This window comes from Kitasatospora sp. NPDC048715 (assembly GCF_043198905.1).
In the GTDB taxonomy this organism is placed as follows: domain Bacteria; phylum Actinomycetota; class Actinomycetes; order Streptomycetales; family Streptomycetaceae; genus Kitasatospora; species Kitasatospora lactacystinica.
In genome coordinates this window covers 57,672-114,765 of record NZ_JBICVH010000005.1, presented here as the reverse complement: position 1 = coordinate 114,765, position 57,094 = coordinate 57,672, and the positions used below count along the sequence as shown (strand labels likewise).

The window sequence follows — 57,094 nt, the reverse complement described above, 5'->3', positions numbered from 1 at the left end:
GCCCGCGAGGCCGCCGGCCCCGACCGCCTCACCGACGGCGACCACCGGCCGTCCGCGACCGCCCCACCGGCACCCTCGGCCCGGCCCTGCTGCTGCACCGGGTCGTGCCGCACCGGGTCATGAGCCGGCCGGGGTGCTACGGCGCGGGTCAGGCCGGGACGAGGTCCCACAGCTGGTCGGGGGTGCCGGCGGCGGGTGCCTGGGTGACCGATCCTCCGGCCCGGGCGGGGGAGGTGAGGGCGAGGCCGGAATTGGCGTTGGTGATGGTGTAGCCGCCGGTGCGGTCGCCGCGGACGCGGAAGGCCTGGTTGGGGCTGGACATCAGTGACACGTCGGCGGGGCCGACGGTGACGGCGGTGCAGTGGAACTGGATCAGGGGGGTGCCGGTGGTGGTGCTCGACCCGGTCACGTCCAGGCACTGGTCGCTGTGCACCGGGCGCAGGTTCCAGCCGCCCAGGGCGGCCCTGAAGGTGAAGGCCTGGTTGGGGTTCCCGGTGGGGGAGAAGCCGAGCAGGGGGGCCTGGTCGGCGACCGAGGAGCCGGAGACGTCGAGGTAGAGGCCGGTGGAGCGGTTCACGACGCGGTAGCGCTGGTCGAGCTTCGGGTCCTCGACGCCGTAGGACATGGGCAGGATGTAGGAGCCCCGCCACGTCGAGTCGGCGTAGTACTGGCGCCGGTACCAGTCGGCGTAGTCCGGTCGGCAGGTGCCGCCGCGGTGGATCTCGTCGTCGTACGGGCAGTAGGCCTCGAAGACCTGCTGTTTGCGGGCCTGCGCCGGGCCGTCCAGGTTGGGGGCCGACTCCCGGGCCAGGTAGTCCCGGTAGTAGGTCATGCGCGGCCAGGTCCCGCCGCGACGGTTCAGGGCGCCGAGCAGCAGCCTGGTCGTCGCGACGTGGTCGGGGTGGAAGTTCCCGTCCATGGAGCTCCGCTGGTGGTCCGCCGACGGATCCTCGGTGTTGATCACGGTCGGCCCGTAGTCGTCGATGACGCCCTGGACGAAGGCGAGGACCTGCTCGCGGCTCAGCCGCTGCTGCACCGGCGCGTCCGCGCCCGGGACGGGCCAGGCCTCCCGGCCGTCCGCGTACAGCGCCCACAGCTGGCCCTTGAACATCGTGCCGGCGTCGTTGGACGCGGCGGCGTCGGGCACGCGCAGCTCGACCGTGGAGATCCGGCCGCCCAGCGACCAGGTCGTCGCCCGCACGCCCGCCGCCGAGTAGGGCGCGTGCTGCCAGTCGCCGGGGAGGCCGGCGGCCGCCCGGTAGGCCTCGCGGTCGCCGGCCTCACGGCTTTCCATGTAGGCGTACTTGTCGGCGTCCGTGGGATGCGCCGCGACGCCGTCCCGGCTGTAGTACGAGCCGACCAGGAACAGGGTCCGCACGCAGACGTCGGGGTTCGCCAGGTCGTGGATCAGGTCGGGGGCCAGGAAGAGCAGGTCGTCGTCGTGGTGGGCGACCACGTCCAGCACCCGGCCGCCCGAGCACGGTGCGGCGGGCGCCGCGCCGGCCTGCGGGGCGGCCACGGCTCCCGCTGCCAGCAGGACGGTCGACAGGACGCCGGGGACCCGGCCGGTGAATCGCACAATCTCCCCCTCGGTGCCTCGGTGCCTCGGTGCCGCAGGGCACCGGGCCGGGATGCTCCCGGCAGCACCACGCATCATCCGTCAACGCACGGACCGGCGGGGGCACGTCTGCGGGGTGTGGCGGGGGTCTCAACGGTGGCCGGTCGGTGGTGACCCGGTGTGACGGTGGTGGGCCCGTCAGCGATGCCGTCGGATCCCGGCCGGTGAGGGCGCTCACACACGGATGCGATGAACGACGACGGCTAGCAGTGCCCGTTTTGCCCGTCCTGCGCCACGGGGTGGAAGGTGTTCGCGCAGGCGGGGAGGGGTCGGGGCGTGCGGGGCGGCGGTTCCTTGGAATCGGAGCCGGGCGCGCGGCTACGACGGCGGATCGTAGCGAGGGGGTCTTGGCGGGGGCCGATCCGGTCTGGCAACTTGGCATTCGTCGCCAGCCACACCGGCTCCTGTCCCGCCGGTGGACGGCTTCCCGCCGCGTCACACCCCGCGACCGTTCGGCCCCTGTCCGGCCACGGTCGACACGGGGCGTGACACCGGCCCAACCCGAACGAGGTCTTGCTCTACATGCCCGCTTTCAAGCTCCGTATGCGTACCTCTGCCGCGATTCTCGCCGGCGCCGCCGGTGTGACCGCCCTGGGTGCCGCCGTGGTCCCCGCCGTCGCCTCCGCCGCCGAGGCCTCCCCGCAGGCCATCGCCGCCCAGATCGTCCCGGCGGACCAGCTGGCCTCGTTCAGCCAGATCATCTCCCACGAGTCGGGCTGGAACGTGACCGCGACCAACCCGAGCTCCGGCTCCTACGGACTGGGCCAGGCCCTGCCCGCCTCCAAGATGGCCTCGGCCGGCGCGGACTGGAAGACCAACCCCTCCACCCAGATCAAGTGGGCGCTGGACTACATGAACACCCGCTACGGCAGCCCGAACGCCGCCTGGAACTTCTGGCAGTCCCACCACTGGTACTAAGCCGACACACCGGCTTCCCCCCTCACCCCGGGGGCCGGACAGGGACCACCGGAGTGACCCACGAGGGCCTGCGCCCGCGCGATACGCGCGAGCACAGGCCCTCGCGCCGTCTCCACCACCCCCGACAGGTTCACCGGGCACCACGCCCGCCGCCGTCCCGGTCGTCCCGGTCGTGCCCGACCGGCGTCAGTGGCCGCACCCGCAGCGCCGGAAACCGAAGTCGAGGGTGTGGTCGTTCTCGCCCGGCCCGCCGGTGGTCAGCGCCCGCTCGGGATACCTTCCCCCGGGCGGGACGACGCCCTTGGAGTTGACGAAGGGGTCCTCGCCGCCGTCGTGCCTGGTGGGCACCCACCGGTACAGCGGACCGCCCTCGGCGTAGTCGGACGGGTTGTCCAGCCGGATCGTGTACCCGGTGTGCGGCCGGAGGCCGCCGTCCACGTTCGAGTCGTCGAAGTAGTACTCGCCGCGCGCCGTCGTCCCCGCCGTGCCGACCAGCCGGCCCACCCCGTCGTACAGGTGGACGGTGACGCCCGCCGCGGGGAGCTGGCCCGGCTGCTGCAGGCCCGTGCGCTCGGGGTCGTACCAGACCCGGTTGCCGATCTGCAGCGGCGCCCGGTCGCAGAGCACCTCCAGGTCGCCCATCGAGGCGCCCTTGCCGAACGGCGCGGGGACGTTCGCCGGGTTGAGCCGCAGCCCGACCCTCGGGTCCTGCCGGCCGTCCGCCCGCTGGACGAAGGCCGTGCCGTAGCCGAAGGCCGTGTCGTTGGGGTCGAACCCGGAGGTCCCGATGGTGGTCTCGACCTTGGACAGCGCCATGCCGGCGTAGGCCGCGTTGTGGTGGAAGCCCATCCGGCTGGTGTCGAAGAAGCGGGTGCCCCGGGGCGAGAGACCGCAGCCGTTGTTGGTGTCCAGCACGTAGGCGCCGTTCGCCGGGCAGGCCTTGTTCAGGTCGCCGCCCGACAGCACCTCGCCGACCGCGGCGCCCGCCGCCGCCTGGCCCGTCGCCCGGTCGGCGAGGCGGTCGCGGAAGGCCAGCAGCATCGAGCCGTCCGCCTCGAAGCCGACCTCGCCCAGCTCCGGCTCCGGCTGGGCGCGGTAGCCGGAGCAGGCCTGGCCGTTCTGCGTGGTCGGGTAGGTGTCCGTCCACGGGAACCAGCCCGCGCCGTCGCACGGGCCCGCGCCGACGGTCGACCGGCGCGGGTAGTCCAGCGGCTGGTCCAGCACGGCCGGCCCGAACCGGCCGGTGGCCGGGTCGAAGGGCAGCACGACCGCCCGCAGGTCCGACACCGCGCCCGTCGACTCGCCCGAGCAGACGCCGCCGAGGTAGCCGGTCCCGTCCTGCAGGCCCAGACCGAAGGGTCGCCAGTCCGCCGCCGAGGCACAGCCCGGTTCCGGGACGGGGTAGACGGCCTTCGGCGCCGCCGCGGTCGCCGCGGTGGCGTCGTAGCGGTACAGCCGACGGTCGTTGAGGTTGACGACGAACAGGTCCCTGCCGTCGTCCGTCACCTTGAGCCCGCCGAGGCTCTCCTTGCCCGGCACCGCCAGGAACGCGTCGTCCGCGCCCGGCCCGTGCGCGGTGCCCCCGGCGTCCGGGACGGTGGTGAACAGCGTGGTGCTGTTCCTCGCCAGGTCGGTCACGTAGATCCCGCCGGAGCCGCCCGGGCCGTAGCCCGTGGTGCGCTTGGCCGCCGCCGAGGAGAACACCCGCCGGTCGGCCCGGTTCCACGCGATGCCGAACAGGGTGCCGGTCTGCGCGTCGGTGGCGATGTCCGTGACGTTCACGTCCACGCCGTCCTGGCCGCGCGCACCGTACGGGAACGACACCAGCGTGCGCTGCGCACCGCCTCCCCACGTGGTGTTCTGGCAGGTCGTCACCAGGGGGGCGTTCCTCTGGCAGTAGTCGCCGGGGCTCCACAGCCCGGTGGTGTACGAGACGTTCGCGCCGTCGGAGAGGTCGACGAACTCCTCGTTGGAGCTCAGCAGGTTGGGCGCGCCGTCCAGCCCCTGCCGCGAGGCGAAGGCGGGGAACAGCACGCCCGGCTTCGGATTCACCACCCGCACCCGGTACTTGCCGCCGTGGTCCCGGCGCGGCGGCGGCGCCAGCGTCACCGTCCCGTCGGCCGCCGTGGTGCCCTCGACCCGGACCCGGTCCCCGCCGGTGAGCGTCACCCGCACACCCGCCAGCCCCGGCTCCAGCGCGGGCGTCCACGCGCCCGAGGCGTCCACGGCCCGGACCACCCGGACCGTCACCGCCCCGTCCGCGCCCTGCGGGAACGCCGGCGGTGCCGTCAGCAGCCCGCTGCCGGTCAGCGCGACGGCGAGCACCGCGGCCCGCGCGATCCACGTCCTTCGTCCTCTCGTCCCCACCTGGGCCCCACTCTCATGATCGGCGGGCAGACGCCCGATCCCGACGGGGCCCCCAGGAGAGCGGCAACCGGTCGTGCACGTCCCGGTTTCGGGGCACGTTCACCGGCGCGTGTGACGCGGAACGGGCCGGAAATCGCATCAAGTTCGGATACCGCTCCGTGAGTTCGCATGCGACCCGAGGCGGCGGGGGCGTGTGCCGGTGTCGCCGGGGGAGTGCGGCGGGTCACCCGAGGTCGAAGGTGTTCGGCAGGCCGAGGCGGTAGCGGGCCTCGTCGACCAGCTTGAGCGGCTCCAGCTCCGGGGGCCGGAAGAGCCCCCAGACCCGGCAGCGGCCGGCGCTCGAACCGTCCGCGTCCAGCAGGGCGTTGACGGCGCGCCGCGCGGACTCGTTGGCGCCCTCCATGGTCGCCAGGTCGACGTCGGTGCGGACGTAGTCGCCGGCCAGGAAGAAGTTGCCCACCGCGGTCGCGGCGGAGGGCCGGTCGTAGAGCGTTCCGGCCGGGTGGACCAGCAACTGCTCGCGGTTGGCCGGCGCCGGCCCGCCCAGACCGGTGACGGCCGGGTCGAGGAACCACCCGTGCACGTCCGCGTCCGCCGGCCACCCGCCGCCCGGCCGCTCGAAGGCCCGCCGGCACTGCGCCCAGACCTCGCGGGCCACCTCCTCGCGAGTGCACTCCTTGGCCGTCCGGCCGTACAGGATCCCGGGCCGGTCCCACTCCGAGACGCAGACCGAGAGGCAGTCGCGCACCGTACCGTCGCCGTACGCGGCCGCGAAGTCCCGGTCCCAGAACTGCGCCTGGCCGACCGCGGTGAGCGACCACGGGGAGTCCAGGCAGACGGCGTGGCCGTGCACCAGCCGCACCGGGCGGCGCAGGTAGAACTGGATGCCCGTCATCCAGTCCGTGCCGATCGCGTCGCAGCGCGCCAGCCGGGGATCGGCGGCGCGCAGCCCCGGGCCCCAGGTGGCGCGGGCGTGCTCGACCGGCAGCGCGCTCAGGTAGTAGTCGGCCCGCACCGTCCCGGGGGCGCCGCCGCCGGCCGGCGCCACCCGGACCCCGGTGATCCGGCCCTCGGCGTACAGCACCTCCCGGACCTCGGTCCCGGTGCGGAACTCGACGCCCAGCGAGGCCAGATGGGCCGCCCACGGGTCGATCCAGGCCTCGCTGGTCGGGCCGTTGAGCACCCGGTCGGGCTGCCCGTCACCGCCGCGCCCGAGCAGACCGTTCAGCAGGAAGGCCTCGACGACCGTGCGGGCCACCGTACGGGTGCTGGCCCGCTCGGCCCGGGTCGCGACCAGGTCCCGGGTCAGGCCGACCCCGAGGAGGCGCTGGTAGTCGTGGGACATCCGCCCCGCCCTGATGAAGTCCCACCACGGCACCCGCTCCCACTGCTCCTCGCGGCGCACGTCGCAGCTGGTCAGGTGGACCAGGAGCCGGTCCACGAAGTAGGCCAGCTCGCCGGCGGGCAGGTGCAGCACCTCGTCCAGCGCGCCGGCCAGGGTCCGCCGCAGGGCGTCCGGGGCGAGGTCGCCCAGGTCGAGCGGGCGGGTGAGGGACCGGAACGGGAGGAGCAGTCCCGGGCGCGGGGCGTCGAAGGCCAGCAGCGCCTGGGTGGCGTCGCGCAGGTTGTCGTGGACGCCACCGGGGTTGCCGGCGCACGGGATGCGGCGCAGGGTGTCCGGCAGGTTGCGGTAGAAGCCGGGGAAGAACCGGAAGCCGTGCTCGCCCGGCAGCGCCCGACGGCCACCGGCCGCGCTGCCCGGCACGTCCATGCTGCGGGCCTTGCCGCCGAGCGCGTCGTAGTACTCGTACACCGTCACCCGGTAGCCGCGCTCGGCCAGTTCGTGCGCCGCGCTCAGCCCGGAGACCCCGCCGCCGAGGACCGCCACGGTCCGCCCCGGGCCACCGCGGGCACCGGCGCCCGCGCCCCGCGGGAGCGCGGCCGCGCCCGCCACCGGCCCGACGGCCAGAGCACCGCCCAACGAGGCGGCACCGGCCAGGAACTGACGCCTCGTCCGACCTTCCACCGCACCCTCCCACGAACCCTCGCCCGACCCCACGACGCGCACACCTCCACCCTCCTGGTCGCCCGAGCGGCGAGGACGACCCCCGGGTGTGCAACGACCGGGCCCGGCACCGGTCACCCACCGCGCGCCTCGCGTCCACACCCCGGCCCGTACGGCCCGTGGCCCGTACGGCCCGCCGGGCCCGCCGAAAATCCAGGTGCGCCCGGCCGACTCCCCCCGCACACTGGGCCGGTCACGCACCGTTGTCGCGAAGGAGCCCCGTGCAGGGAGCAGTCAGCGTCTCGCCCGCCCAGATCCCCGAGCTGCTGCTCGGCCTGGCCACCGTCCGCCCGGTGTTCCTCTGGGGCGCCCCCGGGATCGGAAAGTCCTCCCTGGTCAGGGCGTTCGCCGAGTCGCTCGGCCTGGAGTGCGTGAGCCTGGTCGGCACCCAGCTCGCCCCCGAGGACCTGATCGGCGTCCCGCAGCTCACCCCCGAGGGCCGCTCCCGGTTCTGCCCGCCCGAGCAGATCGCCCGCGACCAGCCGTACTGCCTGTTCCTGGACGAACTCAACGCGGCCTCGCCGGACGTCCAGAAGGCCTTCTACTCGCTGATCCTGGACCGCAGGATCGGCTCGTACGAGCTGCCGCCCGGCTCGATCGTGATCGGCGCCGGGAACCGCGCCACCGACGGCGCGCTCGCCCGCCCGATGGCATCCGCACTGGTCAACCGCATGGTCCACGTCCATCTGCGGGCCAGCGCCGAGGACTGGCTGCGCTGGGCGGCCGGCGCCGGCATCCACCCCTGGATCGTCGACCACCTCACCGACCGGCCCGACCACCTGTGGTCCGCCCCGCCCAAGACCGAGGAGCCGTTCTCCACCCCGCGCGCCTGGCACATGCTCTCCGACGCGCTGCACTCCTTCGGCCCCACCCTGGACGAGACGACCCTCAAGGTCGTCGCCCACGGGCTGCTCACCGCGCAGCACGCGGTCGCCTTCTGCGGCTACGCGAAGATCGTCCGCAACTCCTACGGCCTGGAGGCGATCCTCAAGGGCGACGCCCGCTGGCCGCACCGGCTGGAGGACCGCGACCTGCTCTACTACCTGGCCGACGCCTTCCGCGGCCGGCTGGTCAAGGAACTGCCAGCCCGCAAGGAGCACGCCTCCGGGGCGCAACGGCAGACCGCCTTCCGGGCCAAGTCGCTGCTGGTGCAGCTGGCCGAGATCTCGGTGGAGGTCGCCCAGACGGTGATCGCCGACGGCTCGGACGGCAACCCGGTGCTGCCCGCCTGGTTCCTGATCGAGGCCGCCCGGGACATGCCCCGCCTGGTCGAGGCCCGCCGGTGAAGCACGCCCCGGCCGACCGGAAGAAGCCGGACCCGGGCGCCGAGGCCTTCGCCGAGGGCCTCCGACTGCTCCGCCGCAACCCGGCCCTCGCCGCCCTGCGCGCCGACGTCTGCCGCACCGAGACCTGCACCACCGCCCCGCCGAACGGCTGGGCGGTGGCCGACTCCAACGGCACCCTGCACGTCAACCCGCGCCGCCGGGCCGAACCCGAGGAATGGGCCTGGGTGCTGGCGCACTGCCTGCTGCACCTCGGCTTCGGCCACCTCCCGGGCGCCCGCGGCACCCGGACCCAGCCCGACGCCCACCAGGCCGCCGCCCGCTGCGCGGTGGTCAACCGCTTCCTCGCCACCTTCCCGGTCGGCCGCGCCCCGGTCGTCCTCCCGCAGGAGTACCCGGGCGGCGACGAGGAGGAGCTGGCCGACCGCTGGCGCCGCGACGGCCTGCCCGCGCCCGACACCGCCGGGACGGCCGGCACCGCCGAACGCGACCAACTGCTGGTCGAATGGCGCGGCCACGGCCGGGCCCGCGAGGACTGGCCCACGGCCTTCGCCGCCGCGCTCACCCGCACCATGTCCGCCGCGATGGACCGGGCCGGCGGCCGGATCGACACCGAGACCGGCGAACGCCTGCCCGAACGGCCCTGGAACAGGGCACTCAACTGGTTCGTCTCCTCCTACCCCCTGCTCGGCGGCATCGCGGCCGGCCTCACCGTCGTGGCCGACGCCGAACTCGCCCGCGCCCACGACATCGCCGTCGCCGCCGTCAACGCCGAGGCCGGCGAGATCTACGTCAACCCGCTGCGCCACCACAGCGACGAGGAATGGCGGTTCATCCTCGGCCACGAGATCCTGCACGCCGCCCTGCGGCACGGCGAGCGCCGCGGCGGACGGGACCCGTTCCTGTTCAACGTCGCCGCCGACTACGTCATCAACGGCTGGCTGCTGGAGATGGGCGTCGGCGAGATGCCCGACGGGCTGCTGCACGACCCGCAGCTGAACGGCCTGTCGGCCGAGGAGGTGTACGACCGGATCGCCCGCGACCAGCGCCGCATCCGCCGCCTCGCCACCCTGGCCGGGAAGAACCGCCCGGACGTCCTCGGCGAACCGCTGGGAACGCCCCGGGACTACGTCGACCTCGACGACTTCTACCGCCGCGGACTCCAGCAGGGCCTCGAACTGCACCGGCGCCAACGCGGCCTGCTCCCGGCCGGGCTGGTCGAGGAGATCCGCGCACTCGCCCACCCCCCACTGCCCTGGGACGCCCGACTGGCCCGCTGGTTCGACGAGTTCGTGCCGAGCCCGGAACCGGTGCGCAGCTACTCCCGCCCCGCCCGCCGGCAGTCCGCCACCCCGGACATCCCCCGGGCCGGCCGCTACCGCCCCGAGGAGGAGGTGCCGCGCTGCACCTTCGGAGTCGTCCTGGACACCTCGGGCTCGATGGACCGGGCGCTGCTCGGCAAGGCGCTCGGCGCGATCGCCTCCTACGCCGCCGCCCGGGACGTCCCGGCCGCCCGGGTGGTGCACTGCGACGCCGCCCCGCACGACGCCGGGTACCTCCCGGTCGAGGAGATCGCCGGGCGCCTGCGGGTGCACGGGCGCGGCGGCACCGTCCTCCAGCCGGGCATCGACCTGCTGGAACGGGCCGAGGACTTCCCGCCCGGGGCACCCGTCCTGGTCATCACCGACGGCGAGTGCGACGTCCTGCGGCTGCGCCGCGAGCACGCCTTCCTCGTCCCGCGCGGCGCCGCACTCCCGTTCACCCCGCGCGGGCCGGTCTTCCGGATGAGCTAGGCGTTCCGTCCCGTGAGGAAGGGGACGCGGCCCCCGCCGGGCACCGACGTCCCGCTCCCGGCCCCGGCCGGTGGCGCGGAACCGGGCCCCGGGCGCGGGCGTCCGTCCTTCTCGACGGCGGCCGATGATCAAGGCTGTCGGCCGTCCCCCGGAAGGAGCACCGTGACGGACCGTACGGCGAAGAGCACGCGGAAGAGCGCGGCGAAGAGCGCGGGGAAGGGCGCGGGGAAGAGTACGGCGAAGAGCACGCGGAAGGGCGCGTCGCCCGCCGGCAGGGGCCGTTGGCGTCGCGCCGCGCTGATCGGGTGCGGGGTGCTGCTGCTGGGCCCGGCCGTGCTCGCGGCGGTGCGGGTCCTCGGATGGGACGACGGCACGGTGTGGGCCCTGCCGATGGCCGGGCTGCCCTACGCGGCGCTGCTCAGCGTGCTGCTGCTGGTCGCGGCGGCGGTGCTGCGCGGGCGGTGGCTGACCGGGGTCGCGGCGGCGCTGGTGGTGCTGCAACTGTGGTGGCTGATACCCCGGCTCGTCCCGGGCGGGGCCGACGCCCCGGCCGACGCGCCCCGGCTGCGGGTGGCGACCAGCAACAACTTCATGGGGCAGGTCTCGCCGAAGTCCCTGGTCGACCTGGTGCGCGACCAGCGGATCGACGTGCTCGCGGTCGAGGAGCAGAGCGACTCCGCCGCCGACGCGCTGGACGCGGCCGGCATCCGCGCCCTGCTGCCGCACCGCGAGCGGCCGGCCGGCACCGACACCGCGCTCTACACCCGGCTTCCCGTCAGCTCCGCCGCCGACCCGGCCTGGCCGACCACCAACCTGACCGTCGACGTCGGCGGCCGTCCGGTGCAGCTGGTCGCCGTGCACACCTACTACCCGGTCGGCGACGCCCGCCGCTGGGCCGAGGGACTGCACGCCCTGCGCGCCGCCGCGCCCGGGCGCGCCCGCAACGCGGTCCTGCTGGGGGACTTCAACGCCACCCTCGACCACAAGCCGATGCGCGACCTGATCGGCACCGGCCTGACCGACACCCACGAGGAACTCGGCGCGGGCCTCCTCCCGACCTGGCCCCAGGACCACCCCGACTACCCGGTCCCGGCCGCGATCCAGATCGACCACGTCCTGCACGGGCCCGCGCTGACCGCCGTCGACGTCTCCGAGCACTCCCTGCCGCGCAGCGACCACCGCGCCGTGGTCGCCGAACTCGCCGTCCTGCGCTGAACGCGGAACCCGAACGCGAGGGGCCGGGGACGGCTCCCGCACCGTCCCCGGCCCCTCACCGGGCCGCGGCCCCCGTCGCGGGGGCGGTCACCGGCGGCGTCGCCGGAACCGGGGGAGCAGAAGGCCCAGGACGGCGAAGGCGAGGGTCGACAGCACGGCGACCACGGGGGTGGGGAAGTACCCCGGCTGGACGGTCGACGCCTCGGCCGCCCCGGAGCTGCCGGGAGCCGTCGGGAAGGTGACGGTGACGCGCGTGCTGCGCTCGACCAGGCCGCTCCTGAGCGTGAGCTCCGCGTTCCACCGGCCGTCCGGCAGCTGCACGTCGAGCGGGACGACCGCCTCCGCGAGGCTTCCCGGAGCCACGGTGGTGCCCGACCTGGCAGGGAAGGGGCCGGCGCGCAGCCCGCCGGGTCCGTCGGCGAGGGAGAGTGACCCGCCGATGTCCAGGGCGCGGCCGCCCGTGTTGCGGATCCGGGCGTGCACCTCCTTCCGCCCGTCGCGGGCCCTGGTCGGAGTGACCTGCTCGATCGTGAAGTCGGAGGGCGGCTCACCGCCGGGACCGACGTCGATGTACATCCGGACCCCGACCCGGCCCAGGAACGCCAGGTTGTGCGAGCGGTCCGCCGGGTTGCCCGTCTGGGCCCAGACGACGCCGTAGCGCTCGCCGGCGGAGGCGTTCTTGGGCACGCGGACGGTGGTGCGCACCTGCGCCGTCCCGGAGGGCGCGAGGTCGAGCTCGGTCGTGTCCAGCGACGTCCAGCCGGTCAGCTCGTTGGGGGTGCGGTCCGCCGCGAAGGTGAACCGTCCCTTCGTGATGGTGGCCGCCGCCGCGTACACGCTGACGTGCATCGGCGTGGACGACTCGTTGGTGACCTCCACCCGCCGTTCGACGGTCGTGCCCGGGGCGACGTGGTCGACGATGTAGGCCTGCGCCCGGGGGTCGTCACGGCGGTTCTCCGGGGCGTCGAGCAGCCTGATGCCGATGGTCTTCTTCGCGGGGGTCGGCTGGTGGGAGGGCGTCCCTGATGTCCCGGATGTCCCGGATGTCCCGGAGGTTTCGGATGATTCGGACGTCCCGGTGACCCCGGGCCGCCCGGACGCCCCGGTGACCTCGGGCCCGGGCATCCCGTCCGCCGTCGCCGGCAGCACACCGATCGTCTGGACGACGGCCAGCAGTGTCAGCAGGACCCAGTAGCGGCGCGCACGCTTCATCCGCTCAGGCAACGGAGTGGGTCAGCGTTCCGGTGTACGCCCCGCTGATGGCGGCGGCCGGCAGGGCGACGCTGACCGTCGGGTCCCAGCTCGCGGTGTTGTCCCCGACACCGGCGCTCCCGGTGACCACCACCTGCGAGGAGTTGCTCAGCGTCACGTTCGTCGGAGTGGCGGTGATGGTGCCGGTCGTCGTCACCGCCCCGACCGTGTAGGCGGCATTGGTGGCGGCCACCGTCGACGAACCGTTGGTGAAGTCCGTCTCCGACACGGTCACCGTCCAGGAGGCCGAGAGGAGAGCGCGGTTGTCGGTGACGGTCACGGGGCCGATCGGGGAGCTGATCTGAGTACCGGGCGCTCCCGAGCCGAGGGCGGCGCTGGCCGGCACCGACATCGACAGAGCGCCCGACGTGACGGTGAACGTGACCGTGGTGCTGGGATCGGCCGCCGCGTCGGCGAGGCCCGGTTGGACCAGAACGAGGGCGACGGACGCGGCCGCGGCGGGCAGGATTCGCAAGCGCACAACAACTCCTGGAGTAGCCGTCCGTGGATGGACATGCCGGGTGACGTGATGTCAGGCAAACCGGCGCGGCCCCTTCGCGCAAGCCGACGACGGCCGCACTCCGCCACCGGAATGACCACATTTCAGCCGGATCGAAGACCGGCCCGCCCCGCCCCGTCACGTGGGTGACCACCCGGACGCGGTGACGAAGCGGCGGCGAACCGGCGCCGGTGCGCCTCGCCGCTCCCCAGGCCTGTTCCAGGGGCCCCCTCGTCCCGCCGCGGCGTTCCAGGAGGCAACAAAAGCGCAGGTCACGGGGTGTTTCACCGTTCCAGCGTCCCGAACCGCCGGGCAGTGCTGGCGGGCGGGACGGATCCCGGGCCACTCTGTGGTCCGGCGGCGACCGGCACCGAGCCCGAGGGGCCGCCCGACCCGCCGGCCTCCGCGGAGGCGGCGGCCACGGCGGCCGACGCCGTCCGCCCGCCGCCGGGCGCGACCACCGCGCCGGACGCCTCCCACCACGCACCACCCGACCCAGAAGGAAGCCCTGCCATGCGCACCTCGAACCGACGCCCGATCGCCGTCCTGCTGGCCACCGCCGGGCTGCTGGCCGCCGGGGCCGTCCCGGCCGCCGCCGTCCACGGCGGAGCGGACACCACGACCAGGTCCCACCCGTTCGTCGTGGCCCTGGAGACCGCCACGGGCGAGCAGTGGTGCACCGGCGCGCTGATCGCGCCGACCAAGGTGCTCACCGCGGGCCACTGCGTCGCCGAGGCGGCCGACCCGACCTCACTGCGGGTGATCGCCGGGCGGACCGACCTGACCGGCCCCGGCGGCCAGGTCCGCCGGGTGAAGGGCTACCGGGTGGACCCGCGCTACACCTCCGGCCTGGCCCACGACTCCGCCGTCCTCACCCTGGACCGCCGGCTGCCGCAGACACCGGTCCGGGTCGCGCGGCAGGGGGACGAGGCGCTGTACCGGTACGGCCGCACGGCCACGCTGCTGGGGTTCGGGCGCACCGGCTCGGACGGGCGGCCCGGCACCCACCTCAAGCAGGCGGAGCTGACGCTGGCTCCGCCGGCCTCCTGCGACCCGTACACCTCGCCCGGCGATTCGCCGCTGCTCAAGGTCTGCGGCCTGCCGCGGGCCGGAACGACGGACAGCGTCTGCAAGGGCGACTCGGGCGGGCCGCTGGTGGCCGGCGGCGTGGTGATCGGCGTGGTCTCCACCGGCAACAAGTACTGCGACACCCAGTACCCGGTCTCGGTGTTCACCCGGGCCACCGACGTCCCCGCGCAGCTGCTGTCCTAGCCGGTGGCCCATCGGGCAGTGCTTCCCCGGCCGAGGCACTCGTTCTCCGCCGCCGGGCGCGCCAGTGCGCCCGGAGGCGGACGCCCTAACCGCCGCAGGTCAGGTCCTTCGCGGGCAGCCGGCCCGTGGTCAGGTAGCGGGTGACGCTGCCGTCCGCGCAGGAGGGGCCGGCCACCACCACGCCGTGGCCCTCGCCGCCGGCCACCGTGACCAGCCGTGCACCGTGCAGCGCCCGCCGCATGCCCTGGGCCATGGACAGCGTCGCCTGCGGATCCCACTGGTTCTGCACGATCAGCGCCTTGACGTCGTTGTTCACCACGGTGGCCGGCTCGCCGCCCGCCGGCTTCCAGAACGCGCACGGCAGGATGTTCGCCCCCAGGTCGCCGGCCAGCGGGTACCGGGCCCGGTCACGGACCGCGTCCCGGCGGTACTGCTCGGGGTCGCGCGGCCAGTTGCGGGTGTCGCCGCAGAGGACGGCCCACGCGACGGAGACCGTGTTGTCCGCCGGAACGACCGACGGCACCGCCGGTGCGGCCGGCCCGCCCGCGGCGGCGGCCTTCAGCGCGACGATCCAGGGGGTGACGGCCTCGACGTGGACGAACGCCGCGTAGCCGGACCGGACGGCGTCGCCGTCGAGCGACCCGTCCCCGGTCGGGACGGGCGTGCGGTCGGCGTGGGCGACCAGGTCCCAGTACGTCCTGCGGACCTCCGCCGCCGTCGCCCCCAGTCCGTACGCCGCGTCGCGGGCGGCGGCCCACTCGGTCCAGCGGGTGAAGGCGAGTTCGGCCCCCGCCGACGCCTCCCGGAGCCCCCCGCGCCACACGAGCGACGGGTCGAGCGCGCTGTCGAGCACGAAGCGGTCCGAGCGCTGGGGGAACATCTGGGCGTAGACGGCGCCCAGGTAGGTGCCGTACGAATGCCCGAAGTAGGAGATCCTCCGCTCGCCCAGTGCCGCCCGGACGACGTCCATGTCCCGCGCCGTGTTGCGGGTGGTGATGTGCGGCAGCACGTCCCCCGCCTTGGCCCAGCACTTGTCGGCCACCGTCCGGGCCCAGGCCACGTCCTTCGCGAACGTCCCTGCCGAGTACGGGTGTTGGAAGGTCCGCTCGTCGGCCTTCAGGTCGCAGCCGATCGGCGAGCTCTGCCCGGCGCCGCGCGGGTCGAACCCGATCAGGTCGAACCGGTCCCGCACCTCCGCCGGCAGCAGCGGCTCCATCTCCACGGGCATGGTCAGCCCCGGGCCGCCCGGGCCCCCGGGATTCATCAGCAGCGCGCCGTGCCGCTGCTTCGCGCTGCCCGCCCTGACCCGCGACATCGCGATGTCGATCGTCCGGCCGCCGGGGTCGGCGTAGTCCAGCGGCACCTCGACCTTCGCGCACTCGAACGCCGCCGGGCGGTCCGCATCGCAACGCTCCCAACGGAGTTGCTGCTGCGCGTACCGCTGGAGCGGATCGCCCGCCGCGAACGCCGTCACGGGGGTGAGCGCCGCCAGCGCGGTCGTCACCGCGCCGGCGGTCAGCGCGGAAATCGTCCGTCCGTCTCGCAGAACCATGCCAGTCCTCTGTGCAGAATCGGTGCCTCGGAATTGCTTCCAGTCTCCGTTCCGCCGCCCCCGCACCCCGTACGGCGCCAGGATGGGTTCATGATCCAACCTGCGGCGTACGCCGCCGCGCCGACGTAGGGCCGCAGGCCCATGCCCCGTCATCCACCGGTCCGGACGGACGGACGGCCGGACCGGGGTGCCGGTGTCCACGGGGGGCGGTCACCCGGCGGAGTGGAGAACGGGCGAATCCCGGGCGGGGGCGCTCCGGCGGGCAGTACGGTGCCCGCATGACCGTGCTCGTCCGCCGTCGTCACATCGACTTCGGCCGCATCCACTCCACAGGCTGTCCGGTCATCGTCTGATCGCCCGCTCCGCCCGGCCGCGTCGTTCCGCGCCGTTCCGTTCCGCGCCGTTCCGTTTCGAACGGCACCGCCGCCGCTCCGTGCTGCCCGCTGCCCGCCCCTCGGCGTACGCGGCCCGCACCCGTGCGTGCAGGACGGAGGGCTCCCGCACGTCCCGGCCGACCACGATCCGACCGCACCGAAAGGACAGCCGTCCACCATGACCGAAACCGTCACCGACCACTACCTGCGCAACAACGCCGACTACGCCGCGGCCTTCGACGGGCCGCTCCCGCTCCCGCCGGCCCGCCGCACGGCCGTCCTGGCCTGCATGGACGCCCGGCTCAACGTCTACGGCGCGCTCGGCCTCGCCGAGGGCGACTCGCACGTGATCCGCAACGCCGGCGGGGTGGCGACCGACGACGCCATCCGCTCGCTGGCGATCAGCCAGCGGCTGCTCGGGACGCGGGAGATCATCCTCATCCACCACACCGACTGCGGCATGCTCACCTTCGGCGACGACGCCTTCCGCGAGTCGATCCGGGAGGAGACCGGCGTCAAGCCCCCGTGGGCCGCCGAGGCCTTCGCCGACCTGGAGACGGACGTCCGCCAGTCGGCCGCCCGGATCCGCACCAGCCCCTTCGTCCCGCACACGGACGCCGTGCGCGGCTTCGTCCTCGACGTCGCGACCGGCCTCCTCAAGGAGGTCGTGCTCTGACCCGACGGCGTCCCGGTGCGGCGGCCGGACGAGGCCGCCGCACCGGGACGCCCGGCCGTCGATCGTCGGCCGTCGGCCGTCGTCGGCGCCGACAACCCGACCGGCTCGACCCTTCGTGAGCCCCCTACTGTGCTCGACGCCCAGGTGATTCGACGCCTGCGTGCAACCCTTGTGGCGGCGCGGCGGTGAGTAGGGCAGAGCGACGGTCCGGTCGGGTCGTCGCGTGGACGAAGAGGAATCGGATGACCGCGAGCGCATTGCACATCCCGGTGGAGGACCGGCCCCGGCCCGGCACGGCACCGGCTTCCGCGGGCGGCCCCGGCCTGCGGGAGCTCGACTTCGAGGGGTTCGCCGCCACCCGCTGGCGGCGCCTGGTACGCACCGCCTACCTGCTCACGGGCGACTACCACGAGGCCGAGGACGTGGTGCAGGCGACGTTCGCGAAGGTCTTCAGGAACTGGTCCCGGATCAGCCGCCTGGAGGAGCCGGACGCCTACGTCCACCGGGCCCTGGTGAACAACAACCTGAGCCGTCACCGGCGGCGCCGGGTCAGGCAGCTGCTCGTGCCCGTCCTCCCCGATCGGGCGCACACCGCGGGCGGCGGCCACCGCGACGTCGAGGAGCGCTCGGTGCTGCTCCAGGCGCTGGCCGAACTGCCGCAGCGCCAGCGGGCCGTGGTCGTCCTGCGCTACTGGGAGGACATGAGCGAGTACCAGGTCGCCGAAGTGCTCGGCTGCTCGCTCGGCAACGTGAAGAGCCAGGCCAGCCGAGGCCTGGCGAAACTGCGCAGCCACCCGGTGCTGGCCCCGTACGCGGCGGGCACCGGTTCGACGATCGACGGCACGGACGGAGGCAACAGGTGATGGACACCGAGGACATGGTGCGCGGCGCCCTGCGGGACGAGGCGGCCCGGGTCGCGGTGGCGGACTGGTCCGCCGGGCCCGTGCAGGTCCACGTGCGCCGGCAGCGGCGGGGGCGCCGGATGGCGGTGGGCGCGTCGGCCGTGGTGGCCGCGCTCGCGCTGGTGGCCGGTACGGGGGCCGTCCTGTCCGCGCAGGGCGGGGACCGGGCCGTCGGGCCCGCCTCGCAGGCCCCGCCGGCACCGGCGGGGCCGGCCCCCGAGGCCCTGGTGGTGGAACCCGGCCAGCAGCTGCCGCTGGGCCGCCCGGACTGGTGGATGCAGCTGAAGGACCAGGAGATCTGCATCCACGACGCCCCCGCGTACAAGAGCGGCCCGGGGTGCTCCGGACACTCCTGGGCGGGGGGCACGACCGAGATCACCATGCAGTACTACGGGAACCCCCCGCAGCACCAGGAGGGCCTGTACAACCTCGTCTACCACGGTCCCGGGCAGGTCGCCCGGATGGCCATCGAGGTGGACGGCCAGGCGTACTGGGCCACCGTCGCCTCGCTCCCCGGCGAACCGGGCTACGCCACCGGCTACGTCTGGGGGCCCAGTCAGAAGGCCGCCGACGGCCCGGGCGCGCACCCGCTGGAGGGCATCAGGCTCGCCGCGTACGACGCCCAGGGGAAGGTGCTGGCGAGCAAGACGCTGCCGTCCTGACCGGACCGGCGGCGCGGTGGTGGAGCCGGCCGCTCGTCGAGCGGCCGGCTCCGCACGCTTCGGCGCGGCTCTGCGCGGCTCCGCGCGGTTCAGTGCGGTTCGGCATGGTTCCGCATGGTTTCGTACGGTGGAGTCGAGGGCGCCGCCGACCCTCGGCTACCCTCCCCCCTCGTGGACGATCACCCCGCACCCCCGACCCTGCGCGTCTTCGTGGCGCTCGCCCCGCCCGACGACGCCAAGGACGAACTGGCCCGGGCCCTGCGGCCCGCATATGCCGGGTACCCGCGGCTGCGGTGGAACCGGATCGAGGACTGGCACATCACCCTGGCCTTCCTCGGCGAACAGCCGTCCACGGCGGTGCCGCTGCTGCGATCGGCACTGGCCGACGCGGCCGCGTCGCACCCCGCCCTGCACCTGGGCCTGCGCGGCGGCGGCCACTTCGACCAGCGACTCCTGTGGACCGGCATCGACGGGGACCTGGAAGGACTGCACCGGCTCGCCACCGACGTCCGGGACGTGGTCGGGTCCTGCGGAATCGCCTTCAGGGACCGGCCGCTGCGCCCCCACCTGACCCTGGCACGCGCCCGCCGTGACGACCCCGCCAGCGTGCCGCAGGCCGCGGCCGGGCTCGCGGGATTCGTGGGCCGGCCGTGGCGGACCGAACGCCTCCACCTCGTCGGCAGCAACATCGGCCGCGGCCCCGGGCCGATCCACTACCGCGACATCGAGGCGTGGCGGTTGGGCGCCGCCGTCCAGGCCCTCGGCGGCGGCTCCCTCGCCGAGCCGTAGCCCGCAGGCCCGCAGGCCCGCGGGCCCGCAGGTCCGCGCCCCGCGAGTCGCGACTCGCGGCGCGGCTGTCGGAGGTGCGCAGTACGGTCCTGTCATGGCAGCCAGAATCGATCTGACCCTCGACTGCGCGAACGCACCGCTCCTCGCCGCGTTCTGGAAGACGGCACTGGGCTATGTCGACGAGCCGCCGCCCGCTCCCTTCAAGACCCGCGAGGAGTGGCTCGCGCAGTTCGACCTGCCGGAGGACGACTCCGCGGACGACGGGGCGTGGCTCTGCGACCCCGATGGCGTCGGCCCCCGCCTGTCCATCCTCAAGGTCCCCGAACCGAAGACGGCGAAGAACCGGCTCCACATCGACGTCCGGGTGCCGGGACACGGCAGCCCCGGTGAGCGGTGGGCGCGGATCAAGGCGGAGTCCGAGCGGCTGGTGAAGGCGGGCGGGGCCGTCCTGCAGGAGTTCGACGGGCACCACGTCGTGATGGCCGACCCGGAGGGCAACGAGTTCTGCGTCGCCGCAGCCGCAGCCTCGGCCTGAGGCCCGCAGGGCCGGGGAGCCGGGCACGCGCGCCGAGGACGGTGGATCCGACGCGGCGCCCGACGGTCACGGCCGGCCGGCTCCGGCGGTGCGCAGTGGGGGAGTGCGGTCAGCGGCCGGCCAGGTGGCGGGAGATGAGATCGACCTCCTCCAGCTGGGCGGTGGTCAGGCGCCGGGCTTCCCGGACGACCGCGGCCACGTCCGCGGCCCGGGAGTGGAGCGGCGGCAGGTCGTCCGGCAGGCGCATGCCGCCGACCGCCGCCAGGTCGGGCGCGGGGATGCCGAGCACTCCCGCGAAGCCGGCCACCAGCTCGGGGGTCGCTTCGGTGGTGCCGCGGCCCACCCCGCCGATCGTGGACGGCGACAGATATATCCGCCCGTCGGTCACCGCGTACAGGGCCTTCGCCGTGCACGTCCACTTGAGGTTCCGACTGTGCGCGAGCTCAAGGAGCACCGCCCCGAACCCCGGTTCGTACCGGTGGTACGGCCGGTCGATCCCGCCCCGCCCCTCCCGCCGCACCAGGGGCTGCGCCCGGATCGCGTCCAGTAGCGGACGCCGGTTCTCGGCGGGCATGACCATCGTGTTGTGAACGACGGGGCCGACCGACCAGTGCGGATTGCGGGTGACCGGCGTCAGGTCGTCGGGCACCGGCTGCCGGGCAAGGACGAACAGGTCGGCGGCGTGCAGCCCGAGCACCGGCGCCAGGCCCCTGAGCAGCTGTCCGGTCGGCACCCGCCCGTCGAGTACGGCCCGCAGCTCCGTCGGGTCGGCGCCGGCCGCCGCCGAGAGCGCGGCGGCGTCGATCGCCCGACGGTCCGTCAGGTGCGCCAGCAGCGCGCCGAACTCCAGTACTCCGGTCATTCCGCCAGCGTATCCACCTGCGCGGAGCCCGCCCGGCGCGCGCCCGCTGCGGTCGCTCCGGCGGCACACCGTGGTTGCCGGCACGTGCCTACGGCCTACGGCCGGTACCGCTCGGCGAGGTCGCCGTAGCCGCCCGCTGTCCAGACCGCCTTGCGGAACTCCGCGAGGCCGAGCGGCCCGGTGCCCTGTCCGGCGGTGGGCGGGAAGTGCGCGGTGCCGCAACGGGCGCAGTACCAGGCCTGCTGTCGGCCCGTCCCCCTGATCACCCGTCGGCCTGCGCGGCGGCCAGCACCTCGCGGACGGTGGTGACCCACTCGTGGTCCTCACCGACCCGGGACGTCAGCGCGTCCAGGGTGTGTTCGAACGCCACCACCGCCTCCTCGCGTCGGAGCAGGCCGAGGCCGAGCCGGCACTGGTCCCGTCGGAAGGCCGTCATCAGGGCTTCCGGGTGGTCCGGGCCGTACTCCGCGCTCTCCCCGGCGAGCACGGTCTCGTACAGCCGCAGGGCCTCGGCGCGGTCACCGTGCAGTCGTGTCAGCCGTGCCAGGCACAGGGCCGCCTCGCGGCTCTGCTTGTCCGCCGGGCCGAGGACGTCGGCGTACGCGTCGGCCACCTGCCGCAGCTCGTCGATCGCCTCGGTGTGCCGCTGCTGCTTCTCGAACAGGTGGGCCAGGCAGTGGCGCTCGGACAGGACGACGGAGTCCATGCCGTCCACGGACTCCAGGCGGATCGCGAGCACCGCACGGATCTCCCGTTCGGCCTCCTCCCTCCGGCCGCCCTTGCTCAGCAGGTCGGCCCGCTCGTGCCGGAGCCGGAGCGCACTCGTGAGGACCGGCGCCGGCACCGGGCCCCTGCCGTCCAACGACGACAGGGCCCCTTCGTACTCGGCGAGCGCGTCGTCCCGCCGCCCCTGGTGGACGAGGTTCTTCGCCAGGCAGCTCGTCATGTTCCAGTACAGCTCGTATTCCTGGGCACCGGCACGTTCGAGGTCCTGCAGCACCGACCGGTACTCCATCTCCGCCTCGGCCCACCGCTGGGCGGCGTCCAGGGCGTGGGCCATGTGATGCCGGTCCTGCAGCGGCAGGAAGTGGTGGTCCGACGCCGACCGGCTCCGGGTGTGCTCGATCAGCTGCCGGTACTCCTCGTCGGCGCCGCTCTCGCCGTGGCCGCGTTCCGCGATCAGATGGGCGAGCGTCCCGTGCACCAGCAGCGTGTACGGATCGGTGGCACCGAGCGCCCGGCGGCAGTCCGTCAGGAGCTCGCGCAGCTCGGCCTCGACCTGGGCGTCCTCCTCGGGCCGGCAGGAACGCCGGGCGGTCGCGACGTCGTGCCGGGTGATCAGCGTCTCGATGTGGTCCGCGCCGAGCTGCGCCGTCTGCTCGGCCAGCAGCCGCTCGAACTCGCCCAGGTGTTCCTCGTCGTACCCGCGGGCCGTGGTCAGCTGGGACAGCGCTCTCTGGGTGAGCAGCGTGTACGGGTCGTGCGGGCCGAGTACCCGACTGCGCAGCAGCCGGATGGCGTGCAGTTCGGTCACCAGCTCCGCCTCGGACAGCATGCCCAGGGAGAATCGGTGACCGGCCAGGTCGAAGCGGGTGATCAGGGTCTCGGGACTGTCGGCCCCGAGCGTCTGCGCCTGCCGGGTGACGATGTGTTCCAGCTCCCGCAGCTGTTCCTCGCCCCGGAGTGCCCGGTTCCTGTCGGCGAGCACCGCGCGGTGACGGATCGACAGCCGGAGCGGGTGGTCCGGGGGCAGGAAGGCCGCGCGCCGTTCGAGGAGGCCGGCCAGTTCCTGGTCGGCCTCCGCCCCCGCGAAGACCTTGAAGGCGAAGCCGCCGAGCCCGACCCGCAGCAGGGGTAGCAGCACGGCGTCCTCGTCACCGCCCGGTGCCGCGGCCAGCGCGGCGACGACGTGGGGGAAGAGCAGCCGCCACCAGAGCCAGTTCCCGGGCTGCTCCGGGGCGCGGGCCGCGCCCCGTTCGAGGATTTCCGCGGCCGCCCGCCACACGGCTGTCCGGTCCTCGGCCGGGCCTTCGGCCAGCCGCAGGGCGTTGGCCTCCAGCACCAGCCGGTGGCTGGCCAGGCACGGTATGGGGTCGTGCCCGTCGGACGAGCCGCCCGACCCGATGTCCACCACGTCGAGCAGGCCCAGGTCGATCAGCGCCTCGATCGCCCGGTCCACCCGCTCCGCGTCGGCTCCCCGGGCCGTCGCGCCCGGGAGCGGCAGCGGGTCGATGTCGAGCAGTCCCACCGGGAAGGGGGTCAGGGCGCAGCACGACAGCAGGCGCATCAGGGACCGGGCCTCGGGCAGCCGTTGCTCCTCCAGCAGGTCGAGGGAGAGTTCCCAGGTGCGTCCGATCAGCCGGCGGTGGAACTGCTCGGTCCCGGCGTCGTCGCCGCGCCACGTCCCGCCCTGGTCCAGGAAGCCGGCCCCCGCCTCGCCCAACGCCTCCGCGTAGGCGGTGAAGCCGCGGACCCGGCCGCCGGGACGGCCGTCCCGGTGCCGCAGCAGCCCGGCGCCCCGCGCCGACCTGGCCAGGTACGATCCGGCGAGCTTGAGCGCCAGCGGCAGCCCGTCGAGCCGCTGGGCCAGGACCATCGCCTCGTCCGGATCCCCGGCCTCCCCCGCGAGGTCCAGCAGGACGTCCCGGCCGTCGGCCGGGACGAGCACGCCGACCCGGTGGGTGTCGGCCTCGTGCCCCCAGATCCCGGGGCTTCCCACCCGGGTGGTGACCACGGTCATCCCGGCCCGGCTCGAACGCAGCCAGCCGGTGCCGTCGCCGGGCGCGCCGCTCTCCGCGGCCAGCCACGAGGGCTCGTCGACGTTGTCGACCACCAGCAGCCACGGGTGCTCCGCGCCGTCCAGCTCCCGCCAGACCAGATCGGTCGCGCTGATCCGGCCGGCCCAGGCCGCCTCGATCTCGTCCGGGGCCGCGCCCGACTCGCGCGCGACCTCCCGCATTCCGGTGACCAGGCGGTCGGGTGAGGAGGCGGACACCCAGTACACCCGGTAGCCCCGGTCCCGGGCCCGGCGGGCGAGGTGCAGGGCCAGCGTGGTCTTGCCGCAGCCGCCCATGCCGTGGAGGATCTGGGGCCGGCCGTCGCCCTGGGACAGCCGGGTCTCCAACAGGTCCAGCAACTCGTCGCGTCCTCGGACCCGGGGCGGCAGTTCGCCGTACGGCGGGCGGATGGAGAAGGTGCCGGGGCCGGCGGGCCGGGACGGCACCGGCTGGGCCCGCACGGGGTCGCCACCACCCCTGGCCGCGTGCTTCGCCGCCTCCAGGGCGTCCCCGGCGGCCTTGTGCGCGTCGGCCCAGTCACGGTTCGGAGCGGCGTCGCATCCGAGCAGCAGGGCTTTGAGCGTCTCCCAGGTCGGGACGCGCTTGCCGGTCAGCACGTCCGACACCGTGCTCTTGCCCACGCGGGTGCCGGCCGCCAGATCCCGCACGCCGGAATAACCGGCCGCCCGCGCCACCTCGCCCAGCCGGCCCGCCAACTCCCGCACCGGCTCTGGCGCGTCAGCGTCCACCTCACCGAAGCCCACTGCCACTCCCTCCCGGCCGATCGATGTGTCCCGAGCGTACGGCGTCGGTGTCCGGTCGGACGTCCCCGGGACGCCGGACGGACACGATCCGTCCAGGCCGCGGCCTCGTTGTCCGGCCGCTGTCCGACGGCCGTTCAGGACAGCCCCGCACCTCCGTACACCGGAGACAGCGGCCGACGGGGCCGCGGTGGCGCACAGGGAGGGAACGGTTCACATGGATCTACTGCTGACGGTCGTGGACTTCGTGCGGGAGCACGGTACGGAACTGTCGGTCGGGATCGGGGCGTTGCGACTGACCGTCGACACGGTACGGGGCATCAGGTCGCTGCTCCGTCGGCGGGCGCGATCGGCCGGATAGCCGGTGGCCGATGGCCGGGGACAGGGCGGCCCGGCGGGCGGTGTGCCCGCCGGGCCGCTCGGCCCTCCGGTCCGGCGTCCGGCTGTGCGAGGGCTGCCGGGCGATGTCCCGCACGCCGGACTCGCGTTCGGCGGTGTCGATCAGGTCGACCACCTGGACCCGGTGGCACCTTGCACGGGTCATCGGATCACCGGACGTCGTCGTGCCCGAGACCGCGGTCGGGCGCGCTCATGTCGCCCGTCCCGGGCGTGCCGTCGGCGAGCCCGTAGCGCAGGAACACCGTGCCCTGCGCACCGGCCGCCGGCGGTTCGAGGAGCGTCAGGTTCGTGGGCACCGCGCCACCGTCGAACACCTTCTTCCCGACGCCGAGCACGATCGGGTGCACCCACAGGTCGAGACGGTCGAAGAGCTTCTCCCGCAGGAGGGTCTGCACCAGGTCCAGGCTCCCGACGACCTTCACGTGCTCGTGCCGGTCACGGACCTCGCGCACCGCGCCGGCCAGGTCCGGGCCCAGCAGCGTGGACCCGGCCCACGGGAGGCCGGGCGTGCCGCGCGAGGCCACGTACTTCGGGACGCGGTTGAAGAGCTCGGCGATCTCGCCCTCCTTCTGGTGCGGCCAGTAGGCGGCGAAGATGTCGTACGTCCGCCGCCCGAGCAGCAGGGCGTCCGTGCCCTCGTACGCGGCGAGGATCTGCGCCCCGGTGCCCTCGTCGATCAGGGGCGCCTGCCAGCCGCCGAACGGGAACCCCACCGGGTCCTCGTCGGGGCCGCCGGGCGCCTGCCCGACGAGGTCGAGGGTCGCGAACAGTTCGATGTGGATGAGGCCCATGTCTGCACTCCCGGTGAGTTGGTCGTCCCCGTCGAGATGTAGACCTTCCGGGGCCGGAAAACTCATCGCCGCGCCGGTGCCCGGTTTCCGCTGCCCGGTTTCCGCACCCGCCGCCCTTTCAGTGCGCGCGGTCCAGGAGTGGCTGACTGTGCGTGCCGACGGTGTTACTCTCCCGAGAGAAGAGAGAGCTGACTCTCACTTGCCGGTTCGGAAGGCCACTCGTCCGTCCTGGCCCGGCCGTGCGGGAGAGAGCGGCTCCGCCAAGCGTCCCCTGCTCTTGTGGCCCTTCGGCCGGTGAGGAGAGACCATGACCGCGCCCGCACCGCAGTTACCCTTCGAACGCCCCAACGCCCTGGACCTGGCGCCACTGCTCGCACGCCTGCGCGAGGAAGGCCCGATCACCCGGGTGACGACACCCGCCGGCGACCCGGCCTGGCTGGTGACCCGCTACGAGGAAACCCGGGTGATCCTGAGCGACACCCGGTTCTCCCGGCTGCGCCCCGACACCGAGGACGCCCCGAGGATCTCGGCCTCGGCGCTGCACACACGCCCCGCCGTCACGCCCGAGGAGGAGGACCGCGAACACACGCGGATGCGCCGGATGCTGGCGCCCGCGTTCAGCGCGCCGCGGATGCGCCGGATGGGCGAGCGGATCGGGGAACTCGCCGAGTCCTGCCTGGACGCGATGGACGAGGACCGTTCGCGGGATCCGCAACGTGCCGTCAACCTGCACGACCACCTGTCGTTCCCGCTGCCGGTGATGGTGATCTGCGAGCTGCTGGGCGTGCCGGTCGCGGACCGGGACCTGCTGCGCGGCTGGTCGGAACGGATCGCCGCGCTGTACGGCGGCGCCGACGGGGCCGCGGCCATGGCCGAGTTCGAGGCGTACGTCGCCGCCGTCGCCGCGGAGAAGCGCAAGCGGCCGGGGCAGGACGTGATCAGCGACATCCTGGCCGCACAGGCACAGGACCCCTCGTTCACCGAGGAGGAGATGACCCGCCTGGCGGTGGGACTGCTGTTCGCGGGCCACGAGACGACGTCGACCCGGATCGACCTGGGGGTCCTGTTCCTGCTGAGCGACACCGCCCGGCGCGACCGCTTCACCGCCGACCCCGAGGGCTCCGCCCGCGCCACCGTGGAGGAGGTCCTGCGGATGGCCGCCCCCGGCGCCCTGGGCCTGACCCGCTACGCCCGCGAGGACGTCACCGTCGCCGGGACGGCGATCGCGCGGGGCGAGGCGGTACTGGTGGCCATCAACGCCGCGAACCGGGACGGGCGGGCCTTCGAGGAACCGGACGCCTTCGACCCGTCGCGTTCCCCCAACGCGCACCTGGCCTTCGGACACGGCGGTCACTACTGCATCGGCAACGCGCTCGCCCGCACCGAGATGCGGATCGCGCTGACCGCGCTGTTCCGGCGCTTCCCCGGCCTGCGGCTGGCGGTGGACGCGCGCAGCCTGCGCGACCACTCCGAACGGCTGGCGGGCGGCATCGGCGAGGTCCCGGTCCTGTGGTGAACGGGGACCACCGGCCCGAGCGGCCCGCCGCACGGGTGGAGGCGGACACCTCGCGGTGCGTGTCGTCGGGGCAGTGCGCGATGACCGCGCCGTCGGTGTTCGACCAGGACGAGTCCGGGCGGGTCGTCGTGCTCGCCGCCGACCCCGGCGGCCCGGCGGCGGAACAGGCCCGCGAGGCGGCCGCCATGTGCCCGGCCTCGGCGATCCGGCTGCGCCCGGCGCGCTGACGGACGGCGGTGCCGGTGGTGCCGGTGGTGCCGGCGGTGCCGGTGGTGTCGGCCGCCCGACGTGGCGGCCGGCACCTGCCCCGGCGTCAGGCATCAGGGCGTCACGGCGTCAGGACGTCAGGACGTCAGGACGTCAGGACGTCAGGGCGTACGGGTGTGCAGCGCGGGGGCGGGACAGGGCAGCGGGCGGGCCCCGGCGGGGGACAGGCCGTCGAGGACCAGGGCCAGGTACCGGCGCCAGCCGTCCTCCCGGGCCTCCATCGTCCACAGCACCGAGACGAGCATGACGACGATGCGGTGCAGGTCGTCGGGCACGAGGTCGGCGCGGATCACGCCCGCGTCCTGACCGCGCGTCAGGAGGGCGTCGAGCGCGGCGAAGAACTCCTCCCCGGTTGCCGGGGTCAGCACGCCGGCGGCGCGGGCGGCGGCCAGCACGTTGTAGTCGCCGGCCACCGATTCCAGGGCCGCCTCCAGCACACGGACCAGCCCGGACGCGGGATCGGCGTCGTGCGCGGCAGCCTGGATGACGGGACGGACGTGCTCGCCGAAACGCTGGTCCAGCACGGCCCGCAGCAGCGCGGCCTTGTCGGGGAAGCGGCGGAAGAGCGTGGCGGCCCCGACGCCGGCCCGGCGCGCCACGTCGTCGAGGTGGGCGTCGGGGCCCTGCTCGGCGAAGACCTCCCGGGCAGCCCGGACGATCTTTTCCGCGTTGCGGGCGGCATCGGCACGCAGCAGCCGGGGGGAGTCGAGGGCCATCCCGGCACCCTATCCAAGGGCCGCCCGCAGCGCGGCGACGTCCGGCGGGCGCCGCCGCAGCAGGTGGCCGGCCGCCGGGGACCGCCCGGTGGTCCCCGGAGCCCGCCAACTCCCGGGCGGCGTGCGCGTGTCGGACGAAGGCCACGGCCCGCCCGCCGCCCGCCCGCGGCGGCGGGGCCGGTGCGGTGCCGGCTACTCGACCGCGCGCAGCGCGTTGACGATGCCGAAGCCGTAGAAGCCGTTGACGCGCTTGCCGCCCGCACAGACGGCGTCCCCGGAACCGCCGCCGTTCCCCCCGTTCCCGCCGTGCGGGTCGGCCGGGCCGGCCGGACACCCCGGGTTGTCCGCCTGGGCCTTGAGCAGTGCCTGCAACTGGGCCGGGGTCGCCTCCGGGTGGGCGGACTTCAGCAGCGCGGCCACACCGGAGGCGTGGGGCGTGGCCATGGACGTGCCCTGCTCGTAGCCGTACTGGTTGTTCGGCAGCGTCGACAGGATGCCGCCTTCCCCGGACGGGGTGTCCGAGGCCTGGTACCGGTCACCGCCCGGCGCCGCGACGTCGATCACGCCGAGGCCGTAGTTGGAGTAGTACGCCTTCGCGTTCCTGGCGCCGGTCGCGCCGACCGTGACGACGCCCGGCAGCTGTGCGGGCAGGTCCCAGCACCTGTGCGGGTCGACCGTCCGGCTCGCCGGGGTGGAGTCGTTGGGGCTGCCACCGTCGGTGAAGCCGTCGGAGGCCAGGTCGTGGTTGGCGTTGCCGGCCCCGGCGACGTTGAGGGTGCCCTTGCGCTGCGCGTAGAGCTGGGCGCGGTCGACCGCGTCGACGATGGCCTTCTGGTCGGGGTCGTCCAGGCAGTTGTACTGCCACGGGTCCACGTAGTAGCTGTTGTTGGTGATCTGCACACCGTGGTCGGCGGCGAACACGAAGGCGCAGACGACGCTTTCGGCGTAGATCAGCTGGCGCGGGGTGGGCTGGGAGACCGTGATGCCGGAGACCTTCACCCCGGGTGCCACGCCCGCGACGCCGACGCCGTTGCGGGCCGCGGCTATCGTGCCCGCCACGTGCGTGCCGTGGAAGTAGTCCGCGTCCACCGGCCGCCAGGAGCCGTACGCGGTGTCGGCCTTGCCGCTGGCGCAGTTCGCGGACTGCGAGGGGGAGAAGTTCGCGGCGAGGTCCGGGTGGGTGTCGTCGACGCCGGTGTCGATGACGGCGACCGTGACATTGCTGCTGCCGGGGTTGATCTCCGCGGCCTTGTCCGCGCCGATCGCCCGCAGGGCCCACTGCTCGGCTTCGAGGGGTTCGGTGCCGCTGCCGGACGCCTTCGCGATCCCCGCCGCCTCGGCCTCGGAGAGGCGCCGCACCCCACCCTCGTCGGTGGTCCCCGCCGCGCTCAGCGGCGCGGTCCGCGTGGCGCCCGCCGACTGCACTCCGCGCACCGCGCGCATCCGCCTGCCGAAGTCGGGGTTCGCCGAGTGGGCGACGATGACGCCGATCCCGTCGTACGTGACGACGACGGTGCCGCCGGCCGCGGCGACGGCCCGCTGCACCTCGGCGATCGTGCGACGGTCGGTCCTGGTGTTGACGACGTACGCCAGGGGGTGCGCGTCCTCGGCCTGCGCGGCGTACTGCGCCCGGGGCGTCGCCGAGGCCGGCGTGGGGAGGAATCCGAGTGAGGCGGTCAGCGACAGCACGATCGGCACGGCCGGGCCGAGTCGCAGTAAGGAACGCAGTCGAGCCATGTGGTCTCCACATCATCCGGGTGCAGGACCCGGCCGAGGACAGCGCGCCGGCCGGGCAGGAACAGGACGGGTGGTACAGGACGCGTGGTGCAGGAGTGAAGCTATCCCGCCACCTCACCAACCATCAATGACTCGGCAAAGACTCGGCAATGACTCGCCGACGGCCTGACCGGACCCGCGGCGAACCGGCACGGCCGGCCCGAGGCCGAACCCGACGCGGCACGACGGCCGACATCAACGCCGTTGGCCCCCGGCAGGGTTGCCGTGGCCTCCGCACTCCGGCCGCCGTCGTGCCGCCGCCGCACGCTCCCGGTGCTGGCGGTCCCGCGCGTCCGGGGAGGTCGTCTCCCCGCGCCCGGTATCCGGCAGGGCACAGGTTCCCGTCGTCCAGGCGTTGGGACGGCCGGCCGCGAGGCAGGCCGTCATCCGCCCACGCACGATCAGCGGATGTGACATCGGACACATCCACCGCGTCGGGTGCCGGCCGACTGTCGTCCGCAACACCCAAACCCGCAGGTCAACTTCGCAACGCGAGGTCCCTGACGAACCCGCGGGCCGTTCAAAACGATCTAGCTCCCCACAGAGGATTGGGCCTAGCCTGCCCGCCATGTCCCAGAACACGAACACCCCCGGTTTCCCCGGGCAGCCGGCCGCCCCGGCCGGCGACTCCGCCAAGGTGCAGCGCCAGGTGCAGCAGCAGGCGGGCGTCGGACCGGTCTACGGTGGCGGCGGCACCCTCTTCTCCGAGCCGGTCCTGGTGGTGAACCAGAAGGCCAAGCTGATCGAGCTGACCAACGAGTACTCCGTCTTCGACCAGCAGGGCGCCACGCTGGGCTCGGTGGTCCAGGTCGGCCAGAGCGCTCTGCGCAAGGTGCTGCGGCTGCTCTCCTCCCTCGACCAGTACCTGACCCACAAGCTGGAGATCCGTGACGCGCAGGGCACCCCGGTGCTGCTGCTGACCCGCCCGGCGAAGCTCATCAAGTCGCGGGTGATCGTGCAGCGTCCGAACGGCCAGGAGGTCGGCCAGATCATCCAGCAGAACGCCATCGGGAAGATCAATTTCTCGCTGGAGGTCGGCGGTCAGAAGATCGGCGCCATCAAGGCGGAGAACTGGCGGGCCTGGAACTTCTCCATCGTCGACGAGACGGACAACGAGGTCGCCCGGATCACCAAGACCTGGGAAGGCCTGGCGAAGACGATGTTCACCACGGCCGACAACTACGTGCTCCAGATCCACCGCCCGCTCGCCGACCCGCTGCTCAGCCTGGTCGTGGCGACCGCGCTGACCGTGGACACCGCGCTGAAGCAGGACGCCCGCGGCTTCGGATAACCGCGAACCGTACGTTGTTCGGAGCCCCGCCCCCGACCGGGCGACTGCCCAGGGGGCGGGGCTCCGGCCGGAGAGCGGAGCCGTGCGTCATCGCCGGCCCGGCGGAGAAGCCCGCCACCCGATCACGGCCGACGGGTGGGCCGCCCGGCCGCTGCGGGGCGGCCCACCCGTTCCCGCGTTCCGGCTCGGCCGGTCAGCGGGACAGAAGGAACTTGGTGGTCGGCACGCCCCGGACGGTGGCGCAGTCCAGGTTCGAGGTGGTGGCGCGGTAGGTGAAACCGCTCGGGACGCTGCACGCCCACATGCCGCTGACCGGCGTGCGGAGGTGGAAGGTGGTGGACGGCACGCCCTGCGTCAGGCTGCACGTGGTGGACGAGCCGGCGGAGTCGTAGGTGAAGCCCGGGGCGGTCGAGCAGGAGGTGAGACCGTCGACGGGCGTGCGCAGGTGGTACTGCGGCGACTTCCAGCTGCCGCCGCCGCTGCACGTCTGGCTGAAGACGACCCCTTCGTAGACGTAGCCGGACGGGACGGAGCAGGCCCAGGTGTCGTCCAGCCCCGTGGCGGTGGCGGAGGCCGGCGTCGCGGTGGCGGCGCCGGTGAGCAGCAGGGTGAGCGCGGCGAAGGCGGCGAGCAGCGCGGTTCGCGCGGTCCGTATGGTGCGTGTGACGGACATGTTTTCTCCTTCGGTGGAAATGCGGCCGGAAGGTGCGCGGTGCGGCGGTACGGCGGTGCAGCGGTACGGCGGTGCAGCGGTACGGCGGTGCAGGGGGCGGTGATCGCGGGTGGGCGTTCACGGCCGTCGATGGTTCTAGCACGCAATGACGGGCCGTCACCCGGACGCTCCATCGCGGAGAATCACTTCGGCGCCCGCCGTCCACGCGCCCTGCGCGGATGCTCCGGCCCGTCTCATCCGATCGGCCCCCGGATCCCTCCCGCGCCCGGCGGAGCCGATCCGCGTGCCCGGCTCCGCCGGAGGCCCGCTCGTTCGGGGCGCGGTGCGACGTGCTGTCCGTGGACCGCTCGGTTGTGGCCGCCTCCTCCGGCGAGCACTCCGTCAGGGCCCGCTGCGCGGCCGGGTACGCCTCCTTGGCGGCCGAGACGTCGGACGTGTCCGTCCGGGCGTGGTTCCCGCCGACCCTGACCGCCTCGACCAGGATCCGGCCGTTGGTGCCGTAGAACACCTCCTCGCCGTGGTCCACGGGCACCGGCCCGGAGGTTGGGGAAGCCATCAGCGCCGGTGGGCGCGAGCTTCCCGTTCGGACCGATGGTCCGGCAGGACGGCTGTCTTTGAGTGAACTCGGCGCACTGTTCGCGGTGGGCTGCCACAATGCCGTAAGAACCATGTGACATGTCACAGTGCTGTCAGCGCTCGCCGAGAGAACCGGACGAAGGAGGGCCCCTTGAAACGCCTTGCTGCCGTTCTCGCCGCTCCGGCGGCGCTGACCGGCACTCAGACCGCCTCCGCCTCCGCCGCCACCGCATCCGCATCCGTCGCCGGCATGACGGGCACCACCGTCTGCGGGGACCCGGGCGCGCCGAACTACCTCACGATCAGGGCCTGCATCAACACCAACGGAGGCCAGGTGTACGTGTTCGGGCGCGCCACTCCGGCCAGCCCGGCCTGGCAGGACCAGCAGGTCTCCTTCCGGCTGACCAGCGTCGGCGTCACCAGCCCGGCTGGCCCCAATCGACCGCGACCGTCTCGACCATCGTGAACTGCTGACCTGCGCCCGGTCGCCGGCGTGATGCTGAGCAAAGGCCGCCTTCGCGCTGACGACCGGGCGGGGCGGCGGGGACCTCGTGGCGCGAGAGCGACCTGGGCCCGAGCGTCGTCACGTGCGTGCCCGGTGCGATCCAGCCGGCGCCCAGGGCGGGCACCGGACTGTTCGTCGCGACGACCACGACGTCGCGCTCCCGCACCGCCTCCTCGACCGTGCCCACTGCCCGCACCTCGACCCCCAACTCCTGGGCGGCGTGCCGGGCGAACGCCTGCGTGCGCTCCGGGAGCCCGCAGTCCGGCCTCTCGAACGCCTCGACGAATCAACCGAGTTCAGGGCGTCCCCGGCGCGAACACCCTGACAGGACGCACCCGCAGAGGCCGTCCGGGAGTCGTGTAACTCGACTCAGACGAAGGCGACGACGAGCACGGCGGCCGCCAGCAGGAGGACAACCGTCAACGCCGGCGCGCCGAGGCGCCCGCCGGGCTCGGAGGTGACGGCGACCAGCGAGACGGCGGGAACCGCCAGCGAGAGGACGACCGCCAACCACCCCACGGTACCGGTGGGAACCCCGGCGACCATGGCCCCCCAGACGGTCGTGAACATCACCGCCAGCCAGGCCGTCGCGGTCAACACCACCCAGGCCGCGCGCGCGGTCCACCGCTCGACCGGGTCGGCCGCGCGGAAGTTGGTACGGGTCATCGTCCAGATCCGGGTCAGGTTCGCCACCGGAACATCCTGTCGAACAACACCGCCGGGCACCAGGAACGGACGCGCATCGCCGCAGGCGGCTCCCCGCCCCCCGACTCGACCGCAGACCAGCTCAGGGGCTCCGAACCACCACCACGAGCGGGCCGAGCCGAGCCGAGCCGGGCCGGGCCGGGACGGTGGCCCGGCATGGACGGTGGGGGAGTCCGCGGGGTGGTGGGCAGGCGGCGACTTGGCGCAGCGTCGCCGGTTCTTGACAGCGCGTCCTCCCGTCCGTCAGGAGCCGCCTACCGGAGGGCTCCGGCTTCTAATCTCCTTGGTGAGAGCGGCCGCCTCCATTCGGAAGCGGCCCGCTGTCACCTACGGGAGGGGAATTCCATGATCAAGATGCGTACTTTCGCCGCAGTCGCCGTCGCCGCGGCCTCGCTCGCGCTCGGAGTCGCCGCCACACCGGCGTCGGCGGCACCGGCCCCGAACGGGTCCACCATCGTCAGCGTGCAGAGCATCACCGAAAGCCCGGACAGCACAAGTACCATCGGCGGAAGCTGCCCGGCCCCCGTCCATGACGGTGCGCCCGCCGCACCCTACCTGTGCGGCACCAGGGTCACTCGCCTGATCTGGTCGGGCAACCGGATCGAGTACGTGCTCGTCGGTACCGACCGCCGGATCTGGCACACCTACCAGACCACCGCGAACGGACCGTGGTCCAGCTGGGACCTCCTCGGCGACAGCAGCGACGTCCAGGACGGTGTCTGGGTCCTGGACTACAACAGTTCCCCCCTCCTGTGGCTGACCGGCAGCAATGGCGGTCAGTGGTGCAACACCATCAACAGCAGCGGCACGTGGACCAACTGGTTCAGCTGCCAGATAGGCTGACAACCGGGTGATCACCGGTTCGTGAAATCGCCGGCGAGGAAGCGGGCCGCTCCGGTCCCGACGGGACCGCGCGGTTCGACCTCCTCGCCGGCGAGGCCGGGCGGCCATCGGCCGGAGTGCTCATGTGCCGGCCCCCAGAGCGCAGACAGCGAGCAGGCCCACTGTGGCTGGGCGGGCAGCCGACCTGGAAGAACGCGTGAACAGCTCGCCTGACCTGGTAGCAGTCGTACGGGGTGCGTCGTGATCAACGCTGTGTGCCGGGCAAGGGCGCGACCTTGAAAGTGCCGCCCGCCCCGCCGGCCGCTGGTGGGCGCCTTCGGCGCGCGGCCCGCCGGCTCGGCCACCGCGCTGTCGTTCCGGGTGGCCGTTGGGTGGCGGCGGGCCGTGCCGGGCCGTCCGTGGTGTCCGCCGGCGCTGTTGTGGTGGGCGGGTCAGGGGGTGGTGTATCCGGGCAGGGTGCGTCGGCACCAGCCGCACCGGAGGGCGGTCGGCACGCCGGCCGCTCACAGGTCCCGCGCCATGGGCGCGGCGATGTCGAACGGGGCGCCCGAGACGACGGTGGCGGGCGCGCTGTCCAGCAACTGCCGCTTTCGGGGTGACTGGTCGAAGCAGCATCGGCGGTGGGCCCGCGAGGCCGCGCCCACCCGATTCTCATCCCACCCGTTTCTCAGTCCGTCGGGTCCTGGTCCGTGACGGTGGGGTGTTCGGTGCACAGGCAGCCGACGCCCTTCTCGATCCACTCCTGTCCGGTCCACTCGGGGTGCCGTTCGATCAGCAGGGCCCGGACCTCGGCCACGATCTCGCTCCCGCCCATGGCGGAGTCGCGCCGCCGCCAGGTCTCGTCCCGCAGCTCGCGCAGGTAGTCGCGGACGTCGCCGAGGACCTGCGGGCCGCCGACGGTGCCGTGGCCGGGGACGACCGTGCGGTGCCCGTCAGCCGCCAGCCGCTCCATCACCGTCAGCCAGCCGATCCCGGAGACGTCGGTGTCGTGCGGCGGGAACCAGGGAAAGATCGCGAACTGCCCGGTCTCGGCGAGGTCGCCGGTGAACAGGACGCCGGCGTCGGGTACTTCGATCACCTGGTCGCCCTTGGTGTGGCCCCGGCCGGTGGCCCGCAGTCGTACGCGGCGGCCGCCGAGGTCCAGGTCGTACCCGTCGTCGTAGACCACGTCGGGGGCGACCACGCGGACGTCGCCGTCGAGGCGGTCGGCGACCGGCGGGCCGAACCCGCGGAACATCTCCAGGTAGCCCGCTCCCCTCACCTTCAGGTCCTCGGCCTGGGCGCGGTTGGCGAGGTAGGTGGCCCGGCCGTGGAAGACGTGCGCGCCGAAGGCGTGCTCGGGGTGGAAGTGCGTGGTGGTCAGGTACAGGCGGCGCCCGTCGGCCACTTCGGACGCCAGGGAGAGGACCTGCTCGGCGTTGGCGGTGCCCATGCCGGTGTCGACGACGAGGACGGCCTCGGTGCCGCCGATGATGCCGATGTTGGGAACCAGCGGGATCCCGCGGTCCGGGACCACCAGCAGCTCGGGGGCGATCTCCCGGACGCCGGCCACGTGGACGGCGGGGTCGGAAAGCGATGCGTCGTTCATGCCTCGATTCCACCGCCCCGGCACCCCGGCCGTCCAAGACCTCTTCGCGCGTGCCCGATACCGCACGGGTATCGTCGCAGCATGGAGCTGCGGACGTTGCGCTATTTCGTCGCGGTCGCCGAGGAACTCCACTTCGGCCGGGCCGCCGCCCGGCTGCACATGAGCCAGCCCCCGCTCAGCCGGGCGATCAAGCAGCTGGAAACCGACCTCGGCGCCACCCTGCTGCACCGCTCCGCCCGGGGCGTCACCCTCACCCCGGCCGGAACCGTCCTGCTCGACGAAGCCCGCACCCTCCTCGACCGCGCCGACCGGATCCGCGCACGCGTCGTTGCCGAAGCCGGCCCCACGGCCGTCACCGTCGGCCTGCTCGGCGACGGCACCGACCTCGGCGCCCTGCGCCTGGCCAACGCCTACCGCGAGCGACACCCGGACATCGAGGTCCGCATCCGCGAGACCGACCTGACCGACCCCACCTGCGGACTGCGCACCGGACGGGTCGACATCGCCCTCACCCGCGCCCCCTTCGACGAGACCGGCCTGACCGTGCACGAGCTGCGCACCGACCCGGTCGGCGCGGTGCTGCGCACCGACGACCCCCTGGCCGGCCGCACGCACCTGGAGCTGGCCGACCTGGCGGACCGGTGCTGGTTCCGGTTCCCGGACGGCACCGACCCGCTGTGGGGGGCGTACTGGACCGGCGGCCGGCCGCGCGGGGGACCGGCGGTGAGGGCCGTCCAGGAGTGCCGGCAGGCCGTGCTCTGGAACGGCACGGTCGGCATCACCCCCCTCGGGCACGGCATGCCCGAGGGACTGACCGCGGTACCGCTGGCCGACATGGCGCCCAGCCGTGTGGTGGTGGCGTGGAACGAGGGCGACCCGAACCCGCTGATCCCTTCGTTCGTCCGCATCGCGGCAGCCACCCACCGCCGCTGAACCCACCGCCGCCGAACCCACCGCCGCCGACCCCACCGCCGCCGAACCTGCCGCGCAGCGGCCCGGTCGGGGAGGCTCAGCCGAGGGTGCTGACGACGGTCTTCGTCGCCTGGGCGATCAGGGCGTCGTCGGAGGTGGCGCCCGCCTTGCCGCGATCGGACAGGACGACGATCACGATCGGGCTGCGCCCGCCCGACGGCCACGCCACGGCGACGTCGTTGCGGGTGCCGTAGCCCGCGTTGCCGGTCTTGTCGCCGATCCTCCAGTCGGCGGGCACCCCCGCGCGGACGTACGGGCCGCCGGTCGTGTTGCCGACCAGCCAGTCCGTCAGCAGCCCGCGCCGGCCCTCGGTGAGGACGTCGCCGAGCACGTAGCGGCGCAGGTCGGCGGCGAGGGCGTGCGGCGTGCTGGTGTCGCGGGTGTCGCCCGGGGTCGCCTCGTTGAGGGTGGGTTCGGTGCGGTCGACGCTGGTGGTCGAGTCGCCCAGGTCGCGCAGCGACTGCTGGACGGCCGCCGGGCCGCCGAGCTCGGCGATGACCAGGTTGGCCGCGGTGTTGTCGCTGTACTGGATGGACGCGGAGGCCAGGTCACGCAGCTTCATGCCGGTCGCCACGTGCTGCGAGGTGATCGGTGCCCACGCCAGCACGTCCTCCTGGCGGTAGGGGACGACCTTGTCCAGGTCCGCGTCGGACGCCTTCCGCAGCAGGGCCCCGGCGGCGAGCGACTTGATCGTGGACGCGAACGCGAACCGCTCGTCGGCCCGGTGGGTGACCTCCCGGCCGCTGCCGGTGTCCACCGCGAACACGCCGAGGCGGGCGCCGAACTGCTGCTCGAGCGCCGCGAAGGCGGCGTCCGCCGCATCGGCCGAGGCCGCCCCCGCCGCCGTCGTGGTCGCGCCAGTGGCCACCGCGCCGGGGGCCGCCGCCGTCGAGGCGCCGCCCGCTTGGCCGCACCCGCCGATCAGCGCGGCCACGAGCAGGGCCACCGCGGGCAGCGCGGTACGGGGGCGGGTACGGCGGAGGTCGGGCGTCATCGGTGGTCTCCCCAGGTGGTTCGTGCCGTCACGGTCACGGTCGCGGTCGCGCCCCGCGGTAGTGGTCCACACCGCCGCGATCCGCGCGATCACGCTCAGCTAAACAGGCCGCCGACCACCCAGTCCAAGACCGCAATCATGAAGTGGACGATAAGAAAACACCTATGATTACTGGCCATGGACCTGCTGGGGCACCTCCGCCACTTCCGCGCCGTCGCCGAGGAACGGCACTTCGGCCGCGCCGCCGAGCGCCTGCGGATCGCCCAGCCCTCGCTCTCCCAGCGGATCCAGCGCCTCGAACGCGAACTCGGCGTGACCCTGTTCGACCGCGGCCCGCGCGGCGTCGACCTCACCCCGGCGGGCCGGCTGCTGCTCGCCGAGGCCGAGGAGACGCTGGACAGCGCCGCCCGCCTCCTCGCCACCGCCGCCGACCTGCGCAGCGGACGGGCCGGCACCCTGCGCGCGGCCGTCCCGCCCGAACTCGGGCCGGCCGCCCTGGCCGCGCTGCTCACCGGCTTCGAGACCGCCTCCCCGGGCACCCGGCTCGAACTGCGGGAACTGCCGGTCGCGGCCGTGGTGCGCGAACTCGCCCAGCACACCGTCGACGTCGCCGTCGTCCGGCACCCCTGCCCGGCCGACGGGCTGGCCTTCGGCCCCGTCCTGCACCAGCCGCTCGGCGCCCTGCTCGCCGCCCGCGGTCCGTACGCCGACCGCCCGGAGCTCGCGGTGGCCGAACTGACCGGCCTGCGCCTGGTCCTCTTCCCGCGCGCCACGGCCCCGGCCCTGTACGACGAGGTCCTCACCACGCTCACCAGGCACGGCTGCACCCCCGAGGCCGTCGTCGACCCGCCGGGACCGGACGTCGCGGGCGCGCTCGTGCTCACCGGCAGCGCCATCGCCCTGGTGCCGCGCACCACACCCCCACCGGGCACGGTCTGGCGCCCGCTCACCGGCACCCCGCTGGCCTGGCGGACCTCCACGGCCTGGCCGGCCGGGCGGGACGGGCCCGCCGTCCGGCTGTTCGCCCAGGCCGCCCACGAGGCGCTGACCGGACCCGGCGGCCTGCTGCCCCAGCCGCCCAACCGCCCGCTCCACCCCCGGCCCGCAATGGAGTTCCCGCTGTGACCAGCGACCGCACCACAGCCGACCGGACGGCTGCCGACCGCACCACAGCCGACCGCACGGCTGCCGACCGGACCCCGCACAGCCGGGCCGCGCGCACCCGCATCGCCGCGGCCTTCGCCGACGCGGGCGTCACCGGCCGGCTGCACGCGCTCGACCTCGACACCGGCGCCGAGATCGGCCTCGGCGCCGACACCGCCGTCAGCACCGCCAGCGTCCACAAGGTCTGCCTGCTCGTGACGCTGTACCGCGAGGCCGCCGCCGGACGGATCGACCTGACCCGGCAGGTCGAGATCCCCGCCGCCGGCCGCACCCCCGGGCCGACCGGCCTCGCCGCCATGCTCGACACCGCCCGCCTCTCCCTGCGCGACCTCGCCTACCTCACCGCGGCCGTCAGCGACAACACCGCCGCCGACACCCTGTGGGACCAGATCGGCCTCGACACCGTCAACCGCACCATGGCCGACCTCGGCCTGAGCCGCACCGTCGCCGTCCACAAGCTCCGCGACCTCATCGCCGCCCTCGCCGAGGACACCGGCCCCGACTCCCCGGTCGACCCCGCCGTCGTCGCCCGCCTCAGGGTCCTCGACCCCGCCTTCACCAACCACAGCACCCCCCGCGACATGACCACCCTGCTCGCCGCCCTCTGGCACGGCGACGCCTGCCCCGGCGACCACGGCGCCGCCCTGCGACGCCTCCTCGGCCTCCAGGTCTGGCCGCACCGCCTGGCCTCCGGCTTCCCCTACGACGACGTCCGCGTCCACGGCAAGACCGGCACCCTCCCCACGCTGCGCCACGAGGTCGGCGTCGTCGAATACCCCGACGGCGGCCGCTACGCCCTCGCCGTCTTCACCCGCGCCGCCGCCACCACCATCACCCTGCCCGCCGCCGACGCCGTCATCGGAACCACCGCCCGCCTCGCCGTCGACGCCCTCCGGGCCCGGGCGGCAGCCGGCGCGAGGGGCTGACCGGGGCCGAGACCACCCCAGGATGCCCAGCTGCCCTCCCTCCCGGCCACGACATCCGGGTGACGGATCGGCTGCACGCTCGTTTGCCCGGGTACCTGCCGGTCGCAGGACGGCGGTGCCCGGCGACCACCCCCTGCCCGGGCACCGCCGCACCGGCCCCGCGACCGGCCAGGACCGGACAGAACCCCCACCGGCAGCCGGGCCACGGCCCCGGACGCCGGTCACCCGCGCAGGTGTCGCCGGGGCCGCTCGGGCAGCCGGCCCCGGCGACACCGCGCGCCGGCGTGGAAGCCCGACCCAACGGCACACCGCCGTTCAGGCGTCCTGCATCCCCGTCTCACCGGCCCCCCGCGCGAGGGCGCCTGCGCGTCGTGCTCGGCGGAAGGCGGCGGCGTTGCGGGTGGCCCAGTCGGTGCAGGGGCGCGGCGGGCGGCCGCGTACCTGCTCGACGGCCGGACTCGCTCGCAGTTCGGCCTCGGTGGGGGCGCCGAGGATGTCGAGTGACCTGGTCGGATGACGGTTCCTCGCCGGCTCGCGCGGGCGTTGTGACACGCGAGGTCTCTCATGGCCTCGCTGCCTCGAAGTGATCGGATCGGGGTATCTAATTATGGTTTGTCATGATTTTTCCGTCAGGTGTCCTGTCATGCCTGTGACTTGTCGCTTGGGGGCGCGGGGCACTTTGTTGTGAGGAGAGGTGAACCCGCGGATGAGTGCTCGTACGCGTGGACAGGGCGACCTGCCGTGGTACCGGGTCGGCCGTCAGCGGCCCGTGGCCGCGTTCAACAGGGTCCCGGCCGGTGGGATGACCCCGGTCGGTGCCGTCGGTGCGTCAGACCTGGTCGGCCCGGGTGGACGGCGCGGGGAGCGCGGTGCGGGGGTGGTGTCGGTGGGGGGCGCGCTGCTGTCCGGTATGGCGCTGCTGGCGGCCACGGCTCCACCGGTGGCCGCCGCGCCGGTCGGGACCGGGTTGGTGCGGGCGCAGCAGGCTGATCCGTCGCAGACCTTCACCTTCACCGGCGCTTCGCAGACCTTGACGGTTCCGGCGGCGGCGGTGGTGACGATCACCGCGGACGGCGCGGGTGGCGCCGACAACACCGGCACCTCCTGTTCCGTCACGGGGACCGGCGGGACGGGGGCGCGGGTGGTGACCACGCTGCCGCAGACCGTCGCACCGACGACCTTCACCGTCAACGTCGGCGGCACCGGCGGCAAGGGCTGCAACGGCACCGGGACGTCGGGGGCCGGAGGGTTCAACGGCGGTGCCCCCGGGGGGAGTTTCCCGCTCACTGGTTTCCAGTTCGAAGGCCCGGGCGGGGGCGGGGCCTCCAGCGTCAGCACGGGCGGCTCCCTGCTGGTGGTCGCCGGGGGCGGCGGTGCCTCCGGCGGCACCGGAGCGGGCTCCACGGGAGGCAACGGGGGCAACGGCGGAACAACGCCGGATGCCACCGGCGGTACCGCGGGAACTGCCACCGGCCCTGGGGCTTCGCCGGGGCAGGGCGCGGGCGGTGGCAGCACCAGCACCAGCACCGGGGGCCCCGGCGGGGCCGCCGGCACCGCTCCACCCTGTGCGGCCATGAGCGGCGCTCCGGGGAGCGGGTTCTCCGGTGCCGCGGTCGGTACCGGCGGCACCGGGGGCACTTTCGACGGCGGCTGCGCCGCCAGTCGCATCGCCACTGGTGGCGGCGGTGGGGGCGGGTACTTCGGCGGCGGGGGCGGCGGCAGCGGCTCCGTCAACGGCGCGGGCACCTCGGCGGGTGGTGGCGGTGGTGGCGGGGGCAGCAGCTTCGCCACTCCCACGGGTACCGGCACGAGCTATGCGCTGTCGACGGTCGGGACGGCGAACCACAACGGCCAGGTGATCATCTCCTACACGCTCCCGTCCTTGACCGTCACCAAGACCCACACCGGGCACTTCACCCAGGGGCGGGACGGGACCTACACCATCACCGTGGGCAACGCCGCCGGGGCCGCCCCGACCGACGGCACCACGGTCACCATGCAGGACACCCTCCCCGCGGGGCTCACGGTCGACAGCATCAGCGGTGCGGGCTGGACCTGCGACCAGGACACGCTCACCTGCACCCGTAGCGACGTCCTTTCCGCCGGGAGCAGCTACCCGCCCATCACACTGCAGGTCGACGTCTCCTGCGGGGCCGACGACAAGGTCACCAACGTCGCGGTTGTCACCGGGGGCGGCGACACCACCCCCCACACCGCCACCGATCCCACCAGGATCAAGCACCACAAGCACGACGCGCACGACAAGTACGACATGCGCTGCGACCGCATCGAGTACTGGTAGGCCGAGCAACCCCGGGTTCGCCTCCACCGGCCCGCGACCACCGCGCCGCCGTCCGGGCGACTGCGACGACCCGTTCACCCGTCCACCCGTCAGACCATCGCCAACGCGATCGTCCGCAGCCGGTAGCGACCTCTCGAAGCACAACCCCCACCCTGGCGGGCCCGCCATACCTGGCTGACGGCGGAACACCGAAGGCGCCGGCCACGGGCGCAGGTGGTGGCCGGCGCGCAGGGTCGCCGGACCCGGGCGCCCCCGCCCGGGTGTTCGGGGCGCACCACCGCGGTGCGCCCCGAACGGCTGAGTCGGCGCTCCTCGGCGAGTCGATGACCTGCCGCGCATGCTGCTCCGCCGGGTTCTCGTGGCGCGACTCCCCGGCCATCCGACCCCGGCGATCACGGCCGTCACCCGAGCCATCACCTCGACCGCCTGATACGTGCCGCCAGGACCGTTGGAGCCGGTGCCGCAGCCCGCCGAGGGCGCACACCGGCCCCAGGCGTCTGCCGCCCGCCGTCCGGCGGGCGACCCCCCACGGCGCGGCACGACCGCGGCCCGGGCCCGCCGGTGCCGCCCGCCCCGGTGGACGGGGGCGAGGTCGGTCCGATGGGCTTCACCAGGCGGGGCGCGGATCCAGGGGCGAGGTGCGGGCACCCTCCCGGAAGGCCCCCGCCGCCGTCTCCGGCCGCCACAGGTAGCCCGGTGAGGGCGGGTCGGTTCGGGAGGGGTCGCGAGACACGGGATCGAAGTACCGCCGGTGGCCGGGCAGCGGCACCTCGGTCAGGGCGCCGTCCCGCATCATCCACAGCCCGTAGCAGTCGTCCTCCTCGTCGTGGATCAGCACCTGCACGCTCTCCGGGTGCGGCCATGCCAGGGACTCCAGTTGCCGGAGCAGCCCGCTCCGGTGGCGCAGCCCGTAGAACTCGATCACCCACCCGCCGGCGAACAGATCGAGCGGCTTGAAGCGCCAGCGCGGCGAGTCCTCCCGCGTCAACGGCTCCATGGCCTCGTCCGCGTACAACGCCAGCACGATCACCTGCGCGATTCTGCTCATGCCGCAGTATCCGCGCAGCCTGTGCGCCCCCGGCAAGCGGATTTCTCACCACGCGATGAGCCCGCCGAGGCCGGTGAGTGTCGCGAGAATCGTCGCGGGGCGGTAAAGCGCATATCCCTTGTGGTTTGCCTTCGGTATTTCGTTTTTCACCGCTTCGCCCCCCAATTGTCGATCGGATCAGGTATGACCCATCTGCTGGTGCGCGGCTCATGTGCGACCTACAGAACCTTCATGACGTCATGTAGAGTCTGCGCCGCCATACATGACGGGCGCTCAGAAAGTTGGGGGCTCGGCAAACCGAGTCGAGGTCGAACCGACGTCGATATCACGTCAATTCATATCGATCACCCACGGACTGTCCTAGTTTGCGCCGTCTTTGATACAAACTTACCCAGGAAAAGGAAATGCGCACAGAGAAACATCGCCGGCCCGTCGCAGGGGGCGGGGCCATCGCCGTCACCGGCCCGGGGGCCGCCCCCACCGCCTCGGCCGACGCCGTCCCGACCGCCGACTCCGCGCCACCGGAAGGGTCCACGACAGGAAGCCCCATGTCCCGCAAGTCCCGGTTCCGTTCCCGACGGGCGGGTGTGCTGACCGCCGTTCTCGCCGCCGGTGCACTGTCCACCCTCGGCACGACCCCGGCCGGCGCCGTGGTCGGCGACGCGGCCGCGGCCGGCGCCTCCGCCACCACCGCGCGCCTGGTGATCGGTGACAGCCTGCGCGGCTGCACCGGCGCGCTGATCGACCAATTCTGGGTGATCAGCGCCGCGTCCTGCTTCTCCGACGACCCGGCGCAGCCGCAGGCGCTGGCCGCCGGCGCGCCGAAGTGGAAGACCACCGCCACGGTCGGCGCGAAGTCGACCCAGGTCGTCGAGCTGGTGCCGGGTCAGGGCCGCGACCTGGTGATGGCCCGCCTGGCCACACCCGTCCAGGGTGTCACGCCGCTGACGGTCGGCACCTCGGCGCCGGTCGCCGGGCAGTCGCTGACGGTGACCGGGTTCGGGCGCACCAAGTCCGAGTGGGTCCCGGACAAGGCCCACACCGGCTCGTTCAGCCTCGACACCGTGAACCCGACCGGCGTCGGCATCACGGGGACGGGCGGCGCGGCGGTCTGCAAGGGCGACACCGGCGCCCCGGTGGTCCGCGAGGTCAACGGCAAGGCCGAGCTGGTCGCCGTCGCCTCCCGCTCCTGGCGCGGCGGCTGCCTCGACACCCCCGCCACCGAGACCCGCACCGGCGCCTACGCCACCCGCGTCGACGACCTCGCCGCGTGGGTGTCGGCCCGGACGAGCCGGTCGTACGAGATCCTCAACCCCGCCAGCGGACGCTGCCTCAACCTCAAGGGCGCCGGGCCGACCTGGCCGAACAGCACCGAGATCATCGCCTGGGACTGCACCCTCGGCGCCAGCAACGAGCAGTTCCAGCTCACCCCGGACGGGCTGCTGCGCAACCCCGCCAGCGGACGCTGCCTGAACGTCGCCGGTGCCGGGCCGTGGAACAACGGCAACCCGGTCATCCTCTTCGACTGCAGCGCCTCCTCCGGCAACGAGAAGTTCGAGTGGACCGCCGACGGCCAGCTGCGCAACCCCGCCAGCAACCGCTGCCTCAACGTCTTCGGCGCCGGCCCGTGGGCCAACGGCACACCGATCGTCCTGTTCGACTGCAACAGCGACCCGAACGAGAAGTTCCAGCCCGTCGCCGACAACGAGATCCCCCACCCGGTCGGTCGGATCAAGAACCCTGCCAGCGACCGCTGCCTCAACATCTCGGGCGCCGGCCCGACCTGGCCGAACAGCACGCCGATCGTCCTGTTCGACTGCAACGGCGAGAACAACGAGCTGTTCCAGCTCACCGCCGACGGGCTGCTCTACAACTACGCCAGCAACCGCTGCCTGAACGTCGCCGGTGCCGGGCCGTGGAACAACGGCAACTCGATCATCCTCTTCGACTGCAGCGCCTCCTCCGGCAACGAGAAGTTCGAGTGGACCGCCGACGGCCAGCTGCGCAACCCCGCCAGCAACCGCTGCCTGAACGTCGCCGGCGGCGGCCCGGTCTGGAACAACAACACCCCGATCGTCCTGTGGGACTGCAACGGCGACCCGAACGAGAAGTTCCAGCTCATCGCCGTACAGGCCTGACCGCAGCTCCGGATCGACAGTGATGGGGTGGCCGTGGCCGGAGGCCACGGCCACCTTCCGGTTTCGGCCGGCTCAGCCGCGAGCGGCTCGTGGAACGCGCCGTCGCCCCGCCGTCGGCGGCGAGGGTGCATGGCGGTCGAAGACGGCCTTCCAGCCGGGATCGTGGGCGGTGCCGGTGACCGCGATCGCATCCGCGGCCGCGAGTGGTCCTGAAGTAGCAGATCCGGAGGGGCACTTCGACGGGGGAGGCCGGTACCGGCGGTGGACGCGCCCGACCGTCGCGGTCGCCTACGGTCGCCCCGACGGCCCGCCGAGGCACCCCGGGAGAGACACCGTGATCCGCGCCGCCAGGACGGCCGCCGCTGTGGCGGCGCTGGTCATGACCCTCCTCACCGCGTCGGCCGCACCGGCACTCGGCGCCACCGCGCCGGCCGCCACCGCCGACCCGCTCGCCGCGCTGCGCGGCCAGCAGCCGCTCTGGCACCCCTGCGCGAGCGGCCCGGACGACACCGCCGGCGCCGACCTCGACGCCGCCGGCGCCCGCTGCACCGAGGTCACCGTCCCCCTCGACTACCGCCGTCCCGACGGACGGACGCTCGGCATCGCCCTCTCCCGACTGCCCGCCACCGACCCCGCCCACCGGCTGGGCACCCTGTTCTACAACCCCGGCGGCCCCGGCGTCCCCGCCCGCGGGCTCGCCCTCGCCCTGCGGCAGGCCGCCCCCGCCCTCGGCGCCCGCTACGACATCGTCGGCATGGACCCGCGCTTCGTCGGCGCCAGCACCCCCCTCGACTGCGGCTGGCCGACGGCCGGCCCCGGCGCGGCCGGCCCCGACCGGCTGGGCTTCGACCGGGCCGCCGAGCTCGCCAAGGACCTCGCGGCCCGCTGCGCTCCGTACCGCGCCCTGCTGCCGCACGCCTCCACCCGCAACACCGCCCGGGACCTGGACCTGGTGCGCGCCGTCCTCGGCGAGCCGACGATCGCCTACCTCGGCTCGTCCTACGGGAGCTACCTCGGCGAGGTCTACCTCCAACTGTTCCCCGACCGGGTGGGGCGGGCGGTGCTCGACGCAGCCATGGACCCGGACCGCTTCGGTCCCGACCTGACCGCCACCCAGGGCCCCGCGATGGGGGCCGCGCTCACCGCCTGGGCCGCCTGGGCGGCCGGCCACGACGACCGCCACCACCTGGGCGCGACCACCGCCGAGGTGCTGGCCTCGGTCGAGCGGGTGCGCCTGGCCGCCGAACGCGCCCCGCTGGCGGTCGGCGCCCACCGGGTCGACGCCCGGGCGCTGCCGCAGGTGCTGTGGACGGTGTCGGCCGGCGACGACGACGCTGCCTACGAGGAGTTCTCCGCCCTGGCGCGCGTGCTGCTCGACGCCGCCGAGGGCCGGCCGGCCCGGCCGACCGCGCTGCTGGAGGCGGTGCTGACCGGCCTGGCGTCCCCCGACACCGGAGGCTACGCCGCCGCGCAGACCGCGATCATGTGCGCGGACCGCGTCGCCTCGCGCGACCCGCTCGCCTACTACCGCGACATCCAGGCCCACCGCGCCGACGAGCCGCTGTTCGGCCCGCTCACCCGCAACCTCACCCCCTGCACCTTCTGGCCCGCCGAGCCCGCGGAACCGCCCACCCGGGTGCGCAACGCCGTCCCGGTCCTGCTGGTCGGCGCCGACGGCGACCCGGCCGCCACCTACCCCGGCCAGCTCTCCGCCCACCGCGCCCTGACCGGCTCCCGGCTCGTGACCCTGCGCGGGGCCTTCCGCCACACCGTCTACGCGGGCCTGTTCGCCCCCCGCGACACCTGCGTGGATGCCGCCGTCGACCGCTACCTCCTCGACGGCGTCCTCCCCGCCCACGACGCCGACTGCCCGTCACCCCGTTCGTAGGAAGAACCGGCCCCTGGCGGACCCCGCCAGGGTCCGCCAGGCCGGCTCCGCGTGGGCCGGTGCCGCCCGCCCCGACCGCTACCGGGCCGGGGCTCCGGAGACGACGCCGAGGGCATTCGACCCGCGTACCTTGACCTTGGTCCTGGTCAGCCGCGTGAGCGCGGCCGTGACGTCGGCGGCCTGAGCGTCGGTGAAGGCCGCCTTGAGGACGGTCGCGGCCACGGGCGCTCCGCCCGGCCTCTTCACCAGGATCGACCAGGCCAGGGGAGTGTCCGTGGCGCGGGTGACCGACGTCCACGGGAACCTCAGTTCCCCGGACGCCGTGCGGATGACGGCCTCCTGGTCGGTCAACGCGACCGATGTGGGGCCCGCCTGGCGCTGGGCGGCACGAGAAGCGACCTTCTTGGCGACCACGGTGATGTTCTGGACCTGGAGCAGGCAGGCGATGAGCGCGGCGATCGCGAAGAGGACACCGCCCGCTGCGAGGCAGAGCAGTGAGAGCAGCAACCAGGCGCCGGCGACCGCCCAGCGCACTGCCGGTGCGGGAAGGTTGGCTCTCACCGCGGCGGCGAGCTCCTCAGGTGCTGCGTCGTACTCCACCTGGACGTTCACGTTCGTTCCTTTGTTCGCGAGGGCACATCATGGCCGGGGCACCGTGCCCGGCACAAGCGCGATGCGCCGGCCCCGGACGGGACGCACACGACCAGAGCCGGGCCGGCTCCGAAACGGCGCTCACCACGGTCTTCGCGCACTGGGCCCACCTCGGGGTCCCGCCCCGGCCCGCCGTCGTCCCGGTGACTGCTGCGCTCCGCCGGTGATCTCCGAGCAGTGACGCAGCCCGCGGCGCCAACGGGATGCCCGCGGTCGCGGATCTACGCCGACCGGGTCCGCCGGCCCGGGGAACCCACTCTCAGGCCGAGCTGTTCGAGGGCGTCGAGTACCTCGATGAGGCCCGTCCGGTCGTCCTGGCCGCGGCGCATGGTGGTCAGGACGGTCGCGGCGCTACCGGACTCCTCGACGCTCTGCCACAGGGCCGGGGCGAGCACCGGGTGAGCGCTGACCTCGACCAGTACGTCTACGTCATGGCCCGTCAGCAGCTCGGCGGTGGAGTCGGCCAGCAGGACGGGCTGCCGCAGGTTCTGGGCGAAGTAGCCCGCGGTGGCCTGCCGCCAGTCGAGCGCCTGCCCCGTGACCGAGGAGATCATCGGGATCCGGCCGGGCCTGGGGGTGAGCTCACCTACGGCCCGTTCGAGGTCCGCCAGGATCGGATCGATCGCCGGGCTGTGGGCCGGCAGGTCGACTCGGACCATCGCGCACAGCACGTCCGCGGCCTGGAGCTCGGCGACGATGGCCTCCAACTCGGACCGGTCACCGGCCAGCACGGTGGTCCGCGGACCGTTCCGCGCGGCGACGGACACGCTCCCCCCAAGCCCTCGCAGGTGCTTCGAGAGGTCGACGGCCGAGAGCTCCACCACGGCCATGCCGCTGTGGGGGCCGGCCACGCGGCGTTGCTGGTCGCTGTAGTGGTGGACGAGCCGGACCGCGTCCGGCAGGTCGAGGATGCCGGCGATGACGCCGGCGGCGATCTCGCCGACGCTGTGACCCGTGACAGCGGCCGGCCGGACGCCCGCCTCCTCCAGCCAGCGGGCGATGCCCACTTGGACGGCGAAGACGATGGGTTGCATGACGCCGACGTCGTTCGTCCTGGCTTCGGGTTCGTCGAGGAAGAGCTCGTGGACGAGGGACCAGCCGGTGTGCCGGGCCAGCTCGCCGTCGCACTCCTCCAGGGCCGAGCGGAAGGCGGGTTCGGTGCGGAACAGGGTCCGCCCCATGCCGACCCACTGCTGGCCGTAGGGGGAGCAGACGAAGGCGATCCGGACGCCGTCCGCGGCGGCGGGCTCCGGCCCGGCGGACGGGCCGCTGGTCGGCTCATGGACGGCTGCCCCGCCGAGTTCGCTCAGCCGCAGACCCGGAGCGGCGGCCACGGCGTCGAGCAGCTCGGTGAACTCCCGGGCCAGCCGCTCGGCCTCCGCGGGGACGAACAGGTCGAGGGCGTAGGTGAGGCTGCCGTCGATGCCGTCCGGCCTCCGCTGTTCGGTGAAGCCCTCGAACAGCTCGAAGCGGAGGTCGAAGCGGGTGATCCCCTCCGTCACCGGCTCGGCCCGGACCTCCAGGCCGGGAAGGCGGAGCTCGGCGCTCGCGTTGTTCTGGAATGCGAGCATCACCTGGATGAGCGGGTGCCACGCGGGGGAGCGCGGCGGGTTGATGGTCTGGACCACGTGGTCGAACGGCACCTCCTGGTGGGCGAAGGCCGCCAGGTCCGTGCTGCGCACCCGGAACAGCAGCTCCCGGAAGGTCGGGTCGCTGTCGGTCCTGGTGCGCAGCACCAGCGTATTGACGAAGAATCCGACCAGGTCGTCGAGGCCCTCGTCGGTGCGCCCGGCGGTGGGGATGCCGATGGCGATGTCGGTCCCGGCTCCGCGCCTGGTGAGCAGGGTCGCGAGGGCGGCCTGCACGACCATGAAGACGCTGGTGCCGGTCTCCCGCGCCAGCTGGTGCAGTGCCCGGTGGGTCGCCCGCGTGACGCGGAAGGGGACCCGACCGCCCCGGTGCGAGGGGGTGTCCGGACGCGGGGCCGCCACATCGATCCGTAGGCGGTCGGGCATTCCCGCCAACTCGCCCTCCCAGAAGGAGAGCTGGCGATTGACCAGGCTGTTGGGGTCCTCCGGGGCGCCCAGGAGATCGTCCTGCCAGAGCGTGTAGTCGACGTACTGGACCGGTAGTTCGGGCCGGGCCGGCTCCTGCCCGAGGCGGCGCGCGGCGTACGCGAGTGCCAGATCGCGGTTCAGGGGGAGCAGCGACCATCCGTCGCAGGCGATGTGATGGACGGTCAGGAGCAGGACGTGTTCGTCCGCGGAGAGCCGGAACAGCCGGGCCCGCAGTGCCGTCTCGGCGGTGAGGTCGAAGGCGTGACCGGCCGCAGCGCTCAGCGCTTCGGACAGGCCCGCCTCGGTGACGCCGTCGACCGGCAGCTCGACCGGGGCCTCGTCCGGGTCCAGGACGACCTGCTGGGGTCGGCCGTCCCAGTCCGGGTAGGCGGTGCGCAGACTCTCGTGCCGGGTGACCAGGTCGTCGAGGGCGAGTCGCAGGGCGGACAGGTCGAGGTCGCCGCGCAGCCGGTAGGCCATCGGCATGTTGTAGTGCCCGGCCGCGCCGTGCAGGCGGTTCAGGAACCAGAGGCGCCGCTGGGTCTGCGAGAGCGGGATCTCCGCCGGACGGCCCCGGGGGCGCAGCGGCGGGCGTCGGCTGCCGGAGCCCTGCTCCAGGTGCTCGGCGAGTTGGGCGACGGTCGGGGCCTCGAAGATCGTCCGGACCGGGACCTCCACGTCCAGAGCGGCCCGGACGCGACCGGCGAGCCGGGTGGCCAGCAGGGAGTGGCCGCCCAACTCGAAGAAGGAGTCGTCGATGGTGACCCGGTCGAGCCCGAGCACCTGGGCGAACACCGCGCAGAGGATCTCCTCCCGTTGGCCTCGCGGGGCGCGGCCCTCCTTCTCGCTCATGGTCAGCTCCCGCTGACGGCGGTGCGGACCTGGGCGGGCCACGCCGCGGTGTCGAGGCCGTACTGGCAGAGGAAGGCGTAGACGAGCCGCTCCAGGCCGAATCCGACGCAGCCGCTCCGGGCCGGGCCGTTCGCACCGTGGTCGATGCCGAAAGCCTTGCCGAAGAGGTCGTCGTGGAAGTTGAAGGAGCCGACGGCGATCGTCCTCCCGGGCGCGACGTGGAGCCGCAGCTCGTACTTGAGCTCCATCAGCCGCTGGGACCAGATCCGCTCGGAGGTGTCCGCGCCGCAGAAGAACGGATCGTTGCCCACCTCGCAGAAGCCGCTCAGGCCGAGCTCCTCGACGAAGACGAAGACCTTCCGCATGAAGCGCTCACGGGAGTCCAGCACGTCTTCCCGGGAGCCCATGAAGACCATCTCCCGGATGGTGAAGTCCCAGAGCCGCTCCAGGCTGGTGGCGTATGCCGCCTCGAAGCGGAACGACTTGCCGCGCGAGGTGACCACGTGGAGCCGGCCCGCCTCCAGTGTGCGGTCGCTGTACTGGTTGAAGGTGTGGTAGCACATCGTGGGCGGCAGGCAGTAGTCGACGTTGCCGCAGGAGTCCAGCACCGCGGAGTCGATGCCGGTGACGGCCTGCCGCTCCTGGAAGGCGCGGTAGACGTCCAGGTCGTTGCGCAGCCTGGTGACGAACATCAGGTGCTGCGGGAAGGCCTTGAAGTAGCCCGCCGTCTCCAGCGCCTTCGTTCTGATCAGAGTCGGGTAACGGTACTCCCGGACTTCGTGGTCCTCGGCCAGCAGGTCACAGACGGCCCGGTCGAAGTAGCTGAAGAGGGAGAGCAGCGGCTCGCCGACGGCGACCTGACCCTCACCGACCTCCGTCACCGCGCCGGTCCCGGAGAGGAGTTCGAAGACGTCCTGGTGCGGGGTGCGCTGGTGCGGCGAGGTCCAGACGGCCTTGGCCGGCGTCACCCACTGCCTCCGGACGTCGTTGTCCACCATGGAGTTGACCTTCTCGGTCAGGGCGTCGTGCGGGAGCGGTTGCCCGGAGCGCAGTGTCACGGAGCGCACCTCGTCGCCCTCCACGGGCACCACGAAGCCGGTGATCTCGGGCGACACGAAGAAGAGTCGGCGCTCGATCTCGGCGGCCAGCGCTCCGGGAATCGGGCTGCGAAGGTCGATGCGGGTGAGGACCTCGTCGGGGTGCGTCATCGTGGTTCTTTCCTCGCCGGTGGGAGAACGGTCGAACGGGCCGGCGCGCGGCGGCGTGGCCGCCGCGCGTCCGTAGGTGGGACCAGGGACTAGGCCGCCGTAGCCGTCCGCGACGTGACCAGGCGGACGAGACCGTCGACCGTGCGGAAGTTGTCGAAGTCCATGTCCGCCGGGCCGAGGGTCAGGGCGAAGTCCTTCTCCACGAAGAGCGCGAGCTGCATCGCGAAGAGGGAGTTGACGTAGCCGAGGGCGAAGAAGTCGTCGTTGTCGGCGAGCGGCTGGCCGGCCAGGTGCGGGGCGAGGAACTCGCGGACCCGGGCGCGCACGTCGTTGTTCGTCATATCAGGTTTCTCCTTGGGTAGTTCGAGGATCAGTAGGTGTAGAAGCCCTGGCCGGTCTTGCGGCCCAGGAGTCGTGCGTCGACCATCTTCTGGAGCAGGGGCGCAGGGCGGTACTTACTGTCCTTGTAGCTCTCGTACATGACCGTGATCGAGTTCAGGATCGTGTCGAGGCCGATCAGGTCGCCGGTCTCCAGGGGCCCCATCTTGTGGCCGAAGCAGCCGCGGAACATCTTGTCGACGTCCTCGGCCGAGGCGATCTGGTCCTGGACGCAGAAGACGGCCTCGTTGATGGTCACCATGAGGACCCGGTTGGTGATGAAGCCGGGGGCGTCCTGGACGACGATGCCCTCCTTGCCCATGTCCGACAGCAGCCCGAGCGCGGTGTTCAGCGTCTCCTCGCTGGTGAAGTGGCCGCTGACAACCTCGACGGTGTCCATCATCGGGACGGGGTTCATGAAGTGCAGCCCGAGGATCTCGGCCGGTCGCCCGGTGACCGAGCCCACCCGGGTGATCGGCACGGCCGAGGTGTTCACGCCGAAGATCACTCCGGGGCGGCAGATGGTGTCGATCTGCTCGTAGACCCTGCGCTTGATGTCCCAGTCCTCGGTGACGTTCTCGACCACGAAGTCGGCGTCGGCCAGCGAGGTGAGCTCGGTGCCGGTGGTGATCCGGGCGAGGACGGTCTTGGGGTCCTCCTTCAGCGGCTTGCCGAGCAGCATCGGCTGGACCAGCAGGTCACGGCCGATCTGGGCCACCGCGCTGTCGAGCTGAGCCAGTGAGATGTCCACGAGGATCACCTCGAACCCGGACTCCGCGAAGGACTGGGCGACGCCGCGGCCGATCGTGCCGGCGCCGATCACGCCTACGGTTCGGATGCTCACGGGGATACCACCTTTGCGGGATAGAAGGGGGGAGTGGGGGTGCCTGGTCAGGCCTGGGCGTCCCTGGTGTCCAGGTGGTCGGCGAGATCCGCGATCGTGACATAGCGGAACAGGTCGACCATGGAGACCCGGATGTCCATGATCTTCTGGATGCTCTGGGCGATCCGGAGTGCGGCCAGCGAGTCCACCCCGAGCGCGAACGAGGTGTCACGCACGTTGAGTTCGGTGAGATCGAGCTCGCGGGCCCAGATCCGGGCGAGCGCGCGCTCGGTGTCGCTGAACTCGCCGCTCTCCTTGCCGAAGAGCTTCGGCTCGCCGTCGGACGGCGTGCCGTCCGGCGGCGCGGCGGATTCGCCGGCACTGCTGCGGGCCGCGGCGATGGCCTGCCGGATCGGGACGGCCAGCACCAGCGGCGCGCGACGCAGCAGCTCCGCGAGCTCGCCGGACCCGCCCAGCTTGCGGTAGTTGACCTCGCCGACGATCACCGGGGTGCAGGCCGAGGCGAGGATCTCCTCGAAGCTGCTGAGACCGTCCTCGACCGACACCGACCGGAAGAAGCCCTGGTCCTGCTGGACTCCGTGGTCGAAGGCCATGCCGGTTTCCAGCCAGTCGCTCCAGTCGACCGTCACCGTCCACCGGCCGCGCGCGGAGCGCTGCTCGGCGAACTGCTCCAAGTAGCTGTTGGCGGCCGTGTAGTCGCCTTGCCCGGCCGCACCGAAGATCGCCACCGTGGAACCGAAGTTGACCATGCAATCCGGCGGATCGTCCTGGGTGACGAGGTCCAGCACGGTGGCGCCGAGCACCTTGGGGTTCAGAGTACGACGGAAGGTCTCCGCGTCCTTGCGGAAGAGGAAGCCGTCCCCGGCCACACCGGCCGCGTGGACGACGCAGCCGATCGCGCCGAGATCGGCGCGGATCTTCGCGACGACTCCCTCCATGACCGCCAGGTCGGTGACGTCACCGGAGTAACTGCGAACTTCGGCGCCGTTCCGCTCCAGTTCACGCAGTGCCTCGATCTGCCCGCGCAGCTTGGCGTCGGTGACCTCGTCCCACCGCTCGCGCGGCGGCAGTTCGGTGCGGTTGACCAGGGCCAGCCGTGCACCCGGCCCCGAGCGGCTCAGATGGCGGGCCACCGCGAGTCCGAGTCCGCCCAGACCGCCGGTGATGAGGTACACCCCGTCCGGGCGGACCGGCGCGGACCTCGGCTGCTCCCGCAGGTGCACCGGTGCGAGCTCCGCGACGTACCGGTGCCCGTCGCGCAGCGCGACGGTGGCGGGTGTCCGGGCTCCGAGCAGTTCGGCACAGACGGCCTCGGCGCCGGTGTCGCCGGCGATGTCGAGGCAGAACACCTCGGTGTCCCTGTACTCCTGTCCGATCACCTTCGCCAGGCCGAAGAGCGTCGCGTGGACCGGGGCCGTCGCCGGCTCGGTGCCGGTCACCCGTGCCACCGAGGGGGCGACCACGCTCAACCCTGCCGGGGCCACGCCGCGCTCGGAGAGGCAGCGGGCCAAGTGGAACAGGCTGTGGACGCCGTGGCCGAGCCTGGCCTCCAGGAGCGACAGATCCTGCTGGACGCCGTCGTCGGCAGGGGCCGCGACGTGCACGACCTCGTCCGGGAGCTCCGCACCGAGTGCGTCCAGCAGCCGACCGAAACCCTCCGGGGTGGGCGGCACTTCGTACCGGTCCGGAACCGTCTGCTGCCACCGGTCTGCGAGTACCGCCTCGGCGACGCCGACGCCGCGCGCACGCAGTGCGGCACTCAGCGCGGCGCCGATACCGCCCTGCTCGCCGATCACCAGGACCCGGGCGGGCAGGGCCCGGCGCTCCTCGGGTGCCGGTGCCGGGACCCATCGGAGGGTGTGATGACGGGTGTGCGGGCGCAGCTGCGCGACCGTGCGCTTGGCGTCGGCGACGCGCTTCACGGTGAATCCGCGGATCTCGGCGGCGGTGGCCCCCGACTCGTCGCAGATCACCACGTCGACCTTGCGGAACTCGGCGTTGTTCGCATAGCCCGGATGCGGTTGGACGAAGCTCAGGCCGCGAGCGGGCAGCGGGCCGTGCAGGAGCAGCGAGTCGTAGCCGACCGGGAGGAAGAAGTCCCTGTCGCCGAGGGCGAGTCGACGGTCGTCGGGAGTCTCCAGGACGGCGAAGCCACTGAAGCCGGTGGCCTGATCGAGCAGGGTCGGGTGCAGGAGGTGGTCCTGGCACTCGGCCCGGTACTGCTCGGGCAGGTCGAGTACGCCGAGGGCGGCCCGGACGCCGAGGTGCACGGTCGGGAGGCTGCTCCGCCAGCGATCGCCGAAATCCATCACCTTGTGCTCGGTCTGCCGCCGGGCGATGTCCACGCTCTCCAGTGAGCAGAGCTCACGCAGAGCTGCCGGATCCTGCAGCGGCGCGGGTGCGGTGTGCGGCTCGACACTCACCACGCCCTGGACGTGCACCGTCCAGTGGTCGCTCGCCGGGTCGTGACTGGCGACGGTGAACTCGGCCCTCAGGTCGTCGATTTCCCGGACGGTCGTGTGTGCGGTACGTGGGGCCCCTTCCTGCACCAGCAGCGGGACGAGGAAGGTGACGTCGCACAGCTCGGTGACCGGCCGGCCGAAGTGCAGGGAGGCGGCGGCGCGGGCCATCTCCAGGTAAGTGGTTCCGGGGACGATCGCCTCTCCGAGCAGCTTGTGCTCGGAGAGCACCCAGTGCAGCTCCAGCGAGAACTCGGTGAGGAAGACGGACTGGCCCATCGACCGGAGCAGGACCTGGTCCAGCAACGGGTGCGGGCCGGGCGTGCGCTGGACCGCCGCCTGCGGGATCCGGGGCTCCAGCCAGTAGCGCTTGCGCTGGAAGGGGTAGGTGGGGAGGGGGATGCGGCGGCGCTGCTGCTGGGCGAAGTAGGCGGCCCAGCTGGGCCGGGCGCCGGTGAGCCAGAGGCTGCCGAGGGTGCGCTGGATGATCTCGGTGGCGGTGCGGCGGTCGCGCTTGTGGGGGAGCGAGGCGAGAGCCGTGGCCTCGATGCCCACACTGGTGAGGATGCGCCGGGCGAGGCTGCTGAACGTCTGGCCGGGGCCGACTTCGAGCAGGGTGACGTGCGGCTCGGTGGTGGCGGTCCGGACGCCGGCGGAGTACTCGACGCAGGCGCGGACGTGGTTGCCCCAGTAACCCGGGTCCACCGCCTGGCTGTCGGTGATCCACGTGCCGGTGAGGTTGGAGACGAACGGCACCTGCGGAGCACGGCGGTCGACGGCGGCGACGGCAGCGACGAACTCTCCGACCATCGGCTCCATCAGGTGGGAGTGGAAGGCGTGGGAGGTGGCGACGGGCTGGGTGGCCCAGCCGTGTTCTTCGGCGAGGGTGGTGAAGGCCTGGATGGCGTCGTGGGGGCCGGAGACGACGCAGTCGCGGGGGCCGTTGTGGGCGGCGAGCGAGAGGCCGTCGGGTAGGGCGGCTTCGACGGTGGAGCGGTCGGCCATCACGTTGAGCATGGCGCCGGGGGCCTGGGCCTGCATGAGGCGGCCGCGCAGGGCGACGAGGTGGAGGGCGTCGGGGAGGGTGAAGACGCCCGCGACGCAGGCGGCGACCCACTCGCCGAGGCTGTGGCCGAGCATGGCGGTGGGGGTGATGCCCCAGGACTGCCAGAGCCGGGTGAGGGCGTACTCGACGACGAAGAGGGCGGGTTGGGCCCACTGAGTCCGGTCGAGTCGGCTGTCCTGGGTGAAGATCACCTCGCGGATGTCCTGGTCGAGCTGCGGCCTGAGCAGCTCGGCGCACTCGTCGACGCAGGCGCGGAAGACGGCTTCCTGCTCGTACAGGTCATGGGCCATGCCGGAGTGCTGGGAGCCCTGGCCGCTGAAGACGAACACC

Annotated in this window: 48 protein-coding genes and 1 pseudogene (2 of these 49 only partly in view); 24 read left to right on the top strand and 25 right to left on the bottom strand. The window is 73.5% G+C overall.

Going from position 1 to position 57,094, the window contains the following annotated elements:
* Window positions 1-123, top strand: the 3' end of a protein-coding gene (locus ACGFSC_RS11425; protein WP_359915116.1) for a hypothetical protein. It extends 474 nt beyond the left edge of the window; only the last 123 of its 597 coding nucleotides appear in the window; the start codon falls outside the window, past its left edge; it ends in the stop codon at window positions 121-123.
* 25 nt (window positions 124-148) lie between these two features.
* On the opposite strand, the gene ACGFSC_RS11420 is transcribed toward ACGFSC_RS11425, so the two are convergent.
* A complete protein-coding gene (locus ACGFSC_RS11420; RefSeq protein WP_359915118.1) occupies window positions 149-1,579 on the bottom strand; it encodes an RICIN domain-containing protein in 1,431 nt (476 codons plus the stop codon).
* Between the two features lie 582 nt (window positions 1,580-2,161).
* Between ACGFSC_RS11420 and ACGFSC_RS11415 the strand changes: the two genes are divergently transcribed.
* Complete coding sequence (locus tag ACGFSC_RS11415) at window positions 2,162-2,536, top strand: transglycosylase SLT domain-containing protein (protein WP_392863032.1); 375 nt, start codon at window positions 2,162-2,164, stop codon at window positions 2,534-2,536.
* A 186-nt stretch (window positions 2,537-2,722) separates the two neighbouring features.
* Here ACGFSC_RS11415 and ACGFSC_RS11410 read toward each other — a convergent pair whose 3' ends face one another.
* Entirely contained in the window at window positions 2,723-4,903 is a 2,181-nt protein-coding gene (locus tag ACGFSC_RS11410; RefSeq protein ID WP_359899169.1) for an SdrD B-like domain-containing protein, read from the bottom strand.
* A gap of 223 nt (window positions 4,904-5,126) precedes the next feature.
* Window positions 5,127-6,929 (bottom strand): FAD-dependent oxidoreductase, encoded by a 1,803-nt coding sequence (locus ACGFSC_RS11405; RefSeq protein WP_359899167.1) that lies wholly within the window; start codon window positions 6,927-6,929, stop codon window positions 5,127-5,129.
* A 260-nt stretch (window positions 6,930-7,189) separates the two neighbouring features.
* On the opposite strand from ACGFSC_RS11405, the gene ACGFSC_RS11400 reads away from it, so the two are divergent.
* From ACGFSC_RS11400 to ACGFSC_RS11390, 3 genes are all read left to right on the top strand, one after another.
* On the top strand, window positions 7,190-8,254 hold the full coding sequence (locus ACGFSC_RS11400; protein ID WP_359899165.1) for a MoxR family ATPase: 1,065 nt from the start codon (window positions 7,190-7,192) through the stop codon (window positions 8,252-8,254).
* Window positions 8,251-10,044, top strand: a complete 1,794-nt coding sequence (locus tag ACGFSC_RS11395) for a hypothetical protein (protein ID WP_359899163.1) — start codon at window positions 8,251-8,253, stop codon at window positions 10,042-10,044. The genes ACGFSC_RS11400 and ACGFSC_RS11395 overlap by 4 nt, the downstream gene beginning before the upstream one ends.
* A gap of 162 nt (window positions 10,045-10,206) precedes the next feature.
* Window positions 10,207-11,259 (top strand): endonuclease/exonuclease/phosphatase family protein, encoded by a 1,053-nt coding sequence (locus ACGFSC_RS11390; RefSeq protein WP_359899161.1) that lies wholly within the window; start codon window positions 10,207-10,209, stop codon window positions 11,257-11,259.
* Between the two features lie 87 nt (window positions 11,260-11,346).
* Here ACGFSC_RS11390 and ACGFSC_RS11385 read toward each other — a convergent pair whose 3' ends face one another.
* Window positions 11,347-12,471 carry a peptidase gene (locus ACGFSC_RS11385; RefSeq protein WP_359899160.1) on the bottom strand — a complete coding sequence of 375 codons (1,125 nt, stop codon included), beginning with the start codon at window positions 12,469-12,471 and terminating at the stop codon, window positions 11,347-11,349.
* A gap of 4 nt (window positions 12,472-12,475) precedes the next feature.
* Window positions 12,476-12,991 (bottom strand): hypothetical protein, encoded by a 516-nt coding sequence (locus ACGFSC_RS11380; protein ID WP_359899158.1) that lies wholly within the window; start codon window positions 12,989-12,991, stop codon window positions 12,476-12,478.
* 531 nt (window positions 12,992-13,522) lie between these two features.
* On the opposite strand from ACGFSC_RS11380, the gene ACGFSC_RS11375 reads away from it, so the two are divergent.
* Window positions 13,523-14,281, top strand: a complete 759-nt coding sequence (locus tag ACGFSC_RS11375; protein WP_359899156.1) for a serine protease — start codon at window positions 13,523-13,525, stop codon at window positions 14,279-14,281.
* Between the two features lie 85 nt (window positions 14,282-14,366).
* Here ACGFSC_RS11375 and ACGFSC_RS11370 read toward each other — a convergent pair whose 3' ends face one another.
* A complete protein-coding gene (locus ACGFSC_RS11370) occupies window positions 14,367-15,833 on the bottom strand; it encodes an alpha/beta hydrolase (RefSeq protein WP_359899154.1) in 1,467 nt (488 codons plus the stop codon).
* A 552-nt stretch (window positions 15,834-16,385) separates the two neighbouring features.
* Here ACGFSC_RS11370 and ACGFSC_RS11365 point away from each other — a divergent pair.
* The 5 genes from ACGFSC_RS11365 (at window position 16,386) to ACGFSC_RS11345 (ending at window position 19,771) form a co-directional block, all read left to right on the top strand.
* On the top strand, window positions 16,386-16,883 hold the full coding sequence (locus ACGFSC_RS11365) for a carbonic anhydrase (RefSeq protein ID WP_359899152.1): 498 nt from the start codon (window positions 16,386-16,388) through the stop codon (window positions 16,881-16,883).
* Between the two features lie 242 nt (window positions 16,884-17,125).
* Window positions 17,126-17,746 carry a SigE family RNA polymerase sigma factor gene (locus ACGFSC_RS11360; protein ID WP_380356810.1) on the top strand — a complete coding sequence of 207 codons (621 nt, stop codon included), beginning with the start codon at window positions 17,126-17,128 and terminating at the stop codon, window positions 17,744-17,746.
* A complete protein-coding gene (locus ACGFSC_RS11355; protein WP_359899150.1) occupies window positions 17,743-18,447 on the top strand; it encodes a hypothetical protein in 705 nt (234 codons plus the stop codon). Before ACGFSC_RS11360 ends, ACGFSC_RS11355 begins: the two co-directional genes overlap by 4 nt.
* Before the next feature lie 171 nt (window positions 18,448-18,618).
* Window positions 18,619-19,236 carry an RNA 2',3'-cyclic phosphodiesterase gene (gene thpR, locus ACGFSC_RS11350; protein WP_359899148.1) on the top strand — a complete coding sequence of 206 codons (618 nt, stop codon included), beginning with the start codon at window positions 18,619-18,621 and terminating at the stop codon, window positions 19,234-19,236.
* Window positions 19,237-19,330: 94 nt separating this feature from the next.
* A complete protein-coding gene (locus ACGFSC_RS11345; protein ID WP_359899146.1) occupies window positions 19,331-19,771 on the top strand; it encodes a VOC family protein in 441 nt (146 codons plus the stop codon).
* 109 nt (window positions 19,772-19,880) lie between these two features.
* Here ACGFSC_RS11345 and ACGFSC_RS11340 read toward each other — a convergent pair whose 3' ends face one another.
* The 3 genes from ACGFSC_RS11340 to ACGFSC_RS11330 all read right to left on the bottom strand — a co-directional run bounded on the left by ACGFSC_RS11340 (window position 19,881) and on the right by ACGFSC_RS11330 (window position 24,159).
* On the bottom strand, window positions 19,881-20,633 hold the full coding sequence (locus ACGFSC_RS11340; protein WP_359899144.1) for a hypothetical protein: 753 nt from the start codon (window positions 20,631-20,633) through the stop codon (window positions 19,881-19,883).
* Between the two features lie 95 nt (window positions 20,634-20,728).
* On the bottom strand, window positions 20,729-20,899 hold the full coding sequence (locus ACGFSC_RS11335; RefSeq protein ID WP_359899142.1) for a hypothetical protein: 171 nt from the start codon (window positions 20,897-20,899) through the stop codon (window positions 20,729-20,731).
* A complete protein-coding gene (locus ACGFSC_RS11330; protein WP_359899140.1) occupies window positions 20,896-24,159 on the bottom strand; it encodes an AAA family ATPase in 3,264 nt (1,087 codons plus the stop codon). Before ACGFSC_RS11330 ends, ACGFSC_RS11335 begins: the two co-directional genes overlap by 4 nt.
* Window positions 24,160-24,388: 229 nt before the next feature.
* Between ACGFSC_RS11330 and ACGFSC_RS11325 the strand changes: the two genes are divergently transcribed.
* A complete protein-coding gene (locus ACGFSC_RS11325; RefSeq protein ID WP_359899138.1) occupies window positions 24,389-24,532 on the top strand; it encodes a hypothetical protein in 144 nt (47 codons plus the stop codon).
* A 187-nt stretch (window positions 24,533-24,719) separates the two neighbouring features.
* Here ACGFSC_RS11325 and ACGFSC_RS11320 read toward each other — a convergent pair whose 3' ends face one another.
* A complete protein-coding gene (locus tag ACGFSC_RS11320) occupies window positions 24,720-25,361 on the bottom strand; it encodes a dihydrofolate reductase family protein (protein ID WP_359899136.1) in 642 nt (213 codons plus the stop codon).
* A gap of 307 nt (window positions 25,362-25,668) precedes the next feature.
* Between ACGFSC_RS11320 and ACGFSC_RS11315 the strand changes: the two genes are divergently transcribed.
* Window positions 25,669-26,877 carry a cytochrome P450 gene (locus ACGFSC_RS11315; RefSeq protein WP_359899134.1) on the top strand — a complete coding sequence of 403 codons (1,209 nt, stop codon included), beginning with the start codon at window positions 25,669-25,671 and terminating at the stop codon, window positions 26,875-26,877.
* Window positions 26,874-27,104 carry a ferredoxin gene (locus ACGFSC_RS11310; protein ID WP_380356797.1) on the top strand — a complete coding sequence of 77 codons (231 nt, stop codon included), beginning with the start codon at window positions 26,874-26,876 and terminating at the stop codon, window positions 27,102-27,104. The genes ACGFSC_RS11315 and ACGFSC_RS11310 overlap by 4 nt, the downstream gene beginning before the upstream one ends.
* A gap of 141 nt (window positions 27,105-27,245) precedes the next feature.
* Here ACGFSC_RS11310 and ACGFSC_RS11305 read toward each other — a convergent pair whose 3' ends face one another.
* A complete protein-coding gene (locus ACGFSC_RS11305; protein WP_359899130.1) occupies window positions 27,246-27,860 on the bottom strand; it encodes a TetR family transcriptional regulator in 615 nt (204 codons plus the stop codon).
* 192 nt (window positions 27,861-28,052) lie between these two features.
* Complete coding sequence (locus ACGFSC_RS11300; RefSeq protein WP_359899128.1) at window positions 28,053-29,597, bottom strand: S8 family serine peptidase; 1,545 nt, start codon at window positions 29,595-29,597, stop codon at window positions 28,053-28,055.
* 607 nt (window positions 29,598-30,204) lie between these two features.
* Between ACGFSC_RS11300 and ACGFSC_RS11295 the strand changes: the two genes are divergently transcribed.
* A complete protein-coding gene (locus tag ACGFSC_RS11295) occupies window positions 30,205-30,927 on the top strand; it encodes a phospholipid scramblase-related protein (protein ID WP_359899126.1) in 723 nt (240 codons plus the stop codon).
* Between the two features lie 193 nt (window positions 30,928-31,120).
* On the opposite strand, the gene ACGFSC_RS11290 is transcribed toward ACGFSC_RS11295, so the two are convergent.
* Window positions 31,121-31,600, bottom strand: coding sequence for a hypothetical protein (locus ACGFSC_RS11290; RefSeq protein ID WP_359899124.1), 480 nt, complete (start codon window positions 31,598-31,600; stop codon window positions 31,121-31,123).
* 338 nt (window positions 31,601-31,938) lie between these two features.
* On the opposite strand from ACGFSC_RS11290, the gene ACGFSC_RS11285 reads away from it, so the two are divergent.
* Complete coding sequence (locus tag ACGFSC_RS11285) at window positions 31,939-32,103, top strand: hypothetical protein (RefSeq protein ID WP_359899122.1); 165 nt, start codon at window positions 31,939-31,941, stop codon at window positions 32,101-32,103.
* Between the two features lie 224 nt (window positions 32,104-32,327).
* A complete protein-coding gene (locus ACGFSC_RS11280) occupies window positions 32,328-32,642 on the top strand; it encodes a hypothetical protein (protein ID WP_359899120.1) in 315 nt (104 codons plus the stop codon).
* Here ACGFSC_RS11280 and ACGFSC_RS11275 read toward each other — a convergent pair.
* Both ACGFSC_RS11275 and ACGFSC_RS11270 read right to left on the bottom strand, forming a co-directional pair.
* Window positions 32,593-32,919, bottom strand: a pseudogene (locus ACGFSC_RS11275) (hypothetical protein); the annotation flags it as partial. The gene ACGFSC_RS11280 and the pseudogene ACGFSC_RS11275 sit on opposite strands and share 50 nt — an antisense overlap.
* A gap of 131 nt (window positions 32,920-33,050) precedes the next feature.
* The gene (locus tag ACGFSC_RS11270) at window positions 33,051-33,374 is read right to left on the bottom strand and encodes a hypothetical protein (RefSeq protein ID WP_359899118.1); all 324 of its coding nucleotides are present in this window, start codon (window positions 33,372-33,374) and stop codon (window positions 33,051-33,053) included.
* Window positions 33,375-33,731: 357 nt separating this feature from the next.
* Here ACGFSC_RS11270 and ACGFSC_RS11265 point away from each other — a divergent pair, with 357 nt between their 5' ends.
* Window positions 33,732-34,229: a hypothetical protein gene (locus ACGFSC_RS11265; RefSeq protein WP_359899116.1), complete on the top strand. Its 498-nt coding sequence runs from the start codon at window positions 33,732-33,734 to the stop codon at window positions 34,227-34,229.
* 503 nt (window positions 34,230-34,732) lie between these two features.
* Here the strand turns inward: ACGFSC_RS11265 and ACGFSC_RS11260 are convergent.
* Both ACGFSC_RS11260 and ACGFSC_RS11255 read right to left on the bottom strand, forming a co-directional pair.
* A complete protein-coding gene (locus tag ACGFSC_RS11260; protein ID WP_359899114.1) occupies window positions 34,733-34,873 on the bottom strand; it encodes a hypothetical protein in 141 nt (46 codons plus the stop codon).
* Between the two features lie 23 nt (window positions 34,874-34,896).
* Window positions 34,897-35,817 carry an MBL fold metallo-hydrolase gene (locus ACGFSC_RS11255; protein ID WP_359899112.1) on the bottom strand — a complete coding sequence of 307 codons (921 nt, stop codon included), beginning with the start codon at window positions 35,815-35,817 and terminating at the stop codon, window positions 34,897-34,899.
* An 81-nt stretch (window positions 35,818-35,898) separates the two neighbouring features.
* On the opposite strand from ACGFSC_RS11255, the gene ACGFSC_RS11250 reads away from it, so the two are divergent.
* Window positions 35,899-36,750 (top strand): LysR substrate-binding domain-containing protein, encoded by an 852-nt coding sequence (locus ACGFSC_RS11250; protein ID WP_359899110.1) that lies wholly within the window; start codon window positions 35,899-35,901, stop codon window positions 36,748-36,750.
* Between the two features lie 76 nt (window positions 36,751-36,826).
* On the opposite strand, the gene bla is transcribed toward ACGFSC_RS11250, so the two are convergent.
* Complete coding sequence (bla, locus tag ACGFSC_RS11245) at window positions 36,827-37,783, bottom strand: class A beta-lactamase (protein ID WP_359899108.1); 957 nt, start codon at window positions 37,781-37,783, stop codon at window positions 36,827-36,829.
* A 177-nt stretch (window positions 37,784-37,960) separates the two neighbouring features.
* On the opposite strand from bla, the gene ACGFSC_RS11240 reads away from it, so the two are divergent.
* From ACGFSC_RS11240 to ACGFSC_RS11230, 3 genes are all read left to right on the top strand, one after another.
* Entirely contained in the window at window positions 37,961-38,908 is a 948-nt protein-coding gene (locus ACGFSC_RS11240; RefSeq protein ID WP_359899106.1) for a LysR substrate-binding domain-containing protein, read from the top strand.
* A 101-nt stretch (window positions 38,909-39,009) separates the two neighbouring features.
* Window positions 39,010-39,873 carry a serine hydrolase gene (locus tag ACGFSC_RS11235; protein ID WP_359899171.1) on the top strand — a complete coding sequence of 288 codons (864 nt, stop codon included), beginning with the start codon at window positions 39,010-39,012 and terminating at the stop codon, window positions 39,871-39,873.
* Window positions 39,874-40,579: 706 nt separating this feature from the next.
* The gene (locus tag ACGFSC_RS11230) at window positions 40,580-42,175 is read left to right on the top strand and encodes a hypothetical protein (RefSeq protein ID WP_359899104.1); all 1,596 of its coding nucleotides are present in this window, start codon (window positions 40,580-40,582) and stop codon (window positions 42,173-42,175) included.
* A 607-nt stretch (window positions 42,176-42,782) separates the two neighbouring features.
* Here the strand turns inward: ACGFSC_RS11230 and ACGFSC_RS11225 are convergent.
* Window positions 42,783-43,223, bottom strand: a complete 441-nt coding sequence (locus ACGFSC_RS11225; RefSeq protein WP_359899103.1) for a hypothetical protein — start codon at window positions 43,221-43,223, stop codon at window positions 42,783-42,785.
* 548 nt (window positions 43,224-43,771) lie between these two features.
* On the opposite strand from ACGFSC_RS11225, the gene ACGFSC_RS11220 reads away from it, so the two are divergent.
* Entirely contained in the window at window positions 43,772-45,361 is a 1,590-nt protein-coding gene (locus ACGFSC_RS11220; RefSeq protein WP_359899101.1) for a ricin-type beta-trefoil lectin domain protein, read from the top strand.
* A gap of 334 nt (window positions 45,362-45,695) precedes the next feature.
* Window positions 45,696-47,249 carry an alpha/beta hydrolase gene (locus ACGFSC_RS11215; protein WP_359899099.1) on the top strand — a complete coding sequence of 518 codons (1,554 nt, stop codon included), beginning with the start codon at window positions 45,696-45,698 and terminating at the stop codon, window positions 47,247-47,249.
* 78 nt (window positions 47,250-47,327) lie between these two features.
* On the opposite strand, the gene ACGFSC_RS11210 is transcribed toward ACGFSC_RS11215, so the two are convergent.
* The 6 genes from ACGFSC_RS11210 to ACGFSC_RS11185 all read right to left on the bottom strand — a co-directional run.
* Entirely contained in the window at window positions 47,328-47,861 is a 534-nt protein-coding gene (locus tag ACGFSC_RS11210; RefSeq protein ID WP_359899097.1) for a hypothetical protein, read from the bottom strand.
* A gap of 260 nt (window positions 47,862-48,121) precedes the next feature.
* A complete protein-coding gene (locus tag ACGFSC_RS11205) occupies window positions 48,122-50,809 on the bottom strand; it encodes a condensation domain-containing protein (RefSeq protein ID WP_359899095.1) in 2,688 nt (895 codons plus the stop codon).
* A 2-nt stretch (window positions 50,810-50,811) separates the two neighbouring features.
* On the bottom strand, window positions 50,812-52,017 hold the full coding sequence (locus tag ACGFSC_RS11200; RefSeq protein ID WP_359899094.1) for a hypothetical protein: 1,206 nt from the start codon (window positions 52,015-52,017) through the stop codon (window positions 50,812-50,814).
* A gap of 89 nt (window positions 52,018-52,106) precedes the next feature.
* On the bottom strand, window positions 52,107-52,358 hold the full coding sequence (locus tag ACGFSC_RS11195) for an acyl carrier protein (protein WP_359899092.1): 252 nt from the start codon (window positions 52,356-52,358) through the stop codon (window positions 52,107-52,109).
* Between the two features lie 29 nt (window positions 52,359-52,387).
* Window positions 52,388-53,239, bottom strand: a complete 852-nt coding sequence (locus tag ACGFSC_RS11190) for a 3-hydroxyacyl-CoA dehydrogenase NAD-binding domain-containing protein (protein WP_359899090.1) — start codon at window positions 53,237-53,239, stop codon at window positions 52,388-52,390.
* Window positions 53,240-53,286: 47 nt separating this feature from the next.
* A protein-coding gene (locus ACGFSC_RS11185) for a type I polyketide synthase (RefSeq protein WP_359899088.1) crosses the window boundary here: on the bottom strand, window positions 53,287-57,094 show its 3' portion. 1,595 nt of this gene lie beyond the right edge of the window; the window shows 3,808 of its 5,403 coding nt (coding positions 1,596-5,403); its start codon lies off the right edge, out of view — the gene reads right to left on this strand; the stop codon is at window positions 53,287-53,289.

Bases quoted from the DNA above. Each gene is read 5' to 3' on its own strand.
- ACGFSC_RS11195 (WP_359899092.1), bottom strand. From the start codon at position 52,358: ATGACGAACAACGACGTGCGCGCCCGGGTCCGCGAGTTCCTCGCCCCG.
- ACGFSC_RS11250 (WP_359899110.1), top strand. From the start codon at position 35,899: ATGGAGCTGCGGACGTTGCGCTATTTCGTCGCGGTCGCCGAGGAACTC.
- bla (WP_359899108.1), bottom strand. From the start codon at position 37,783: ATGACGCCCGACCTCCGCCGTACCCGCCCCCGTACCGCGCTGCCCGCG.
- ACGFSC_RS11240 (WP_359899106.1), top strand. From the start codon at position 37,961: ATGGACCTGCTGGGGCACCTCCGCCACTTCCGCGCCGTCGCCGAGGAA.
- ACGFSC_RS11325 (WP_359899138.1), top strand. From the start codon at position 24,389: ATGGATCTACTGCTGACGGTCGTGGACTTCGTGCGGGAGCACGGTACG.
- ACGFSC_RS11375 (WP_359899156.1), top strand. From the start codon at position 13,523: ATGCGCACCTCGAACCGACGCCCGATCGCCGTCCTGCTGGCCACCGCC.
- ACGFSC_RS11315 (WP_359899134.1), top strand. From the start codon at position 25,669: ATGACCGCGCCCGCACCGCAGTTACCCTTCGAACGCCCCAACGCCCTG.
- ACGFSC_RS11370 (WP_359899154.1), bottom strand. From the start codon at position 15,833: ATGGTTCTGCGAGACGGACGGACGATTTCCGCGCTGACCGCCGGCGCG.
- ACGFSC_RS11265 (WP_359899116.1), top strand. From the start codon at position 33,732: ATGATCAAGATGCGTACTTTCGCCGCAGTCGCCGTCGCCGCGGCCTCG.
- ACGFSC_RS11305 (WP_359899130.1), bottom strand. From the start codon at position 27,860: ATGGCCCTCGACTCCCCCCGGCTGCTGCGTGCCGATGCCGCCCGCAAC.
- ACGFSC_RS11415 (WP_392863032.1), top strand. From the start codon at position 2,162: ATGCGTACCTCTGCCGCGATTCTCGCCGGCGCCGCCGGTGTGACCGCC.
- ACGFSC_RS11230 (WP_359899104.1), top strand. From the start codon at position 40,580: ATGAGTGCTCGTACGCGTGGACAGGGCGACCTGCCGTGGTACCGGGTC.
- ACGFSC_RS11365 (WP_359899152.1), top strand. From the start codon at position 16,386: ATGACCGAAACCGTCACCGACCACTACCTGCGCAACAACGCCGACTAC.
- ACGFSC_RS11345 (WP_359899146.1), top strand. From the start codon at position 19,331: ATGGCAGCCAGAATCGATCTGACCCTCGACTGCGCGAACGCACCGCTC.
- ACGFSC_RS11295 (WP_359899126.1), top strand. From the start codon at position 30,205: ATGTCCCAGAACACGAACACCCCCGGTTTCCCCGGGCAGCCGGCCGCC.
- ACGFSC_RS11220 (WP_359899101.1), top strand. From the start codon at position 43,772: ATGTCCCGCAAGTCCCGGTTCCGTTCCCGACGGGCGGGTGTGCTGACC.
- ACGFSC_RS11225 (WP_359899103.1), bottom strand. From the start codon at position 43,223: ATGAGCAGAATCGCGCAGGTGATCGTGCTGGCGTTGTACGCGGACGAG.
- ACGFSC_RS11385 (WP_359899160.1), bottom strand. From the start codon at position 12,471: ATGAAGCGTGCGCGCCGCTACTGGGTCCTGCTGACACTGCTGGCCGTC.
- ACGFSC_RS11205 (WP_359899095.1), bottom strand. From the start codon at position 50,809: ATGAGCGAGAAGGAGGGCCGCGCCCCGCGAGGCCAACGGGAGGAGATC.
- ACGFSC_RS11340 (WP_359899144.1), bottom strand. From the start codon at position 20,633: ATGACCGGAGTACTGGAGTTCGGCGCGCTGCTGGCGCACCTGACGGAC.
- ACGFSC_RS11255 (WP_359899112.1), bottom strand. From the start codon at position 35,817: ATGAACGACGCATCGCTTTCCGACCCCGCCGTCCACGTGGCCGGCGTC.
- ACGFSC_RS11300 (WP_359899128.1), bottom strand. From the start codon at position 29,597: ATGGCTCGACTGCGTTCCTTACTGCGACTCGGCCCGGCCGTGCCGATC.
- ACGFSC_RS11290 (WP_359899124.1), bottom strand. From the start codon at position 31,600: ATGTCCGTCACACGCACCATACGGACCGCGCGAACCGCGCTGCTCGCC.
- ACGFSC_RS11200 (WP_359899094.1), bottom strand. From the start codon at position 52,017: ATGACGCACCCCGACGAGGTCCTCACCCGCATCGACCTTCGCAGCCCG.
- ACGFSC_RS11320 (WP_359899136.1), bottom strand. From the start codon at position 25,361: ATGGGCCTCATCCACATCGAACTGTTCGCGACCCTCGACCTCGTCGGG.
- ACGFSC_RS11360 (WP_380356810.1), top strand. From the start codon at position 17,126: ATGACCGCGAGCGCATTGCACATCCCGGTGGAGGACCGGCCCCGGCCC.